62 protein-coding genes (1 of these 62 running past the window's edge) are annotated in these 57,671 nt (G+C 36.5%); 52 read left to right on the forward strand and 10 right to left on the reverse strand.

Translation table 11 applies throughout. The features are described 5' to 3' along the window. Both EVJ48_05930 and EVJ48_05935 read left to right on the forward strand, forming a co-directional pair. Positions 1-623 (forward strand): site-specific integrase (locus tag EVJ48_05930; GenBank protein ID RZV38808.1); only part of this gene is annotated, 623 nt, incomplete at its 5' end. A 276-nt stretch (positions 624-899) separates the two neighbouring features. Further along, positions 900-2,147 (forward strand): hypothetical protein, encoded by a 1,248-nt coding sequence (locus EVJ48_05935; GenBank protein ID RZV38809.1) that lies wholly within the window; start codon positions 900-902, stop codon positions 2,145-2,147. 31 nt (positions 2,148-2,178) lie between these two features. Here EVJ48_05935 and EVJ48_05940 read toward each other — a convergent pair whose 3' ends face one another. The 3 genes from EVJ48_05940 to EVJ48_05950 form a co-directional block, all read right to left on the reverse strand. Next, positions 2,179-2,778 carry a hypothetical protein gene (locus tag EVJ48_05940; protein RZV38810.1) on the reverse strand — a complete coding sequence of 200 codons (600 nt, stop codon included), beginning with the start codon at positions 2,776-2,778 and terminating at the stop codon, positions 2,179-2,181. 271 nt (positions 2,779-3,049) lie between these two features. Then, a complete protein-coding gene (locus EVJ48_05945) occupies positions 3,050-3,856 on the reverse strand; it encodes a DUF481 domain-containing protein (protein ID RZV38811.1) in 807 nt (268 codons plus the stop codon). A gap of 37 nt (positions 3,857-3,893) precedes the next feature. Then, the gene (locus tag EVJ48_05950) at positions 3,894-4,259 is read right to left on the reverse strand and encodes a dehydrogenase (GenBank protein RZV38812.1); all 366 of its coding nucleotides are present in this window, start codon (positions 4,257-4,259) and stop codon (positions 3,894-3,896) included. 468 nt (positions 4,260-4,727) lie between these two features. Between EVJ48_05950 and EVJ48_05955 the strand changes: the two genes are divergently transcribed. The 6 genes from EVJ48_05955 (at position 4,728) to EVJ48_05980 (ending at position 7,003) form a co-directional block, all read left to right on the forward strand. Next, a complete protein-coding gene (locus EVJ48_05955) occupies positions 4,728-4,994 on the forward strand; it encodes a hypothetical protein (protein ID RZV38813.1) in 267 nt (88 codons plus the stop codon). Beyond that, complete coding sequence (locus EVJ48_05960; GenBank protein ID RZV38814.1) at positions 4,969-5,304, forward strand: hypothetical protein; 336 nt, start codon at positions 4,969-4,971, stop codon at positions 5,302-5,304. The genes EVJ48_05955 and EVJ48_05960 overlap by 26 nt, the downstream gene beginning before the upstream one ends. A gap of 269 nt (positions 5,305-5,573) precedes the next feature. Beyond that, positions 5,574-5,810, forward strand: a complete 237-nt coding sequence (locus tag EVJ48_05965; protein ID RZV38815.1) for an AbrB/MazE/SpoVT family DNA-binding domain-containing protein — start codon at positions 5,574-5,576, stop codon at positions 5,808-5,810. Beyond that, the gene (locus EVJ48_05970; GenBank protein RZV38816.1) at positions 5,789-6,217 is read left to right on the forward strand and encodes a putative toxin-antitoxin system toxin component, PIN family; all 429 of its coding nucleotides are present in this window, start codon (positions 5,789-5,791) and stop codon (positions 6,215-6,217) included. The genes EVJ48_05965 and EVJ48_05970 overlap by 22 nt, the downstream gene beginning before the upstream one ends. A gap of 245 nt (positions 6,218-6,462) precedes the next feature. After that, positions 6,463-6,723, forward strand: a complete 261-nt coding sequence (locus EVJ48_05975) for a DUF4160 domain-containing protein (GenBank protein RZV38817.1) — start codon at positions 6,463-6,465, stop codon at positions 6,721-6,723. Between the two features lie 19 nt (positions 6,724-6,742). Continuing rightward, on the forward strand, positions 6,743-7,003 hold the full coding sequence (locus tag EVJ48_05980) for a DUF2442 domain-containing protein (protein RZV38818.1): 261 nt from the start codon (positions 6,743-6,745) through the stop codon (positions 7,001-7,003). A 99-nt stretch (positions 7,004-7,102) separates the two neighbouring features. Here the strand turns inward: EVJ48_05980 and EVJ48_05985 are convergent, their stop codons facing one another. Beyond that, positions 7,103-8,341: an HDOD domain-containing protein gene (locus tag EVJ48_05985; protein RZV38819.1), complete on the reverse strand. Its 1,239-nt coding sequence runs from the start codon at positions 8,339-8,341 to the stop codon at positions 7,103-7,105. Positions 8,342-8,699: 358 nt separating this feature from the next. Between EVJ48_05985 and gcvT the strand changes: the two genes are divergently transcribed. From gcvT to EVJ48_06135, 30 genes are all read left to right on the forward strand, one after another. Then, the gene (gene gcvT / locus EVJ48_05990) at positions 8,700-9,890 is read left to right on the forward strand and encodes a glycine cleavage system aminomethyltransferase GcvT (protein ID RZV38820.1); all 1,191 of its coding nucleotides are present in this window, start codon (positions 8,700-8,702) and stop codon (positions 9,888-9,890) included. A 95-nt stretch (positions 9,891-9,985) separates the two neighbouring features. Next, positions 9,986-10,381, forward strand: coding sequence for a glycine cleavage system protein GcvH (gene gcvH, locus EVJ48_05995; GenBank protein RZV38821.1), 396 nt, complete (start codon positions 9,986-9,988; stop codon positions 10,379-10,381). Next, a complete protein-coding gene (locus EVJ48_06000; protein ID RZV38822.1) occupies positions 10,374-11,831 on the forward strand; it encodes an aminomethyl-transferring glycine dehydrogenase subunit GcvPA in 1,458 nt (485 codons plus the stop codon). Before gcvH ends, EVJ48_06000 begins: the two co-directional genes overlap by 8 nt. Next, positions 11,824-13,371 (forward strand): glycine dehydrogenase subunit 2, encoded by a 1,548-nt coding sequence (locus tag EVJ48_06005; protein RZV38823.1) that lies wholly within the window; start codon positions 11,824-11,826, stop codon positions 13,369-13,371. Before EVJ48_06000 ends, EVJ48_06005 begins: the two co-directional genes overlap by 8 nt. Before the next feature lie 245 nt (positions 13,372-13,616). Then, positions 13,617-14,246: an alpha/beta fold hydrolase gene (locus tag EVJ48_06010; GenBank protein ID RZV38824.1), complete on the forward strand. Its 630-nt coding sequence runs from the start codon at positions 13,617-13,619 to the stop codon at positions 14,244-14,246. A gap of 27 nt (positions 14,247-14,273) precedes the next feature. Further along, a complete protein-coding gene (locus EVJ48_06015) occupies positions 14,274-15,470 on the forward strand; it encodes an MFS transporter (protein RZV38825.1) in 1,197 nt (398 codons plus the stop codon). An 87-nt stretch (positions 15,471-15,557) separates the two neighbouring features. Next, entirely contained in the window at positions 15,558-16,637 is a 1,080-nt protein-coding gene (gene pheA, locus EVJ48_06020) for a prephenate dehydratase (protein RZV38826.1), read from the forward strand. Positions 16,638-16,657: 20 nt separating this feature from the next. After that, the gene (locus EVJ48_06025) at positions 16,658-17,536 is read left to right on the forward strand and encodes a 5,10-methylenetetrahydrofolate reductase (protein RZV38827.1); all 879 of its coding nucleotides are present in this window, start codon (positions 16,658-16,660) and stop codon (positions 17,534-17,536) included. 68 nt (positions 17,537-17,604) lie between these two features. Beyond that, positions 17,605-18,171, forward strand: coding sequence for a pyruvate ferredoxin oxidoreductase subunit gamma (locus EVJ48_06030; protein RZV38868.1), 567 nt, complete (start codon positions 17,605-17,607; stop codon positions 18,169-18,171). A 16-nt stretch (positions 18,172-18,187) separates the two neighbouring features. Continuing rightward, positions 18,188-18,424 (forward strand): 4Fe-4S dicluster domain-containing protein, encoded by a 237-nt coding sequence (locus tag EVJ48_06035; GenBank protein ID RZV38869.1) that lies wholly within the window; start codon positions 18,188-18,190, stop codon positions 18,422-18,424. A 46-nt stretch (positions 18,425-18,470) separates the two neighbouring features. Beyond that, positions 18,471-19,643: a pyruvate ferredoxin oxidoreductase gene (porA, locus tag EVJ48_06040; GenBank protein RZV38828.1), complete on the forward strand. Its 1,173-nt coding sequence runs from the start codon at positions 18,471-18,473 to the stop codon at positions 19,641-19,643. Between the two features lie 130 nt (positions 19,644-19,773). Then, a complete protein-coding gene (locus tag EVJ48_06045) occupies positions 19,774-20,670 on the forward strand; it encodes a pyruvate ferredoxin oxidoreductase (protein ID RZV38829.1) in 897 nt (298 codons plus the stop codon). Continuing rightward, entirely contained in the window at positions 20,670-21,545 is an 876-nt protein-coding gene (locus tag EVJ48_06050) for a bifunctional methylenetetrahydrofolate dehydrogenase/methenyltetrahydrofolate cyclohydrolase (protein ID RZV38830.1), read from the forward strand. The genes EVJ48_06045 and EVJ48_06050 overlap by 1 nt, the downstream gene beginning before the upstream one ends. A 97-nt stretch (positions 21,546-21,642) precedes the next feature. Further along, positions 21,643-22,299, forward strand: coding sequence for a 5,10-methylenetetrahydrofolate reductase (locus tag EVJ48_06055; protein ID RZV38831.1), 657 nt, complete (start codon positions 21,643-21,645; stop codon positions 22,297-22,299). 59 nt (positions 22,300-22,358) lie between these two features. Further along, on the forward strand, positions 22,359-23,453 hold the full coding sequence (locus tag EVJ48_06060; protein RZV38832.1) for a histidinol-phosphate transaminase: 1,095 nt from the start codon (positions 22,359-22,361) through the stop codon (positions 23,451-23,453). Between the two features lie 247 nt (positions 23,454-23,700). After that, positions 23,701-23,892 carry a type II toxin-antitoxin system HicB family antitoxin gene (locus tag EVJ48_06065; GenBank protein ID RZV38833.1) on the forward strand — a complete coding sequence of 64 codons (192 nt, stop codon included), beginning with the start codon at positions 23,701-23,703 and terminating at the stop codon, positions 23,890-23,892. Further along, on the forward strand, positions 23,889-24,071 hold the full coding sequence (locus EVJ48_06070) for a type II toxin-antitoxin system HicA family toxin (GenBank protein ID RZV38834.1): 183 nt from the start codon (positions 23,889-23,891) through the stop codon (positions 24,069-24,071). Before EVJ48_06065 ends, EVJ48_06070 begins: the two co-directional genes overlap by 4 nt. A 21-nt stretch (positions 24,072-24,092) precedes the next feature. Next, positions 24,093-25,112 (forward strand): 3-deoxy-7-phosphoheptulonate synthase, encoded by a 1,020-nt coding sequence (gene aroF, locus EVJ48_06075; protein ID RZV38835.1) that lies wholly within the window; start codon positions 24,093-24,095, stop codon positions 25,110-25,112. A gap of 25 nt (positions 25,113-25,137) precedes the next feature. After that, the gene (locus tag EVJ48_06080) at positions 25,138-26,019 is read left to right on the forward strand and encodes a prephenate dehydrogenase (GenBank protein ID RZV38836.1); all 882 of its coding nucleotides are present in this window, start codon (positions 25,138-25,140) and stop codon (positions 26,017-26,019) included. After that, entirely contained in the window at positions 25,989-27,389 is a 1,401-nt protein-coding gene (aroA, locus tag EVJ48_06085; protein ID RZV38837.1) for a 3-phosphoshikimate 1-carboxyvinyltransferase, read from the forward strand. Before EVJ48_06080 ends, aroA begins: the two co-directional genes overlap by 31 nt. Positions 27,390-27,427: 38 nt before the next feature. Then, positions 27,428-28,294, forward strand: coding sequence for a 4-hydroxy-3-methylbut-2-enyl diphosphate reductase (ispH, locus tag EVJ48_06090; GenBank protein ID RZV38838.1), 867 nt, complete (start codon positions 27,428-27,430; stop codon positions 28,292-28,294). A 127-nt stretch (positions 28,295-28,421) separates the two neighbouring features. Then, positions 28,422-30,038 carry a 30S ribosomal protein S1 gene (locus tag EVJ48_06095; protein ID RZV38839.1) on the forward strand — a complete coding sequence of 539 codons (1,617 nt, stop codon included), beginning with the start codon at positions 28,422-28,424 and terminating at the stop codon, positions 30,036-30,038. Positions 30,039-30,040: 2 nt separating this feature from the next. Beyond that, positions 30,041-30,967 (forward strand): signal peptide peptidase SppA, encoded by a 927-nt coding sequence (sppA, locus tag EVJ48_06100; GenBank protein ID RZV38840.1) that lies wholly within the window; start codon positions 30,041-30,043, stop codon positions 30,965-30,967. A gap of 24 nt (positions 30,968-30,991) precedes the next feature. Next, positions 30,992-31,477, forward strand: a complete 486-nt coding sequence (locus EVJ48_06105; GenBank protein RZV38841.1) for an HIT domain-containing protein — start codon at positions 30,992-30,994, stop codon at positions 31,475-31,477. 19 nt (positions 31,478-31,496) lie between these two features. Continuing rightward, a complete protein-coding gene (locus EVJ48_06110; protein ID RZV38842.1) occupies positions 31,497-31,742 on the forward strand; it encodes a DUF1049 domain-containing protein in 246 nt (81 codons plus the stop codon). After that, positions 31,739-33,229 (forward strand): CCA tRNA nucleotidyltransferase, encoded by a 1,491-nt coding sequence (locus EVJ48_06115; protein RZV38843.1) that lies wholly within the window; start codon positions 31,739-31,741, stop codon positions 33,227-33,229. Before EVJ48_06110 ends, EVJ48_06115 begins: the two co-directional genes overlap by 4 nt. Further along, entirely contained in the window at positions 33,226-34,581 is a 1,356-nt protein-coding gene (locus EVJ48_06120) for a hypothetical protein (GenBank protein RZV38844.1), read from the forward strand. Before EVJ48_06115 ends, EVJ48_06120 begins: the two co-directional genes overlap by 4 nt. Before the next feature lie 26 nt (positions 34,582-34,607). Beyond that, on the forward strand, positions 34,608-35,537 hold the full coding sequence (gene miaA / locus EVJ48_06125) for a tRNA (adenosine(37)-N6)-dimethylallyltransferase MiaA (GenBank protein RZV38845.1): 930 nt from the start codon (positions 34,608-34,610) through the stop codon (positions 35,535-35,537). After that, positions 35,537-36,646: a GTPase HflX gene (gene hflX, locus EVJ48_06130; protein RZV38846.1), complete on the forward strand. Its 1,110-nt coding sequence runs from the start codon at positions 35,537-35,539 to the stop codon at positions 36,644-36,646. The genes miaA and hflX overlap by 1 nt, the downstream gene beginning before the upstream one ends. Further along, positions 36,636-37,370 carry a hypothetical protein gene (locus EVJ48_06135; GenBank protein RZV38847.1) on the forward strand — a complete coding sequence of 245 codons (735 nt, stop codon included), beginning with the start codon at positions 36,636-36,638 and terminating at the stop codon, positions 37,368-37,370. Before hflX ends, EVJ48_06135 begins: the two co-directional genes overlap by 11 nt. A 3-nt stretch (positions 37,371-37,373) precedes the next feature. Here the strand turns inward: EVJ48_06135 and EVJ48_06140 are convergent, their stop codons facing one another. Beyond that, entirely contained in the window at positions 37,374-37,844 is a 471-nt protein-coding gene (locus EVJ48_06140) for a hypothetical protein (GenBank protein RZV38848.1), read from the reverse strand. A gap of 116 nt (positions 37,845-37,960) precedes the next feature. Here EVJ48_06140 and EVJ48_06145 point away from each other — a divergent pair, with 116 nt between their 5' ends. From EVJ48_06145 to EVJ48_06200, 12 genes are all read left to right on the forward strand, one after another. Further along, positions 37,961-38,302, forward strand: a complete 342-nt coding sequence (locus EVJ48_06145) for an Hsp20/alpha crystallin family protein (GenBank protein ID RZV38849.1) — start codon at positions 37,961-37,963, stop codon at positions 38,300-38,302. A gap of 45 nt (positions 38,303-38,347) precedes the next feature. Continuing rightward, entirely contained in the window at positions 38,348-40,681 is a 2,334-nt protein-coding gene (locus EVJ48_06150) for an ATP-dependent Clp protease ATP-binding subunit (GenBank protein ID RZV38850.1), read from the forward strand. Continuing rightward, positions 40,545-41,108, forward strand: coding sequence for a DUF1844 domain-containing protein (locus EVJ48_06155; GenBank protein ID RZV38851.1), 564 nt, complete (start codon positions 40,545-40,547; stop codon positions 41,106-41,108). The genes EVJ48_06150 and EVJ48_06155 overlap by 137 nt, the downstream gene beginning before the upstream one ends. Before the next feature lie 20 nt (positions 41,109-41,128). Continuing rightward, positions 41,129-43,741 (forward strand): ATP-dependent chaperone ClpB, encoded by a 2,613-nt coding sequence (gene clpB / locus EVJ48_06160; protein ID RZV38852.1) that lies wholly within the window; start codon positions 41,129-41,131, stop codon positions 43,739-43,741. Positions 43,742-43,929: 188 nt separating this feature from the next. Further along, positions 43,930-45,423, forward strand: a complete 1,494-nt coding sequence (locus EVJ48_06165) for a Do family serine endopeptidase (protein ID RZV38853.1) — start codon at positions 43,930-43,932, stop codon at positions 45,421-45,423. A gap of 146 nt (positions 45,424-45,569) precedes the next feature. Further along, positions 45,570-47,528, forward strand: coding sequence for a selenocysteine-specific translation elongation factor (gene selB, locus EVJ48_06170; protein RZV38854.1), 1,959 nt, complete (start codon positions 45,570-45,572; stop codon positions 47,526-47,528). Positions 47,529-47,626: 98 nt separating this feature from the next. Next, complete coding sequence (locus tag EVJ48_06175; GenBank protein RZV38855.1) at positions 47,627-49,078, forward strand: menaquinone biosynthesis decarboxylase; 1,452 nt, start codon at positions 47,627-47,629, stop codon at positions 49,076-49,078. Further along, complete coding sequence (locus EVJ48_06180) at positions 49,044-49,958, forward strand: 4-hydroxybenzoate octaprenyltransferase (GenBank protein ID RZV38856.1); 915 nt, start codon at positions 49,044-49,046, stop codon at positions 49,956-49,958. Before EVJ48_06175 ends, EVJ48_06180 begins: the two co-directional genes overlap by 35 nt. A 67-nt stretch (positions 49,959-50,025) precedes the next feature. Next, positions 50,026-50,760, forward strand: coding sequence for a UbiX family flavin prenyltransferase (locus EVJ48_06185; GenBank protein RZV38857.1), 735 nt, complete (start codon positions 50,026-50,028; stop codon positions 50,758-50,760). Continuing rightward, the gene (gene mqnE / locus EVJ48_06190) at positions 50,750-51,832 is read left to right on the forward strand and encodes an aminofutalosine synthase MqnE (protein RZV38870.1); all 1,083 of its coding nucleotides are present in this window, start codon (positions 50,750-50,752) and stop codon (positions 51,830-51,832) included. The genes EVJ48_06185 and mqnE overlap by 11 nt, the downstream gene beginning before the upstream one ends. A 54-nt stretch (positions 51,833-51,886) precedes the next feature. Further along, the gene (locus tag EVJ48_06195) at positions 51,887-52,414 is read left to right on the forward strand and encodes a CarD family transcriptional regulator (protein ID RZV38858.1); all 528 of its coding nucleotides are present in this window, start codon (positions 51,887-51,889) and stop codon (positions 52,412-52,414) included. 35 nt (positions 52,415-52,449) lie between these two features. After that, the gene (locus tag EVJ48_06200; GenBank protein RZV38859.1) at positions 52,450-53,556 is read left to right on the forward strand and encodes a TRAM domain-containing protein; all 1,107 of its coding nucleotides are present in this window, start codon (positions 52,450-52,452) and stop codon (positions 53,554-53,556) included. A 9-nt stretch (positions 53,557-53,565) separates the two neighbouring features. Here the strand turns inward: EVJ48_06200 and EVJ48_06205 are convergent, their stop codons facing one another. Together EVJ48_06205 and ispF are read right to left on the reverse strand one after the other, a co-directional pair. Further along, positions 53,566-54,369, reverse strand: coding sequence for a 2-C-methyl-D-erythritol 4-phosphate cytidylyltransferase (locus tag EVJ48_06205; protein RZV38860.1), 804 nt, complete (start codon positions 54,367-54,369; stop codon positions 53,566-53,568). Continuing rightward, positions 54,366-54,890: a 2-C-methyl-D-erythritol 2,4-cyclodiphosphate synthase gene (gene ispF, locus EVJ48_06210; protein ID RZV38861.1), complete on the reverse strand. Its 525-nt coding sequence runs from the start codon at positions 54,888-54,890 to the stop codon at positions 54,366-54,368. The genes EVJ48_06205 and ispF overlap by 4 nt, the downstream gene beginning before the upstream one ends. A gap of 306 nt (positions 54,891-55,196) precedes the next feature. Here ispF and EVJ48_06215 point away from each other — a divergent pair, with 306 nt between their 5' ends. Then, positions 55,197-56,258, forward strand: coding sequence for an NADH:flavin oxidoreductase/NADH oxidase (locus tag EVJ48_06215; GenBank protein ID RZV38871.1), 1,062 nt, complete (start codon positions 55,197-55,199; stop codon positions 56,256-56,258). A gap of 6 nt (positions 56,259-56,264) precedes the next feature. Here the strand turns inward: EVJ48_06215 and EVJ48_06220 are convergent, their stop codons facing one another. From EVJ48_06220 to EVJ48_06230, 3 genes are all read right to left on the reverse strand, one after another. Continuing rightward, positions 56,265-56,594, reverse strand: coding sequence for a type II toxin-antitoxin system RelE/ParE family toxin (locus tag EVJ48_06220; GenBank protein ID RZV38862.1), 330 nt, complete (start codon positions 56,592-56,594; stop codon positions 56,265-56,267). Then, positions 56,579-56,767: a hypothetical protein gene (locus EVJ48_06225; protein RZV38863.1), complete on the reverse strand. Its 189-nt coding sequence runs from the start codon at positions 56,765-56,767 to the stop codon at positions 56,579-56,581. The genes EVJ48_06220 and EVJ48_06225 overlap by 16 nt, the downstream gene beginning before the upstream one ends. 180 nt (positions 56,768-56,947) lie before the next feature. Further along, positions 56,948-57,334, reverse strand: a complete 387-nt coding sequence (locus tag EVJ48_06230; protein ID RZV38864.1) for a hypothetical protein — start codon at positions 57,332-57,334, stop codon at positions 56,948-56,950. A gap of 336 nt (positions 57,335-57,670) precedes the next feature. Here EVJ48_06230 and EVJ48_06235 point away from each other — a divergent pair, with 336 nt between their 5' ends. Beyond that, position 57,671, forward strand: partial view of a hypothetical protein gene (locus EVJ48_06235; protein ID RZV38865.1) — a 1-nt sliver only. Its footprint extends 272 nt past the window's final position; a 1-nt sliver of its 273-nt coding sequence is all that appears in the window; the start codon is cut by the window's right edge — 1 of its three bases falls inside, at position 57,671; its stop codon lies beyond the right edge, outside the window.

Genomic DNA, 57,671 nt, shown 5'->3' on the forward strand with positions numbered 1-57,671 from the left:
TCGACGAAAGCGCTTTGCAAAGGGTAAGAAGGGTTAAAAACCTAACCGGCACAAATAAAATCCTAAGGTATCTGACCAAAGAAGAAATAGAAGTCTTAATCTCAAACTGTCCGCCGCATTTAAAACCGATAGTTTTAGTGGCTTTAAATACCGGTATGCGTAAATCGGAAATCCTGCACTTGACATGGGACAGGGTGGATTTAAAAAACAGATTAATTTTACTCGACAGGACAAAAAACGGCGAAAGGCGGGAAATACCGATGAATAATTTAACGGTTAAACTATTTAGCTCTTTGCCGAGGCATCTGCGCGTTCCTTACGTATTTTATAATAATAAACAAAAGCCTTACAAGAACGTTACGGAAGGGTTTCAAAGCGCGTTAAAAAAGTCCGGCATAAAGAATTTCAGGTTCCACGATTTGAGGCATACGTTTGCTTCGATACTCGTTATGGCGGGAGTCGATATTAGCTCGGTTTCGGAACTGCTCGGGCATACGAGCATTAAGATGACGCAAAGATATGCCCACCTGTCGCCTGCGCACCTGAGAAAAGCCGTAGATATTTTTGAAAATGTCACATTTTTGTCACAGTTTGAGGAAAAGGGAAAAGTTGAAGATTTATAAGTTGCTGATTTTATTTATTAAAACGGAAGGAAATTAGGCTGCCCTATTGACGTAGCTTATTCCATAGATATGTTTGTTAATGCTGTATTCGTTAAACTGCTTGGTTTTAGACCGCTGATAATGCACGCGGTTCCGGTCTTTTTATATGCCGTTTTTATTTTAACCGCTTATTTTTATATTCCGCGTGAAAAAGACGAAGTAAACGGCAACGCCGGCTTAATATTTTAAACCGGCTTATTTTTATTCATAATTTTTTTGGTATTTCCTTCAAGAGGTTTGGCATTCTGGGCGCTTCAGGAAGGTACGCATCTTTCCGCCGTTATCGTTTCTCTTTTAGTTTTCCTATTAATTAATAAATTTTTAAAAACGGCTTCGCGTTTATCTTATTTATTTTTAGCAGCGGCTTTTATAGTTTTAACCGCCGGTTTTGCAAACGATAACGTAAACGTCGTAATTTGCGGAGTTCCGCTTGTCGTTTTAAGCATTGTTTTTATCGTTAAAGAGATTAGCAAAATTGAAAAAAGTCGAAATTATAATTATCATAATATACGCAGATATATGTTTATAATTTTATCGGTAATGGCGGCTTATCTGCTTAAAGAATTAATTTTTTTCGCAATTAAATCCGCAGGCGGATTTACGACGGTTCCTTCGGGACTTGCCATAGCTTTCGTCCGTTTAAAATTTTTCCCAAAAAACTTTTATTTTTATATAAACGGAATGTTAAATCTTTTAGGAATAAAAGTATTCGGCAGATATCTTTTTTCTTTAAAAACATTTATAGAAATTTTTAAAATTACCGGTTTGATTATATTGATTTACGGAATTAAAAGCGCCGTTAAAAAAGCAAAAAAATTAAACGAAGAATATTTTTTAGATTTATTGCTTTTAGGCGGAATGCTATTTATGTCTTTAGGTTTTTTAATGAGTCAAATTCCTATACATAAGGCTTCTTCACGATATTTAACGCCGGTAGCCGTTTTTGGATTTATTCTCGCCGTAAGAAACTTTAGATACGTAATAAACGGCTTTATGAAAAATAAAACCGTAAAACCTCTTCTTTTAAAAATTTCGGCAGCCTTCGTTTTTACGATTTACGCCGCTTCTTTTACGTTAAATTCATTAGCCGTTATTCCTAAAAGCCCCGTAAGACCTTTGGGAAAGTGGCTGATAAGCCATAATTTGACATACGGTTACGGAAGTTATTGGGATAGTTCTATAATTACGCTTGAAACAAGAAATAAAGTAAAAGTCAGGCAGTTAATAGAGCGCAGCAACGGAATAGTTCCTTACAGATGGCTGTGCAATAAGAATTGGTATAAGAAGAAAGGATTTTTTGTAATTTATACGGAACATTTTATATGGTTTAACAGGCAGTCCGTAATAAAAGCATTCGGCAAACCTTCAAAAATTTATATAGAAGATTTTCAAGGGACGCTCGGCAAAGCTTACGGAAGGTCAAGCGGAAGCGGAACGCTCGCTCCGTACGTAATAATGGTTTATAAAAACGGGATTATGCCGTAAAAGCATCAGATTTATTTTTCCGATTTATCGTCTATCGTCCTATAAAATGCAGCGTTACCAAAACACCGAGTACCGCAGTTAAAACGCCGAGTACCGACAATATTACGGTAAATCCGAAGGTGAGTCTTTTATCCAAAGCATCTATCTTGGCTTCAAATTTTTCGCTCTGCGCTTTAAATCCTGCGTCCATTTTATCGTTTAGATTTTTAATTTCGTTTTCTTTAAGGCTGATTATTTCAAAGTCTATTTTATTATCGAGCTCCTGAAATTTAGTTTCTATTTTATTATCGAGCTCCTGAAATTTAGTTTCTATTTTATTATCGAGCTCCTGAAATTTAGTTTCTATTTTATTATCGAGCTCCTGAAATTTAGTTTCTATTTTAGCGTCAAGCCTATCGACTTCAGGTGTTATCTTACTTTCAAGCCTGCTGACTTCTGTTTCTATTTTATCGTCAAGCCTCGAAATTTCGGAACCTAATCTATCGGATAAAGTCTCTATTTGGGTCTGGAGGGAATTAAACTTTTCGGTGAAAAGCTTCTCCTGACCGTCGAACCTGCTGTCAAAATATTTTTCGGGAGATATAGCCATGCTCATATTCATATAATCTTCGCTTTTTTTAATTTCTTCCATCGTTTATTTCTCCTTTTATTATAACACCTAAACTAAATTTTTCAATATTTATAAAATATATAATCATAAATATAATAACACGGCTATTGTTACAGGATTATGACAAATTAGTTACAAATATATTAAATTTATGTTACATTTAGGTTAAAAAAAGCAAAAAAGGTGCCAGTTTTATTCACTCCGGCTGACATAAAAGCTTCGCTAAAGTAAATTAAAAAATTAAAGGCGTTTATTTATTCCCTGTTTTTTGTCGAGATATAATTAATTAAATTTAAAATTTTACTTTAATATTTGCGCTTGAAATTGTATTGAACGGTTTAAATCCATATGTGGTTATCGTCTGATAATCGATTTCATACTCTAACACGAGGTATAAATTTCTTTCTATTCTGGTGGATAATTCGCTGAAAGAACTATAAGAATCGCCTCCCTTGTTTGCTATATACGCGGTTAGTTTTTCTTTAAATTTTAAATTTTTATTTATTTTATAATAATATTTGGCGTCGAAAATCGACGAGAAGCTTCCGTAGTATTGTCCGTCTATAATTTTTTCTTGTCTTAGTCCGGGTCCTAATTCTAAAAAAATATTTGAATTATCAGATATTTTATATTTTACGCCGGCGCCTATATTTTCGTTAATTACATATTCAAAGCCGGTAGATATGTTTCTGTCGTATCTTTCCTTGCCAAAAAAATAAAGCCAATTATTAAATTTATATTTTGAATATTCCTGTAAAACCAATCTTAAATAGCTAAGTTCGCTGTACGCCTCTATATAGGTATAATTAAATCTGAATACATGCCGCCATTTAGATTTTTTGTCAATATATTTTATATAATTTCTAGTATTTAAACTTATCGACGGAATCGTCCCCGTAGTGTTAGACAGACCTAAACTAAGACCTATTTTAATATTTTTGAATGAATTTATAGCGAAAACATTTTTAACGGGTATTAAATTAAACAACGAAAAATTAAATATAGTCAGAATTACCGTGAATATAGCCAGAATTCGCCCATATTTATTATGCAAACATATATATTTAATTTTTAAACTTATTTTTCTTAATAAATGCAATAAAAAATTTTTGAAGTTTTATAATTTAATTATTTTTTTATTGTAAAAATTTGCTTATTTTTGCCCTCGTATTTTCGTCGGCCTTTCCTAATCCTTCTTTTATAAATTTCATGTCGCGCTCCGCTAAATCTTTAGGAAGCGATGAAGAAACGCTCATCCTTAGTTTTAAAAAAGCTTTTAAAGTTTCGTCGTCTAAACTTGAGGCAAGTTTTAAATTGGTTATGCATAGATTTAAATATTGGGAATCGGATGCTTTTTCCGCCATTTCTTTTACGAGCTCTTTTAGTACGGCCGTTTTTTCGGCATCGGACATTGAAAGCATCGTTTTGAATAATTCCTGCATAGTCTTTTCCCTATCAGAATCGTTTAGAGAAGCTATTTTTAAAATATCAATTTTTTCCATAAATTAAACCTCCAATTTTTTTAAAATTTTTTGATAAATCATTTTTAAATTTAATAAATATATTATATCATATTTAACTTATGTTAGCGACATTTTAGACGAATTATATTTTAATTGCAGGTAGATAAAGAGAAAAAAGGTGTCAGATTTATTTATTCTCTTACTCCCGACTGCGTTTGACGCGATCGGGAGTTTTTGTTTTAACTATTATTTTAAATTTTTCAATAAAGAAGCCGCTAATTGATGAATTAAAGGATTTTATAAAAAAGGAAGCTATAATATCCGACAATAGAAAGATTAAATACCTTGAACCGTTTTAAATTTTATCAGAAGGAATAAATAAATCTTATACCTTTTTTATTTTTTATTTTTTGTTTTTGCCTTTTTTGAAATTTGATTATTTCGTTAAACAGTGATATAAATGTAATATTAAAAGTTTAATGATGTATTAAGTAAAAGAGGTATTCAATGCTTACTATAACTAAAGAAGATATAAAAAATATATTTTATGCCAATTTATTTTACGAGATTCATAAAACAGAAGAAATCATTTCTCTTTTCAAAAAAAAATACGGGAAAAATTTTGAAGAATTTGAGAAGGACGCAAAAAACGGCAAAGAAAATTTTGAGATATGGGATGACTATATAGAATGGAAGGCATATAAAAAAACATTGGAAAAACTTAAAAAAGATGAAAAGGATTTATCGAGTGGAAATATTAGATTGCCTCAATAAATCAAAATCGATAAAAAGTTATGAAATTTTAGATTTCAAATCATTTGAAAACGGTTTTTATATAAAAATTAAAGCTATTATCATCAATAATACTGAACTATTTATCAGGGAATATACGGACGAAAAGGAAAGAAGCTATTCTTATCACTGGCAGGACGAAAATAAAAACTTGATATTAAGATGGGATAATGCGCCGCATCATAGTCGCATCGTAACTTTTCCTCATCACAAACACGTAAAGGAAAAAGTCAAAGAAAATTTTAATATAGATTGTTTTTCCATTATAAAAGAAATCTCCTCTCTAATTTAGAATTAAGTACAAAAAGGTGTCAGGTACAAAACAAAAAAGGTGTAAGATTTATTTCACTCCGGCGGGCATAAAAGCTTCGCTTTCATAAGCGCCCGCCTCCGTATCTTACTCCCGACTGTGTTTGCTGTGGTCGGGAGTTTTATCTTTATAAAAAAAGGTGTCAAATTTATTTATTCCCGCGTTCTTGGAAAAATAATAATGAGAGGGAATTATTTGTCTTGCAAAAAATCCGTTTATATTATATCCTTATAACAAGGAGATAAGAAATTATGCTTGCAAAAAAAACATCTAAAAATCAGATTACTCTGCCTAAAGAAATAGCTTTAAAATTTCAAGGTGTGGATTATTTTGATATTAAAAAAGACGATAATAAAATTATTTTGATTCCCGTAAAAATTTCTCCCGCCGATACAACCCTTAACGGTATTAGAGATAAAATGGAAAAACTTGGAATTACCGAAAATGATATAAAAGGCGGGATAAAATGGGCAAGAAGCGGAAAGTAAAAAAGGTTGTTTTAGATACCAACGTAATACTATCCGCTCTGCTTTTTAAGGGCAAATTGTCTAAAATCGTCGAATTATGGGAAAACGGATCATTTATTCCATTAATTTCAAAAGAAATTTTCAAAGAATTGCAAAGAACATTAGAATACCCGAAATTTCACCTTACAAAAAACGAAACATTTCTAGTTATCAATGATTATATTTTACCGTATTTTGAAGTTGTAGATGTTGCCGAACCGCTTAATAATGTTTGCCGCGACGAAGACGACGATAAGTTTCTTTCCTGCGCTATTTCGGGAGACTCCGATTTAATAGTTAGCGGAGATATGGATTTACTCTCTTTAAAATCTTATAAAGACGTAAAAATTATTACCCCCTCTGAGTTTTTGAGCATATGTAAAATTTAACTAATTTGTTGATAGTAGTCAACAAATTTAATACTATCTTTTATATGTTGCATAATAATGGCGTCATAATAATGGTGAATAAAGGCGTCTGATTTTATTTTTTTACTCCCGACTGCGTTTGTTGTGGTCGGGAGTTTTTGTTTTATTTAATAGTGGCATACTTTATATCTCCTTGCTTTACTTTTTGACAGATATATTATTAAATAATATAATAAAAATATATATATTAAAATCAAATTATAAAAATGCCCGAGATTAGTAGATTTTTTGGAATTATTATATCTATATTCTACGACGACCATAATCCGCCGCATTTTCATGCAAGATACGGCGATTATGACGCTCTTATAAAAATAGAAGATTTTGCGGTTATAAAAGGACATTTGCCTCCAAGGGCGTTAGGGCTTGTTGTTGAATGGGCGAATATTCATAAAAATGAACTTATGGAAAATTGGAAAATGGCAGTAGAAAATAAAAGTCTTTTTCAGATAGAACCCTTAAAATAACTAAAACGAGGGATTAATTATGTATTACGATATTAAGGAAGCTAAACATATCGATAGATATAAATTGGAAATAACATTCGCAGACGGAAAACGAGGCATTGTGGATCTGGAAGATTATATAAAAAAAGGCGGAGTATTTAAGAGGTTTTCCGATTTTAATTATTTTTTAAAATTTTATATAGATAAAGAACTTTTTGTTTTATCATGGCCTGACGGATTGGACATTGCACCGGAATCAGTTTATGATAAGATATCGGAGCATGTCGGGTCTTCCGTATAAACGAAAAATAAATAAAAAATAAAAGGGAAATAAAAGGCAATAATAGAATTAAAGGCGTCGGATTTATTTAAAATTAAAGGCGTCGGATTTAAGCTTATTTTAAACTAACCCTGATCTTTTTACTTCTTCGAGATACATCAAGGCGCTGGTATTCATTTCGAGGACGTCGGAAAACAAAGCGGAAGGATTTATTTTTTTAAGCAGGGTTTCCGCCGAATTATAATCGGCCGCGTTATACGCGTCCATAAATTCCGCCAGTTCGCCAACCTTTCCCTTATGTTCTACCAACGCTTCATAAATAACAGGATCGATAGTAATTTTATCGAACAGTTCTTTAATTGAAATCCCAAGAGCGACGTTTACCAAAGAAAGCATTCCCGCCAAAAACGCTTTATCGGCAAGCGCTTTGTTTATATATTTTTTACATATGTCTTCCATCATCCTGCCTTTTATCACGGCGCTTTCCAATAAAGGGTCAGACCTGAAATCGCTTTTCTTGGAAGCAAGAACAATCGTAAGTATCCATCTCGATACGTTATCGTATCCCAAAAGAGCTATAGCCTGTTTTACCGAAGATATTTTTGCCATAAATTCATAAGCTACCGAATTTATAAGCGCAAGCAGGCGGTATATAAGGTCGGGAGCCATTTTAAAAAGGGATTCTATTTCTTCTATATCGGCATTAGCCTGAAAAGAATTAAATATATTAAGAAGTATTACATAATCCGGGTCTAAAGTTACCGAAGAAACTATAGACGGTTTTTGAAAAAAATAGCCCTGAAAAAGGTCGAAGCCGAGACCTTTGTAAAAATGAAAATCTTCGTCTGTTTCAACTTTCGACGAAATTAATTTCGCACCGTAGCCTTTAAGGAGCATTAGCATTTCTTTTACTTCGGACTTCGAGTATTGCTTTGAATCCAGCTTAATGTAATCCGCCGTTTCAAGAAGCGGCTCCCATGCTTCGTCGTACGTGAAATTGTTTAAAGATATTCTAAAACCCTTGCTTTTAAATTCTTTTATTACGGAAACGGCATTGCCGTCAATAGTGCTTGTTTCCAGAATTTCAAGCACGATTTTATCTTTCGGCAAAAGTCCTATCATGTCTTTTTGTAAAATATCTGGGGTTAAGTTTATAAATGCCGGATTTTCTCCCATAAGCGCTTTTAACCCCATATCGTAAATATTTTCAAGGACGTTAGCGGTAGCGCTTAAATTATCCGACACCGATACGCCGGACAAATTTTCTTCGGCGGCGCTTCTGAACAGTATTTCGTAACCGAATATGCTTTTGTCGGCGGTTATGATAGGCTGTCTGCCTATAAAAATAGCTTTATCCACTTTTTCTCGACCACGGATTTATTTATATATTTATGATTTAATTTAAGTTAATCTATCGTAATTTATTCATTTATATAATACTGTTAAGTATAAGTCAATAAAAATATCTATAAATTTATAAAGAATTTTATAAAAACCTTATATCCGCGTTAATCTATTTCTAAAATTAAACATATTAAAACATGCTTAAATCGAGAGATTTATGTTTTGGATATTTTGCGGTAAATGCGGCAAAGCGGTAAAATAAACTTGATTTTTTTTGTTTAATTTATAATAATTATAAAATGGACTAGGCGGCCGCCGGATAAAAATCCGGATAAAAAAGCAAGATAAATTTAGAGGTGCAATAATTATAATTATGAATAATTCAGAAATCAAGAAGACGCCGTTATACAGCGAACATGCTAAAATGGGAGCAAAAATAGTCGAATTTGCGGGCTTTTACATGCCTCTTTATTATAAAAGCATAATCGAAGAGCATTTAAACGTCCGAAAAAATTCGGGTATTTTCGATATAAGCCATATGGGAGAAATAACTATAAAAGGCAAAGACGCTTCCTCTTTCGTCGATTACGTCTTCACGGCAGACGTTTCAAAAATAGGGAGCGGAGAGATAGTATATTCGTTAATTCTTAACGAAAAAGGCGGAATTATCGACGACGTTACCGTTTTTAAGTTTTCCGACGACGAATATACGGCGGTAGTGAATGCGTCAAATACGCAGAAGGATTTTGCATGGATTCGTCACGTGCAGAACGAATTTCAAAAAAAAGGCAAGGACGTCGCAGTGCAAAATATAAGCGACGAGATAGGACTTCTTTCCGTTCAGGGACCAAAATCCAGGGATTTGATATATCCTCTTATAAGCGAAGTCGTTAAAATTGGAAAATGCGGATTATTCGATTTTAAGTTCCAGCCTAAGAATATCAAAGATTTAAAACATTTTGAATTCGGCTGTGCGATATTTAAAGACGTAAACGTTGAAGCGATGATATCCAGAAGCGGCTATACCGGCGAGTTCGGGTTTGAAATATTCATACCTGCCGAAAAAACGGTTGTTTTATGGAATTATCTTCTGCAAAACTCCAATCTGTCCAATCTTCTTCCAGTCGGTCTCGGAGCAAGAGATACTTTAAGGTTTGAAGCGGCGCTTCCCCTTTACGGACACGAACTCGACGAAACTATAAACCCTTATGACGCAGGTCTTGAAAAGTATCTTTCGGACGCAAAAGATTTTATAGGAAAAGAGGCTCTAAAAAATATTAAAAACAAAGAAAAAAGATTGATTTTCTTTAAACTTTCCGGCAAACAGATTCCAAGACATTCGCAGAGAATACTCGACGAAAATCTTAAGCCTATCGGCTGTATCGCAAGCGGAACATACAGTCCTTCAAACAAATTTCCAATAGGAAGCGCTTATATTTCCGATGCCGGAGTAAATCTTTCATACCTGAAAAATTTTTTCATAGATATCAGGGGAAATTTTGAAAAAGCCGAAGTCGTGTCTCCGCCTTTCCATAAAAATCTCAAAACCGGCAATTCAAAATAAAAGCAATTAGAAATAAAAAAGCAAGAGCAAGATTATAATAATATAATAATACATAATAATGCTATAAAATATCATATTAAACTAAGGGGTTAAAAATGATTAAAAGCGGGTCGTTTTATTTCTCTAAATCGCACGAATGGGTAAGCAAAGGTTCCAATAATAAATATCGCATAGGTATTTCCGATTTTGCGCAGTCGGAACTCGGCGACGTAGTTTACGTTTCTCTTCCGGAGGTTGGAAAAACTTATAAAAAAGACGCAAAAATAGGAGAAATAGAATCCGTTAAGTCGGTTTCGGAAATTTACGCTCCTGTTGACCTTAAAATAATTTCCGTAAATTCTAAATTAAACGATACTCCCGAACTTATAAATCAGGATCCTAAAGGAGACGGCTTTATAGCTGAAGTCGAGATATCTAACGACTCGGATGCAGAAGGGTTAATGGACGAAGGTAAATATAAGACGTTTGCGGAATCTTCACATCATGAATAATTTCCGCTACTTTCCTAATTCAAAAAAAGATATTGCAAAATTATACCGTTTTTTAGGCATTAAAGATAAAAAAGAGCTTTTCAAAAAAATACTGGGAGATATTCCTTTAATCAGCGACGGCGATTTGTCGGATATTCTTAATGACGGTATAGATGAAAATGCTTTATGGAGGATATTTTCGGATATCGACGGCGTTATTCCGTCAAAAAATAAAACCGCCGTTTTTTCCGGCGGAGGAATTTACAATCATTTTGTTCCGTCGGTTATAGACAGTCTTATATCGAGGTCGGAATTTTATACCCCTTATACTCCGTATCAGCCGGAAGTAAGCCAGGGCACGCTTTTTGCTCTTTTTGAATTTCAGTCGTTCATTGCAGAAATACTCGGTATGGACGTGGTAAACGCATCTATGTACGACGGAGCGGAAAGCCTTGCTGAAGCGGTATTGACTTCCTTAAGGCTGTCGTCGGCAAACCGCGATATACCGGCAAACCATAACGACGACGCGGTATTCGTTTCCGAAGGAGTAAACCCGGATTATTATTCCGTTATTAAAACTTTTACGGGCGGAACCGGCGTAAAAATAGAAAAAATAAAGTTAAACGCCGAAACCGGACGGACGGAAATATCGGACTTAAAACAAAAGCTTTCGAACGGAAGCGGCAGAGTGCCGGCAGTAGTTATTCAACAGCCGAATTATTACGGAGTAATAGAAGATTTAGAATCTCTCGAAAAAATTATACATTCGACTGCCGAATCAAATTCGGAACATACTCCGTATTTTATAGTCTCATCCACGGAGCCGTACAGTTTCGGCATAATTAATCCCCCCGGATTCTATAACGCCGATATTTTTGCCGGAGAAGGGAATTCATTCGGTAACTATATGAATTTCGGCGGACCGCTTTTAGGTCTTTTTGCGGCAAAAAAAGAATACGTCAGACAGATGCCGGGAAGAATCGTCGGTAAAACTAAAGACGGTAATAATAGAGACGCTTACGCCTTTATTCTTTCGACGAGGGAACAGCATATAAGAAGGGGCGCCGCAACGTCCAATATTTGCACCAACAGTTCTTTAAACGCCGTCAGGGCGGCAATATATCTTTCTTTATGTTCTAAAAGCGGATTTAAAGATATAGCATTATTAAATCTTAAACTTGCTCATATATTGAGAGATGAATTATTAAAGACGGGTTTATTTAAACCGCTTTACGACGGAGATTTTTTTAACGAATTTTCCCTGAAATTAAAGGCTAATAAAAATGAACATAATAAAAAACTTGATAATAAAACTACCGCGTCGGAATTTATAGAAAAAATGGCGGCAAGAGATATTATAGCCGGTATAGCCCTTTCGGAGAACGCCGTTTTAATATCCGCCACCGAAAATATCCGTTTAAGCGATATCGAAAAATACGCAAAAAATGCAAAAGAGGTTTTAAATGGCTAAATTTCCCGGAATAAAAGGTATTTTTTTTGACGAAGACCCTCTGATAGAGCAAAGTTCTAAAGGGGTAAACGGTATCGGAATACCCGATTGCGGCTTAAAAAAATCCGATTTAAGAAAAGACGGAAGCGCATATATAGATTCTAAATATATCAGAAAAAATACCCCCGGACTTCCCGAAGTATCGGAACCCTCGGTAGTAAGGCATTTTACCAGACTGTCGGCATGGAATATGTGCGTAGATACAGTTTTTTACCCGCTTGGTTCCTGCACCATGAAGTATAATCCAAAAATAAACGAAAAAATAGCGTCCCTTGAAAATATTAAAAACCTTCATCCTTTAACTCCGGCAAATTTAATTCAGCCGATTTTAAAAATAGTTTACGATTTTAACGATATTTTATGCGGGCTTACCGGACTTGCGGAATTCAGTTTCGCTCCTCAGGCAGGTGCGGCGGGCGAGTTTGCGGGACTTAAAGTTATCAAAAAATATTTTGAGTTAAAAGGCGAAAACAGAAAAACCATATTGATTCCGGACAGTTCTCACGGCACTAATCCTGCAAGTTCGGTTCTTGCGGGATTCACTCCCGTAGAAATTAAAACAGGAAAAGCGGGAACGCTCGACGCCGAAGAATTAAAAAAGTTTATCTCAAAAGACGTCGCCGGAATTATGATAACCAATCCGAACACTTTCGGCGTTTTTGAAAAAGACATAAAAAAAATTGCCGAAATTATGCATAAAAACGGCTCTTTTGTTTATATGGACGGCGCAAACTTTAACGCTTTTCTTGGAAATGTAAAAGTTTCCGATATGGGAATAGACCTGATACAGCTTAATCTTCATAAAACTTTTTCTACTCCTCACGGAGGAGGCGGACCCGGAAGCGGTGCGCTCGGCGTCGTAGAATCTTTAAGGGAATTCCTTCCCGTTCCTTATATTAAGAAAACCGCCGCCGTTACGAATAACGGAAAAAAAACATCGAATTACGATAAAAATTTTGACGCCGAAAATCAGCTTTACGAGCTGTCCGAAGACAGGAAGAATTCTATAGGTAAAATGACGCCTTTTTTATGCAATTTTGCCGTGTTAATAAGGGCATACGCCTATCTTCTTTCATTAGGGCGGGATAATATAGGTTCCGTTAGCGAAATTGCCGTGCTTAACGCGAATTACGTCAAGAAAAAACTCGGCAAAATACTATCCGGTTCGGACCCTTTTGAAGAAGGGTTGTGCATGCACGAATGCGTTTTTAGCGATAAATCGATTGAAGAAAGCGGAATATCCACTATAGAACTTGCTAAGATTTTAATAGATTACGGTTTTCATCCTCCAACGGTTTATTTTCCGAAAAATATACACGGAGCTATTATGATAGAGCCTACCGAAACCGAATCGATAAGAACTTTGGATAATTTTATAAAAGCGGTAAAAGAGATAAAACTTAAGACTAAAAAGTCTAAAGCGTCTAAGTCGCCGCAAAAAACTAAGGTCGGCAGGGTTAATGAAGTCCTCGCAAATAAACAGCCTATATTTAAGTATTGATAAAATTTCGCTTCTATTAATAAATTATGTTATCGTATTTATGGTATAATTAATATAAATATATGCCGCCTTTTAAATATTTTATAATGATTATAAACATGCGTAAACAATAATTTAATTAGAAAAAGGTGTCAGATTAATTTTACGCAACTTCTTTTATCGTTAATTGTTTCTTTTCGTATGCGTAAAATAAAATCTGACACCTTTTTCAGAAAAATAGTTTAATTTCGTCGAGGTAAAATTATATGAACGTGAATTTTAAAGAAGTTAATTTTGAAGCCGCCGACGGCGGCGATATATACGGTTCTTTATTCGGTTCCTATCCGGATACGGTAATTCTTGCCCACGGCAGAGTTTTTAATAAAGAAAGTTATTACGACCTCTGCGACGTGTTGTTAAAGAACAAAATATCTTCCCTGACGTTTGATTTCAGGGGATACGGAAATTCAAAAGAAGGAAGTGCCGGATTAAATGCATACGGCGAAGACATTATAGGAGCGATTAAATTTATGCAGGGATTAGATTTCGTGAAAAATATTTCTTTGTTGGGTTCGAGCATGGGAGGAGCGGCGATTTTAAACGCGTCTAAACTTTATAAGCCTTCGGAAATAAAATCTGTAATAGCTTTATCGCCGGTATATACCGAGGGAATAGATTTTATAGACGTTCCAATCCACTATATAGGCTCGAAAGAAGAAAAGTTTGCCGACGGCATTAAAAAAATGTATGCAATGACTAAATCTTCCAAAACCGTTCATTTTTTCAACGGTTCGGCGCATGCGCAGAATATTTTTGCGACTGAAGCCAAAGAGGAGCTAATTTCTTTAATTATTTCCTACGTTAAAGAGGGAAATTCAAGCGCGGTAAAAGCGTAAACGGCAAACTAAGCAAACCGATAAATTATGCCCGCTATTATTTTCGTTTTTTTGGTTATATTGTTGCAGAGGGCCAATACCAACCTTATACAGTCTATTAATCCGCTGTTTGTAAGATACGTTCTCGATAAAAATCTTTTTTACGTCGGAATTACCACGGCTGTTTATGCATTAAGCACTCTTTCCGTAAGGTATCTTGTAAGCATACGGATCAAGCCGCAGGCAGTTTCAAAGTTCGTAATAGCCGGACTTATATTGTTTTCGGCTGCGATACTCGGATATTTTTTTTCGACGGATTATGCCGAATTTTTAATATTCGTAGTAATATCCGGTTTTGCTACGGCGATAATAATGCCTTTTCTTTTGTCTTTAGTCCATTTAGTTTCGGATAAATCCGAAATAGAAAAAAATCTTACCATATATTCTTTAATGCTAAGTCTTGCGCTTGTTTTCGGACCGCTTTTAAGTTCCGCCCTGCTTACCGTTCTGCCTATACGATGGATTTATATCATGCTTAGCATTTTCGGGATAACCGCATTTTTATTTGCGCTGAAAATTCATTTAAAGAGCAAAAGCGTAATCAAAGAGAAACTTGGTGAAAAACCCGATGTTCAAGATTTAAATAAAAATTCCCAAAAATCTGCTAAAAGCGGTTCTATCTCTTCATTATTTAAAAACCGTGGATTTCTGGAAGTAATTTTCTATAATACTTCTTTTAGTATAGCCTTTGCTTCGGTAGTAGCCCTCGGCGGGGTATTCGCAAGAAATAATTTTCATCTTAAATATTTTGAAATAACTCTTTTATTTTCCCTTTTTTTTATTTCGTCTCTTATAACCAGATTAATTCTGCTTTATTTTACTAAAAAAGCCAATATAAAAAATAAAACTAAAATTTTAAATATATCAATACTTATATCTGTTCTGTCTTTTGCCTTGATGGTATTTTCAAAAAATATCGGTTTTTACGCATTCGCGCTAATAATATTCGGAATACCGCATGCGCTTATTTTCCCCATAGGAACTATGAGGATATCCGAAACCGTCGATATGAAAGATATGGTGGCCGCCAATACCATATATCAGTCAAATTTCGACTTGGGCGGCATAATAGGACCGTTTTTTCTTTCCTATATAGCGGGCATTTATTCTATAAGGTTTGTTTTCGGTATAATAACCGTTTTCCTTATAGCGGTTTTTGCGGCGGGTAAATATATTAAACAATAAATTATTTTGCATTTTTTACAAAAATTGTATAAAATAACTTAATTTTTCGACATTCAAATTACAAATTAAATTATAAAATTATTTAAAATGGAAGAACTGAAAAAATTAAGAAAAGAGATAGACGATATCGACAGAAATTTAGTCGAACTTCTTAACAAAAGAGGAAAAATTGCCCTGAAAGTCGGGCATATTAAATCGTCGAACAACAAGGCATACTACAATCCGTCAAGAGAAGGAGAGGTTTACAGGAACGTAATAAGCTATAACGAAGGGCCGTTAAAAGACGAACACCTTCAGAGTATTTTCAGGGAAATAATCTCAGCGTGCATTTCGGTTGAAGCGGGTATAAGAATAAGCTATTTCGGTCCCGAAGGAACGTTTACGCACCTTGCGGCGATAAAAAGGTTCGGCACTTCAAGGATGTTAATGCCCGTAAAAACCATCCCGGAGGTTTTTAATTCCGTTTCCAAAGGTCTTTCCGAATACGGCGTCGTTCCGGTGGAAAACACTATCGAGGGAATGGTGAACGCTACGTTCGATATGTTCGTAAACTCCGACGTGACGATAATAGGCGAAGAAGTTATTCCCATAAGCCATTTTCTTTTTTCGAAAGAAAACGATATTAAAAATATTAAAAAAATATATTCCCATCCTCAGGCTTTCGGGCAGTGCAGGAATTTTCTGGAAGAAAATTTTAAAAACGCAGAGCTTATAGATGCTTTTTCGACGGCAGACGCCTGTATTATGGCGTTTAACGAAAAAGGCGCTGCGGCTATAGCTTCGGAAGCGGCGGGCAGAATTTACGGTTTAAACGTTCTTTTGCCGCATATAGAAGATTTCAGCAATAATTTTACAAGATTTTTAATCATTTCAAACGGCGAGAAAACCCATAAAACCGGCAACGATAAAACTTCTATTTTATTTTCTATAAAAAATTCGGTCGGAGCTCTTTTTAAAATATTGAAGCCTTTCTATGAAAACGAAATCAACATTACGAAAATAGAATCCAGACCGTCTAAAAAGTATAACTGGGATTATCTGTTTTTTATAGACGTAACATGCCACGAATCCGACGAAAAATTGAAAAAAGCTTTAAAATCCATCGAGGAATATACTATATTCGTTAAAATTCTCGGTTCGTACGAATCTGCCGCAAAAAATATATAAGCAATAAAAAAAATAAAAATATGCCGAATAAACTAAAAGAAAATTTAGAAAATAACGTTTTCGTCTATACCTCTGAATTATCGCCGGAAAGAGGCGCAGACCTTTCAAAAATGAAAGATAATTACGGTTTGCTTAAAGACATAATTACGGCTTTCAATATTACCGACAATCAGGGAGCAAATATGAAAATGTCGTCTCTTGCCGGTTCTATTTATATAAAACAGAACGGAGGAGAGCCTATTTTTCAGCAGACGTGCAGGGACAGAAACCGCATGGCTTTAGAATCCGACCTGCTTGGCGCCGCGGCATTCGGAGTGCAGAACGTTCTTGCCTTAACGGGCGACTATATTTCGTTCGGCGACCATAAACATGCAAAAGCCGTTTACGATATCGACTCCGTTAATTTAATAGAAATAATAAAAGGGCTTAATGCCGGAACGGACATGAACGGCAATAAGCTTAACGGCCGTACTAATTTCTATATAGGAGCCGCCGTTAACCCTGAGTCGGAGCCGTTAGAACCTCAGCTTATAAAATTTGAAAAAAAAATTAGCGCAGGATGCGATTTTTTTCAGACTCAGGCCGTTTTCGACGTAAACAAGTATGCAAAATTTTACGATTTTTATAAAAGTTTTAAAGAAATAAAAATTATCGCCGGAATTTATATACTCAAATCGGCTAAAACCGCACGCTATATGAATAAATTTATTCCCGGAATTTACATTACCGACGAGATTATAAACGAACTCGAAAACGCCTCCGACCCTCTGAAGAAAGGTATCGAAATTGCCGCAAGAACCGCAAAAGAACTTAAACCTTTGGTTCACGGAATACACGTTATGGCTTTCGGTATCGAAGATAAAATACCGCTTTTTTTACGGAATATGCTTGACATTTAGGGTTTAAAAAGTGTATAATTTTTAAAACACCGATATAAAAATTTTAAAAAAGGAAAAAATATATTATGATGAAAGAAATCAGAATACACGGCAGAGGCGGACAGGGTTCTGTTACTATGGCATCCATACTCGCCCTCAGTTTTTTCGACGACGGAAATTACTGTCAGGCATTTCCTTCTTTCGGTTCCGAAAGAACCGGCGCTCCCGTTCAGGCTTTTGCCAGATTTTCGGATAAACCTATCAGGACGAGGCATCAGATATACGAACCTGATTTCGTTATAGTTCAGGATATAACCCTTCTTAAATCGGTTCCGGTTTACAAAGGCATTAAAGACAGCGGCAAAATTCTTATAAATTCGGAAGCGCCCGTAAAAGACGTAATAAACGAACTCGGCGGAATTAAAGAAGATACGGTAGTAATGTTTCCGGCTTTAAAAATAGCTATGAAGATTTTAAACAAGCCTATAGTAAATACGACTTTGCTCGGCGCATTTTCCGCATTAAGCGGCGTCGTTTCCATAGATTCGGTAAAAAAAGAAATAGAAAACAGATTCGGTTCAAAATTGGGCAAGTTAAATGCCGAAGCGGCGCAGACAGCTTATAACTATATAAAAGGAGATAAAAGTGGATTTTAAGGTCGGAATAATTTCTATGCCGGGCGCGGCGCTTTCCAACAAAACAGGTTCCTTTGCCAACGAAACTCCGGTATTTAAGCATAAAACATGTACGGGATGCAATCTCTGTATATATTTCTGTCCGGAAGGCGTTATTTACGGCGATAAAAAAACTAAAATTTACGATTTCGATCCGGATTACTGCAAAGGATGCGGAATTTGCGCCGAAGAATGTCCGGTCGACGATATAGAAATGGTGCTTGTCGAAAAATAATTTTAAAAGTGGACGTTAATAAATAAACTTAAACGGTGGATATAATATGAAACAAGTTTTGGAAGGTTCAATGGCTATAGCGGACGGGGTCAGAATGGCGGAACCGCATGTTATCTCGGCTTATCCGATTACTCCGCAGACGCACATAGTCGAACATCTCTCTCAAATGGTTGCCGACGGCGACTTAAAAGCGGAATTTATCATGGTTGAAAGCGAACATTCCGCCGCTTCCGTAGTTCTCGGCGCCAGCGCTTGCGGAGTAAGGACATATACCGCAACGGCGGCGCAGGGCTTGCTGTATATGGAAGAAGTAATTTATAATATTGCGGGTATGAGGCTTCCCGTCGTTATGACGTTAGCCAACAGGGCGATTTCGGCGCCGATAAATATATGGAACGATATGCAGGACGCTATGGCTATAAGAGATACGGGTGCAATTATGCTCGTAGCCGAGAATAACCAGGAAGCCTACGACATGCATATACAGGCTTTTAAAATAGCCGAAAACAGGGACGTTATGCTTCCGGTAATAGTAAACGTGGACGGTTTTGTATTAACCCATACTTTTGAAGTAGTAGAAACCATAGACGGCATCGATAAAGTAAAAGAATACCTTCCTCCTATTAATATGGAATACAAATTAGACGTCGAAAATCCTTATTCTTTCGGTACGCTCGGAGAGCCTTCGGTTTATATGGAATCGAGATACAATATGTATAACGCGATGAAATATTCCGCCGGCGTAATCACAGACGCCGCAAAAGAATTTAAGGATATGTTCGGCAGATTTTACGGAGGATTGACGGACGCTTACAAAATGGACGACGCTCAGACCGTAATAGTCGCCATGGGTTCGGTTCTAGGCACTATAAAAGACGTAGTGGACGAGTTAAGGGAATCCGGAAAAAAAATCGGCGTTCTTAAAGTCCGTTCATTCAGGCCGTTTCCCGAAGAAGAAATCGTCAATGCCCTGAAAAACGTTAAAAACGTTATAGTAATAGAAAAGGCTACTTGTCCGGGAAAAGGCGGAATTCTTTCCGTAGAAATAAGAGATTCGCTGTTCAAGCATAAAATCAATACGGTAAACGTAAACGGCTATACTATAGGTCTCGGCGGCAGGGATATTACGCCTAAAAATATAAAAGACCTGGTCGAAAGAGCCGAAAAAGAAGAAAACGTCGACGGCGAATTTATAGGGCTGTCGCAGCAGTATCTATAAGAAGAAACATCAAGAATTATTAAAGTACCTAATAAATCGGTTTGCGGCAGCGTCGGTTGAGGCTAAAAGCAAAAGCAGACAGAATAAAAATATCAATAAAACAATAAATTAAAAAATAGGAATATAAACCATGCTGACGAAAGAAGAAACTCATAACGAACTTTTTACCATGGGTCATACGGGCTGTTCGGGATGCGCCCAGTCTATGAGCGTAAAGCTTATAATGGAAATTCTCGGCAAGAACACGATAGCGACTAGCGCTACGGGATGCCTTGAGGTCTTTTCGACCCGCTGGCCGGAATCTTCGTGGAAAATTCCGTGGATACATTCCTTATTTGAAAATTCTGCTGCGGTGGCATCGGGAATAGAAGCCGCGCTTAAATATATGGGTAAAAAAGACGAAATTACGGTTATTGCCCAGGGCGGAGACGGCGGAACGGCAGATATAGGACTTCAGGCTTTAAGCGGAATGTTTGAAAGAAATCATGACGTTTTATACATATGCTACGATAACGGCGCATACATGAATACCGGTTATCAGAGAAGCGGTTTAACGCCTTTAGATGCATATACTACGACCAGTCCTTCGGGAAAGCAGTCGTTCGGAAATAACAGGCCTAAAAAATATATGCCGGAAATTGCGATGGCGCACAGAATTCCGTACACGGCAGTTTCGTCTGCCGGTTACCCTATGGACCTTCAGAAAAAGGTTAAAAAAGCTATGGCTATAAAGGGCACAAAATATTTACAGGTCGACGTTCCGTGCGTTCCGGGATGGAAATACGAGCCGAAATATTCGGTAAAACTTGCTCAGCTTGCGGTTCAGACCGGACTTTATCCGTTGTTCGAAGCGGAATACGATAAAATAATTTCGGTAAAAAAAATAAGCAAGAAAGTTCCCGTAGAGGAATATCTTAAATTGCAGGGAAGATTTAAACACTTGTTTAAAGACGAAGCCGGCAGGGCAGAAATTGAAAAAATTCAAAAAATAGCTGACGATAATATCGAGCGTTTTGGATTAATGTAATGATTTCCGATAATTCCGATATCCAAAAAAAGATAATCGACGGAAGGCTTATTGCAAAAAATATAGAATCTTCCATATCGGAAAAAGTAATCAAGTTAAAGAAAAACGGTATAGTTCCGGCTATCGCAGTAATATTAGTAGGCGATAATCCGGCTTCCGAAGTTTACGTCCGAAATAAAGATATTGCGGCGAAAAGATGCGGAATATTATCTAAAAAAGATATTTACCCCGCATCTTTAACCGAAAAAGAGCTTTTGAACAAAATCGACGAATTAAACAACGATCCATTAATTCACGGTATTCTGGTACAACTTCCGCTTCCCCCTCACATAGACGAAAAAAAAATAATGGAAGCCATTAATCCTTCCAAAGACGTGGACGGATTTCATCCTTTAAACGTCGGTAAAATTTTCACCGAAAACGCCGCTTTTTATCCCTGCACCCCGTACGGTATATTAAAAATGCTGGATTTTTACGATATTTCCGTTAAAGGAAAAAACTGCGTCATTATAGGACAGAGCAACATTGTCGGCAAGCCTCTTGCCATTATGCTTATGAACAGGTATGCAACCGTTTCTTCTTTAAATATTTTTACCAAAGACGTAAAATCTATAGCTTCTAAAGCCGACGTTTTAATATCGGCTACCGGAAAGGCGCATCTTGTTGACGATGAATACGTAAAAGATGGTGCCGTAGTGATAGACGTAGGCATTTCAAATATAAACGGAAAACTTTGCGGAGACGTAAATTTTGAAAAAGTCGTAAATAAAGTTTCAAAAATAACGCCGGTACCGGGCGGCGTAGGACCGCTGACGGTCGCCGTTTTAATGGAAAATACAGTAAAATCGGCTTCGGTGAAATCCGATATTAAATGAAAAAAAAATAATAAAAAAATTAATAAAAAAGACCTGCAAATATAAACAGAAATTAATAATATATAAATTATAAATTATAAATTATAAATCATAGATTATGATAGTATCTAAACAAAAAGATTTAGACGATATATTAAAAAAAATCAGAGGCTCGGTTTTTATTTTCGGCTGCGGTATATGTTCCGATACTTCCAGAACCGGAGGACCGAAAGAAGTTGAAGCAATGTCGAAAATTTTAACCGACCGGAATATTACAGTCGAAGGAACATACGTTATAGACGCAATGTGCCATATCCAGAAAGTAAGAAAAGCGGTAAGAGATAATAAAGACGTTTTATTTAAAGCGCAGTCCGTTCTGGTTCTTTCATGCGGCAGCGGAGTGCAGTCCGCCGTATCTGCTCTGCCTGAAAATATAAAAGTCGTTTCCGGCGTTGACACAATGTTTCTGGGAAATATCGAAAATCTTTCGTCGCTTAAAGAGATGTGTTCTTTATGCGGCAGCTGCGTGCTAAACGAAACAGGCGGAATATGCCCCGTAACCCTCTGCCCTAAAGGCCTGCTGAACGGACCTTGCGGCGGCATGAAAAATTATAAATGCGAAATAGACGAAAGCATGGATTGCGCTTGGGTAAGAATATACGAAAGGTCGATAGTCCAAAACACGCTCGAAGATATCAAAAAAACGGCAAAGCCTAAAGACTATTCGGTTAAAAAACCCGCCGCTACGCTTAAATTTACCGGTTCGCATAAATAAAATATAACTAATCTCGCTTTAATATTAATAATATAAAAATAAAAGGGACGGAATTTTTTATGAAAAGTTTTAACGTAAAAGCGCCGGATTATATTTATAAAATAAATCCTTACATTCCGGGAAAACCCATAGAAGAAGTCGAAAGAGAAAAAGGGATTAAAAATATAGTCAAACTTGCGTCGAACGAAAACCCGCTCGGTCCTTCTCCTTTGGCTTTAAAAGCAATTAAGTCCGCGCTTAAAAACTTAAACAGATATCCCGACGGTTCCGGTTTTTATTTAAAACAGGAATTAGTTAAATTTTTTTCTAACTGCGGCAAGCTTGCTTCCGAAAATTTTATACTGGGAAACGGTTCAAACGAACTTATAGATATCGCGGTCAGGACGTTTTGCGAAAGAGACGAAAATATAGTATCGCCTTTTCCGTCTTTCGTGGCGTATTATCTTGCCGGCGAACAGCTTGGAATAAAATTAAAAATAAGCAAACTAAAAGATTACGCTCTCGATTTAGACGATATGTATAAACTTATCGACGCAAAAACAAAAGTAGTTTTTATATCTAACCCTAATAATCCTACCGGAACGTTTTATTCTAACGATAAAATTATAAATTTTATAAAAAAGATTAAAGACGACGTTTTAATCATAGTCGATGAAGCGTACATAGAATATATAGGCAGGTCTCTTGCCGAAGACGTAAGCGTATCCGATTTTCCCAACGTTTTGATTCTTCGCACTTTTTCCAAGGTTTACGGACTTGCCGGACTAAGGATAGGCTACGGAATAGGGCATAAAGATTTAATTTCGCTAATGGACAGGGTAAGAGAGCCTTTTAACGTAAATTCTCTTTCTTTGGCCGCAGCCGCGGCGGCTTTAAACGATGCAGAATATCTAAAAAAAGTTATAACGACCAACGAAACCGAAAAGAAATATCTTTACGGCGAATTTAAAAAAGCCGGATTAGAGTTCATCGAAACCGGAGCGAATTTTATACTCGTGAAATTAAAAGGGCGAAAAGCAGCCGAAACGGCGGAAAAATTTTTGGAAGCGGGCGTTATAATAAGACCTATGGACAGATTCGGCTATGCCGATATGGTTAGAATTACCATAGGGACGCACAAAGAAAACGTTAAATTCGTTAAAGCATTGCTTTAATCCAGCATAAAACAAAAAACATTTTGGATATATTATAATGATTAGAAAAAAACTTGCAATAAAAATGAAGAAAAAGGTGTCAGAAAAAGGTGTCAGATTTTATTTTACGCATACGAAAAGCAACAATTATAACGATAAAAGATTTTGCGTAAAATTAATCTGACACCTTTTTCGGATTAAAGCATTGAAATAAATTTTACAATTATTTCAATATAAGATAAAATATATGCTATCGGAGGTTGTCTGTATGGATAAAGTAAAATTTGTTTATTGGCAGGATGAAAATTTTTGGCTCGGTTATCTATATGAATATCCGGATTATATTACGCAGGGAGAATCTTTCGATGAATTAAAGGAAAATCTTAAGGATATTTATAACGATATAATATCAAATGCCGTTCCTTATGTAAGAAAAATTGCCGAAATGGAAGTTGCATGAAAAGAAAAGAGTTAATAAAGCAACTTGAAGATGCAGGTTGCACTTTAATTAGGCATGGAGGAAAACACGATTGGTTTCAAAATATAAACACAAAAGTAGTTCAACCGGTACCAAGGCATAATGAAATAAAAGAAAATTTGGCGAAACATATTTTAAAATTAATGGTTGATAAAAATTAGTTCGATAAGGAGGAGAAATAGATGATTTTAGTTTTAAAAAAAGGAGCGACTAAGGATGAAATCGATTACATTCTTAGTAAAATAGAGCAGGCGGGATTAAAACCGCATATTTCTGAGGGAGCCGACGTAACTATTATAGGATGCATAGGACACGAAGACGCGGTAAAGGCTTTTTTTGAAGAGGCGGAAGCGCTTGCGGGAGTCGATAAAGCGATAAGAATATCGAAACCTTATAAACTTGCTTCAAAGGAGATGGGCAAAGAAAGGAGCGTATTTAAAATAGGAAATATAGAAATAGGCGGCGACGATATAGCGGTTATAGCAGGACCGTGCGCCGTAGAAAACCTTGAAAACCTTACCGAAATCGCCGAAAATATAAAAAAATCCGGCGCCAAGATATTAAGGGGCGGGGCGTTTAAGCCGAGGACGAGCCCTTATACTTTTCAGGGACTCGGCGAAGAAGGGCTTAAATATTTAAGCGAGGCGAGAAAGAAAACCGGACTTTTAGTCGCTACTGAGGTAATGGACCCAAGAGATTTAGACCTTATATGTTCTTATGCCGATATTATACAGATAGGCGCAAGAAATATGCAGAATTTCAGACTGCTTCAGGAAGTAGGAAAAGTAAACAAGCCTGTAATTCTCAAAAGAGGCTTGTGTTCCACGATACAGGAATTTTTAATGTCCGCCGAATATATTATGTCTAACGGCAATGAACAGGTTATATTATGCGAAAGGGGAATCAGAACGTATGAAACTTCTACGAGGAACACTCTCGATTTGAGCGCGGTACCCGTGCTGAAAAGGCTTTCTCATCTTCCTGTCATCGTTGATCCTTCCCACGCCGCAGGAGTCTGGTATTACGTCGAAGCGCTTTCTCTTGCCGCCGTGGCTGTAGGAACCGACGGACTTATGATAGAAGTGCATCCCGTACCGGAAAAAGCTTTCTCCGACGGAGCGCAGTCTTTAAAATACGATACTTTCGACGAACTCGTAAAAAAAGCTAGAGCGGTAGCAAAAGCTATAAACAGAAATATATAAAAGAACTCTTATAATATATATATTTATGTTTAAAGAGATTAAAATAATAGGTCTTGGTTTTATGGGCGCTTCTTTAGCCGGCGCCGTAAAGAGTAAATTAACGGGAACGGCCGTTAAAGGATACGATATAGTAAAAAACAATATAGATTACTGCATTGCTAAAGGAATAATAGACGAACCTTTAAGTTTGGATTCAGGATATGATAATGCGGCTTCCGAAAATTCGCTTGTAATAATGTGCGTTCCTCCGTCGTCTATAGTATCGTTTTTTGACGAATATGCGGATTTTTTCGGCGGCAGGGCTTTAATTACCGATATAGGAAGCGTAAAAGCGTTAATAGGAGCCAGGGCAAAAAAAAATAATTTAACTAATTTCGTAGGTTCGCATCCTATGTGCGGTTCCGATAAATCCGGACCGGAAAACTCCGATTTTTCTCTATTTAACGCTAAAAAATGCATAGTGATAAAAGAAAAAGAAGATTATGCCGACAAAGAGCGGAGTTTTAAGATAGATAAAATAGCGGGATTTTGGAAGTCGTTAAATATGGAAGTTATTTTTAGCGAGGCTGAAACGCACGACGAAATAACCGCTTATACGAGCCATTTACCGCATCTCGCCGCTTTTTTATTATCCGATACCGTGCTTTCCCATGTAAAAAATAAAAAATTTTCTTCATACGCAAGTTTTATAGGCGGCGGTTTTAAAGACTCTACCAGAATAGCTTCTTCTTCGCCGGACTTATGGACGGATATATTTCTTATGAACGACGAAAAAATCATTTTTTCTTTAGATAATTTTATAGCTTCCGCAAATTCCATTAAGGGTCTTATAGAAACGGGCGACAGAAACGGGTTGGTTTCATATCTTAAAAAAATATACGAGGACAGAAAAGAGGCTGGAATTTGACGCAGGATTTATTAAAATTTAATCACGATAAAGTTTTAGTAGAGGGTCTTTCAAAAGAATTCAGCGCAGAAATAGAAGTTCCGGGCGATAAATCTATATCGCACAGGACGGTTATGCTAGGAAGCATAGCCGGCGGGAAATCACGCGTTTACAATTTGTCCGTCTCCGGCGATAATCTTGCTACGGTAGCCGCATTCAGAAAACTCGGCGTAAATATCAAAAAGCAAAATTCGGGCGGTTCAAAAAAAGACTTTATAATCGAAGGCGTAGGTTTTTACGGTTTAAAAGAGCCGAAATCCGTCATTAATACTTCAAATTCCGGAACGCTGACGAGGCTTATAGCCGGAATGCTTGCCGGAAACGATTTTTTTTCGGTGCTGTCCGGAGACAAATATCTTAATTCGCGTCCAATGCAGCGTATTATCGAGCCTTTAAGACTTATGGGCGCAAAAATATCGGGCAGGGGCGGCGATTCTTATCCCCCGCTTGCTATTTCAGGCGGCGGGTTGCACTCCGTCTTTTACGAAGTTCCGGTTCCTAGCGCTCAGGTTAAATCCTGTCTTATGCTTGCCGCCCTTTACGCCGAAGGCGATACCGTAATATACGAAAGGAAAGCTACGAGGGACCATACCGAAAATCTTCTTAAATTTCAGGGTTATCCCGTCAACACGGAGGATTCTCCCTCAGGAGGCGGTTTTATTACCGTTAAAGGCAGGCATGCCGGAGGTTTAAACCCTTTTGAATTCAGGATACCCGGAGATTTCAGCAGCGCCGCATTTTTTATAGCTCTCGGCATATTAAATAAAAATTCTGAAATTACCGTCAAAAATATCATAATAAACGAAAAAAGGACCGGACTTCTCAAGGCTTTAAAAATGATGGGCGCGGACGTAGATACGGTTATTAAAGATATATCTCCCGAAACGGCAGGCGATATAAAAGTAAAATATTCGGATAATATAAAAGGAATAACGCTTCCTCCCGAAATAGTTCCCGATATGATAGACGAATTTCCTATATTTGCGGTAATAGCTTCCTTTGCGGAGGGCAAGACGGCGGTTACCGGAGCAAAAGAATTAAGGGTTAAGGAAAGCGACAGGATTAAGGCTATAGTTTATAACTTAAACGCTATAGGTATAGATATTAAAGAACTGGAAGACGGATTTGAAATAAACGGAAATCCGGACTTAAAATGCGCCGGAAAAGGTTTGCTAAAGAAGTTAAATTCTTTCGGCGACCACAGGATAGCAATGTCTATGGTAATCGCCGGACTTATTTTAAAAAACGCTAAACTGGAAATAAAGGATATAAACTGCATAAATACTTCGTTCCCCGAATTTTTCGATACCGTAAATTCGATAATAAAATAATAAAACTGCAGAGAAATTAAAATTATAATGGATTAATTATGAAAATTATAGTAGCGCCTTCGGCAGGATTCTGTTTCGGAGTTAAAAGAGCGGTAAATATGGCGTTAGAGGCTGCGGAACAGTGTAAACCGTCAGAAATACTAAATACCCTTGGGCCTATTATACACAATCCCCAAGTCGTTAAATCTTTAGAAGATAAAGGCGTATTTTCGATAGACGACATAGAAAACGGGCGTTTAGAAACGATATTGATACGCTCTCACGGAGTCAAAGCCGAAACGATGGAAACATTGAAATCTAAGGGGGTAAAAATAATAGACGCTACCTGTCCTTTTGTTAAAAAAGCGCAAAATTATATAAATACGGCTGCTTTAAAAGGTTATTTTGTAATAATGGTGGGGGATAAAAACCATCCTGAAGTGCAGAGCGTAATAAGTTTTGCCCAAAAAGACAGATTTCTCGTAATTAATAAAGTCGAAGACTTAAAAAACGTTCCGCTGTCGGAAAAAATAGCGGTAATTTCACAGACTACCCAGGATGTAAATTTTTATAAAAATATAGTCGGAGAAATCAAAAAAATAGCCGAAGAAGACGTGGTGGTTTTTGAAACAATCTGCGACGCGACCATAGACAAACAGGAAGAATCAAAGGTTTTAGCTTCAAACGTGGACGTTATGATAGTAGTAGGCGGTTATAACAGCGCAAATACGAATAAGCTTCAAAATATATGCAAGGAAATTCAGCCTAATACTTATCACGTAGAAACAGAAAACGAGATTAGAACCGAATGGTTCGTTAACGCAAAAAGCGTAGGGATAACAGCCGGAGCTTCCACTCCGGACTGGATAATCGAAAAAGTTTTAAAAAAAATTCAGATAATCGATGAAAATTTGTCTGAGTCGTGACGTTAAGGAAATGTACAATTAGTGACGGCGACAGAATTAAATTCTGTCGCCGTAATAAAAAATTTGCTTAATTTGCTTAAATGTGTTAGATTAGTCTTATAAAATTTAGGAGGTAGTAATTAATATTATGGCAAAGAAAAATTTCAATCAGTTTGAAAGCAAAGAAAATCCCACGGAATTCGAGATATTGCTCGGGTCTTACGAAAACATGAACAGCAGGGGGCTTGTAAGACAGGGCAGAATTTTGGATATCGACGAGAATTATGTTTATGTCGATATAGGCGACAAATCTGACGGAATAATTACTATCCAGGAAATCTCGTCGGGCGGAAATATAGATATTACCGGTATAAGCGTTGGAGATTCCATAGAAGTTTTCGTCGGAAGCTACGACGATAAATTAGGCTATCTTATATGTTCGCGCGAGAAGGCTAAAAACGTATACGCTTTAGACGATATAGAAAAAGTTTGCAGCGACAACGAAACTATAAAAGGAGTCGTAACGGCAAAAACCAAAGGCGGACTTATAATAGATTTAAACGGCATAACCGCGTTTCTTCCGGGCTCTCAGATAGACGTTAAGCTCACCAGAGATTTCGACGTATTTCTCGGCAAAACGTTGGATTTAAAAGTTATAAGCGTCGATAAAAAGAACTGCAACGTCATAGTGTCCAGAAGAAAGGTCATCGAAGACGAAATAAAGAAATTAAAAGAAAATGTTTTAACGGATATAAAAGAGGGCGACGTTCTGGAGGGAATAGTTAAAAATATTACCGATTACGGCGTTTTTATCGACCTTGGCGGAATGGACGGACTCATTTATATTACCGATATTTCATGGAAAAGAATATCGCATCCGAGCGAAGTTTTAAGCCTTGGACAAAAAATCAACGTAAAGGTAATTAAGTTCGACGAAGAGAAACGCAGGGTATCGCTTGGATATAAACAGCTTTTCGACGATCCGTGGCAGAATATTACGGAAAGACATAAGCCGGGAGATATTATCGAAGGAGTTATAATAAATATCACCGATTACGGCGCATTCGTCGAGCTGGACGACGACGTAGAGGGGCTTATACATTTATCCGAAATGTCCTGGGACAAAAAACAGACCGACCCGAAAACTTTCCTGACGAAAGGACAGAGAGTTAATGCTTATATATTAAGCATAGAGCCTGATACGAGAAAATTGTCTTTAAGCTTAAAAAGGCTGACCGAAAGCCCGTGGAATTTATTGAAAGAAAAATATACGGTAGGCACCGTAGTCGACGGTACGGTTAAAAATATTTACGAATTCGGGGTTTCAGTCGAATTAGAGCCGAATTTAGAGGGATATATAAAACAGAACGATTTTTCGTGGACGAAAAGAACGAAGCATCCTCACGAACTTTTTAAGCAGGGCGACCCGGTTAAAGCCGTCGTTTTAAGCATAGACGAAGACAAACAGAGGATTTATCTCGGAATAAAACAGCTTACCGAAAGTCCCTGGTCGCAAATTAAGGAAAAATATTCCGTAGGTTCCGTAATAACGGGAACCGTTTCCAATATAACGGAATTCGGTATATTCGTCCAAATAGAAGACGGCATAGAAGGGCTTATACACAATTCAAAAATTCCGGAAAATTTTATAACGGAGAATAATATAGCTAAAGGCTCTAAAATCAACGCAGAGATAATTATGCTGGACGTCAACGAACAAAAAATAGGTTTGTCTCTTATTAACGTAGCGCAGGATAATAAATAACTATGGGTATAAATAAACATCCTTTTTTAAGCGGATTATTTTTCTTGGCAGTATTCGTGGGAATATTCGCTATTTTTATTTATTTAATACTTTTTAAGTTTAACGCTAAATCGAACTATAATGTAGTCAGGGGTTCCTCAAATAATGCCATAGGCATAATCGATTTAACCGGCACTATTACAAGCTCTTCCGGTTTTATCAGACTGCTGGAGCATTATAAACACGACCCGGACGTTAAAGCCGTTATAATAAGAGTCAATTCTCCGGGCGGAGAGGTCGCTCCGTCGCAGGCTATTTACGAACAGCTTATGAAATTCAGAAAGCAAAAAAAAGTCGTAGTGTCTATGGATTCCGTAGCGGCTTCCGGAGCTTACTATATTTCTTCGGCCGCCGACGAAATAATTGCCGAACCGGGAACGCTAACGGGTTCGATAGGCGTTATCATGGAAATGCCGAATTTTTATAAACTGATGAGAAAAGTGGGCGTGTCTTATAACTACATAGTAAGCGGACCTTACAAAGATATAGGAACGCCTTTTAAAGAGATGACCCCTATGCAGAGGAAAAAATTGCAAGGCGTAGTTATGAACGTTTACGGACAGTTCGTATCGGCGGTTGCAAAAGGCAGAAATCTTAAAGTATCTTACGTTAAAAAATTAGCGAACGGCATGGTTTATTCGGGACAGCAGGCTCTTAAATATCATCTTGTAGACAAACTCGGGGATTTTCAGGATGCCGTTAAGGCCGCGCAGAAATTAGCCGGAATAAAAGGCAGTGCGACGTTGATATATCCGGTCAAGAAACAGCCGGATTTATTTCAATCTTTTATAAAAAGAGCCGTAAAGTCTTTTGTAAGCAGTATAGGCGGTTCTTCTTTTTTTAAGAATCCCGCTTTTGTATCATACGGCGACATGAAGTTAGATTTTTAATATAAAATAATATTTTTATATTTTATGGAAATTATTTATGCCCCATGGCGAATGGATTATTTAGTTAAAGATAAATCTAAAGACGAATGCGTTTTCTGTATAGACAGCAAATATTTCGACGATAAATACGTTCTATTTAAAGGTAGCCATTCCTACGTAAAACTTAACACTTTCCCTTATAACTGCGGTCATCTTCTGGTTATTCCCTATACTCACACAAAAGAGCTAAACGGACTTTCTTTCGAAGCGGGGGCGGAAATAATGAAGATTTTGTCCTTAAGCTGCGATATACTTAAAAAAGTTTACAGATGCGATGCTATAAACGTCGGTTTAAATATAGGCAAAGCTGCCGGAGCCGGCATAGAACAGCATCTTCATTTTCATATTATTCCTAGATGGGAAGGAGACGTCAGCTTTTATACCGTCTGTTCGGAACTGAGGGTGGTTTCGGAAATATTAGACGATACTTATAATAAACTTATCGGCGATTTCAAGAGCATTAAACTCTAAACGGAGGTATCTATTTCAAATGGCAAAAATTATAAATATCGTTCTATTGCTCGTTTTTGTAATATTAGTTCTTGATTTTACCATACAGAACCATATACGCGTCAGCGTAAAACTTTTCGGATTTCAATCTATTAAACTTCCTATTTCCGTTATAGTTTATATCGCAATATTAATAGGCATTTTAATAGCGCTAATATATCATTTTTATTCGGTATATAAAATAAAAAAAGATTTTAAAAAAATGAATAAAAATGAACAATTATGACGGTACCGGATTTTTTTGGAAAATATAGCTTAGAAAAGTCTATAAAGAAAATTTTTTATGATTATGCATACGGAGTTTCGGCGCTTAATTTAATTGAAAGCATTGGAGCGGTATCCGAAAAATTAGGATTTAAATCATTTCTTATCGGCGGTTTTCCAAGAGACGTTTTAATCTATATATTAAAGTCGAATGTCGAAACCGCCGGGCATTATAAATCTTCCAAAGTTTTTAACGATTATTCCGGATTTTTAGATTTAGACGTTGCCGTAGAAGGCAGTTCGGAAAAGTTCGTATCGTTCTTTAAAAACGATAGAAATTTAAAATTCCTCCTTAATTCTTTAAATATACACGAAAGGTTTGGAACGACGCTTGCGGAATTTTACGTAAGGGGGAAACCTTTAAAAATAGATTTTGCTTCTTTAAGGACGGAAATTTATGTAAAATCGGGAATGCTTCCTAAAGTAGATACTTCGGCAACCCTTGAAGAAGATATCCTTAGAAGAGATTTTACCGTTAATACCGTTGCTTTTTCGATTAATCCGTCTAACTTTCTTGAATTAACAAGTTATTCATCCGGAATAGAAGATATTTTAAATAAAAAAATTAAAATCCTCCATGAATTTAGTTTTATAGACGACCCTACGAGAATTTTCAGAGCAGTCAGATTTGAAAAAAGACTCGGGTTTCAAATAGACCGCATAACGTTAAAACTTTTAAAAAATGCTTTATCGCAAAAAGTTTTAGACAATATTTCCGGCAAAAGAATAACTGCTGAATTATATATTTTGTTTAAAGAAAAAAATCCGGAAATATATTTTGAAAGATTAAATGAACTGTCGGTTTTAAGTTCTGTCAATCAAAATTTAAGATTTATAAAAAGAAATAAAATTATTATTAAAAGAATAAGCCGTTATTTTGGCGAAGCAAAAAATTTTAAAATTTTAAACGAAATCTTTAAAAATATAGACGAAGGCAAAAAATTATTTTATCTTGCCGGAATTTTTTACGGTTTGAACGAAAAAGAATCGGCGGAAATTTCGGAAAGATTAAAATTAGGAAATACAGTCTGGAAATCTTTGAAAAAGTTATTATTTACGGACAGGAATGAGATAGATAATTTAAAAAATAATTATAAAGTAGATAACGTCGTCGAACTCTATAAAAATTTAAATAAGATAGAAAGTAAAAGCATTCTGTTTTATTTATTTCAACACGAAGACGAAAAAAAAGCCGATTTGATTTTTAAAAAAATTGTAGTAAGATATTTAGAAAAATCCGTTTTAGAAAAACCGTTTTTAAAAGGCGGCGACATTAAAGCTATGGGTATTTGCGAAGGGCCGGTTTGCGGAATAATTCTTAACGAAATAAAATCTTTAAAAGCCGCCGGCAAAATTAAGAATAAAGCCGACGAAATTAAGTACGTCGAATCGCAATATTTAAAAAACATAAAAAAAATTAATAAATCTAAAAATGGAGGCCAAAAATGATTGAATTTAATTTTAAAAATGTTTTAAGTTCGGTAATAGAAGAAAACGGCATAGAAGAATCCGCAGTAAGGTCGCTTGAGAATGAAATCGTCGAAGCGAGAAGAAGCCTTAACGAACTTAGGCGCAACGGCGAAATAGGATTTTACGACGAAATATCTAATATGGGGATGGTAAATGAAATTAAAACCAAAGCCGAAAGTTTTTTTTCTAAAAATTTTAAAACTTTATACGTATTCGGCATGGGCGGTTCATCCCTCGGAGCTATATTTTTAAAAGAAGCAATGTCCGGAATGTTTAAAAAAAGAAAAGACGGCGCCGCCGAAGTTATTTTTTCGGAAAATATAGACCCTTCTTATTTAAAAAACAATTTAGATTCTATTGAATTTAAAAAAACTTTATTCTGCTTCGTTTCTAAATCCGCGGATACTATAGAAGTAGTTTCCCAGTTTTTTATAGTAAAAGAAATATTGGAAAAAACCGTAGAAAATTATAAGGAAAATTTAATTTTTATTACCGATAAAAAGAGCGGTTTTTTAAGAAAATATGCCGATGAAAACGGGATTGCGGTTTTAGATATCGCTAAAAACGTCGGCGGAAGATATTCTATAGTCACCGCAGGCACTTTATTTCCGGCATACGTCATGGGGTTAGATATAGAAAAATTTTTGCACGGTTCTTTGACATACAGAGACAATATTCTAAATAAAGGCGTTTTTGAAAATAACCCTGTATATACCATGGCGGCGGTTATATATCTTTTTTATGTAAAAAAGAAAAGAAACATATTCGTTCCTTTTGTTTACGGCGACTATTTGAGAGAGTTTTCAAGATGGTTCAGACAGCTTTTTGCCGAAAGCCTTGGAAAAGATTTGACGTCTCCTACTCCGGTACCGGCGGTCGGGGCTACAGACCAGCATTCGCAGCTTCAGCTTTATATGCAGGGTCCGCAAGATAAATTGGTAGGATTTTTCTGCCTTAAAGATTTCGGCGCGGATTATAAAATAAATTCTTCTGGATTCAATGAATTTGATTATTTAAACGGCAAAAAACTTTCCGAAGTTTTAATGAATGAATTAAAAGGAGTCGAACTGGCTTTTGCTATGAATAAAAGACCTTCGTTCAGGGTTACTTTAGATAAAATCGACGAATTTAATCTCGGCGAACTTTCTTTTATGTCTATGGAAGCCGTTGCAGTTCTTGGAATGCTATTAAAAATAAATCCTTTCGATCAGCCGGGCGTCGAAAAAGGAAAGAAATTCGCCTATCTTCTTATGGGAAAAAAGGACGATTCGCTGTCGAAAGAATCGGAAGAATTAAAAAGACTAAACGCAGTTCCGGATATGCTTTATTAAATGGTTAATATACTTTTAACGGATTTATGCTTAAAAAAATAATAGTAATAGGAGGTCCGACATGTTCGGGAAAAACGGAATTTTCTATAGAACTTGCTGAACGTTTCGGCGGCGAGATAATAAATTTCGATTCGATGTGCTTTTATAAATATTTCGATATAGGAACGGCAAAGCCGGACTACGAGGCAAGAAGCAGGGTAAAGCATCATCTTATAGATATAAAATATCCGGACGAAGAATATAACGCGCGGATGTTTTCCTATGACGCCGAAAAATTAATAGAAGATATGGCTTCACGCGGAAAAATTCCCGTTTTTACGGGCGGGACCGGTCTTTATATTAAAGCTTTAATATACGGACTTTCGCCTATTCCTGAAATAGATAAAACGGTTTACCGCAAAAAAGCTTCGGAATTAATAAAAGAAAAAGGACTTCCGTATTTATACGAAACGGTTAAACAAATAGACCCCGGATATGCTTCTAAAATATCGTCTTCGGATACGCAGAGAATTACCAGAGCTTATGAAGTTTATTTCGCTACCGGCAAACCTTTATCCTTTTATCTCGGCAAAAATCCTTTCGGACGGCAGAGGTACGATTTTTTATGTTTTAACTTATATCCTCCGAAAGATTATTTAAAATCGTGTATAATGGAAAGGACTTCGGCTATTATTAAAAAAGGTCTGCTCGAAGAAACGAAAAAAATATTGAATATGGGATATAAAACCGATTTAAAGCCTTTTAAAGGAATAGGCTACATGGAGTCGCTAATGTATTTAAACAAAGAACTGCCTGCGGAAAAAGATTTATACGATAAAATAGTTTCTTCTACTTTAAAATACGCAAAAAGGCAGTTTACTTTTTTTAAAAAATTTGAAAACGTTTTGCCGGTTTATTTTACCGACTTAAATGCAAAGATAGAATTTTCGTCAAAATATATCGAAAGGTTTTTATAATGACCCAGAGAGCTTTGCTTATCGGAATAAATACAGACTCGGATATCGAAAAAAGCAGAGATTCGTTGGAAGAACTTAAAATGCTTTCGGAAACCGCGGGCGCGGAAAATGTTTTCAGCGTTTTAAAAAACATAAAAAAAATAGACCCGGCTTATTATCTTTCAAAGGGTATGCTTGAAGATATAAAAGACAAAACGGTTTCGGAAAATGCAGATATAGTAATAATCGACGCCTCTTTAAGTCCTGCTCAGGAGCGCAATCTTTCGGAATATTTCGATTTAAACGTAATAGACAGGACGAGGCTTATTCTTGACATATTTGCCGTTAACGCAAGGACGGCGGAAAGCAGATATCAGGTAGAACTTGCCATGATGAATTATATACTGCCAAGGCTTAAAGGCGCAGGAATAATGCTTTCCAGGACCGGCGCCGGCATAGGAACGAGGGGACCGGGCGAAACTAAATTGGAAACGGACAGAAGAAAAATAAGGCTTAAAATTACGCATATAAAGGAAAAGCTGAAACTTTCCGAAAAAACAAGAACGCTTCACAGGTCTAAGAGAAGCCGTCATGGTTTTTTAACCGCGGCCATCGTAGGATATACCAATTCAGGCAAAACGACGCTTATGAAAAGCTTGACGGGCAAAGGAGAAAAAGGCGAGAATAAGCTTTTTGCGACGCTTGGGACAAAAACGGCTTCAATTTACGACGATGCAAAAAAGAAAAAAGTTTTAATATCGGATACCGTAGGTTTTATTCAAAATCTTCCGCTTTTTTTAGTCGATTCTTTTAAAGCTACGCTTGAGGAAACGGTCCATGCGGATTTATTGCTGCATGTAATAGACCCCTTACAAAATTCCGTAATAGACAAGTCGGGAGAGGTTATTAAAATATTAGACGAAATAGGAGTAAAAGATAAAACGATTCTTACGGTTATAAATAAAACAGACCTTATAGGCGAAGAACAGGCTGATTTTTTGAAAAATAAGTTTGAAACTGTTACCGGCGGCTCCGTTATAGCCGTTTCCGCTAAAACCGGAAAAAATATAGATTTATTAAAAGAAAAAATATTCGATTTATTAAATATGGAGCAATATAATGGTAAATAAGTTTATGAGCGTTATATTTTTTTTAACGGTTTTATGCATTTCATTCCTCATTTTTTCTGCCGACGTTTTCGGCATGAGCGTTAAAGTCAAAACTTACGTCGTAATTCCTAAAAGCGAAGCGGCATCCGGACATTCCGCAGACCTTCAGCAAACTGCAATAAAACGTGCGATAATGCTGTCGGTGAAAACTGCCGTAAAACGTTTTATAGGCAAGAAAATTTTTTTAAAAAAACAAACCGGTATTATTCTTAAAAAAAATATCTACCCTAACGGACAAAAATATATATACTCGTTTAAGGTTTTAAAGTCGGGAGAATATCTTAATCTTTATTATATAAGCATAAAGACTCATATAAGAGCCGGAAGTTTGACAAATGCCCTTAAAACGCTCGGATTTCGTATACTTAAAACGGAGCATCCGGGCGAAAAAGCCGTTTACGGCGTTTATTACGTAAAATTTACCGGCAGATTTAATAACGGCGATTCAAACCTGTTCCAGAAACTAATGATTAAATATTCGCGTCACCTTAAAAATCTATATATATCTTCGTTTTCGGAAGATTACGACGAAATAAAAGTTCTTTACTACGGAAGTATCGTCAGGCTGTTAAAGAGGGTAAATTTCATAATAAATTCTTATCTTAACGCAAAAATAACTACCGCAGACGATAATACCGTAACGATAAACGTAATCGCTCATAAAGCGGAGAAAAAAACGCATTAAACGTCAGAATAATCCGAATATATTTTTCAAAGAAGTTATAGCCATAGAGTTCAGATAAAAGTTGAAAATTGCATAAAAGAAGATGCTGAGGAACATAGGTATAAAGAAATAATAGTAAATATTTTTATTTTTTTCGTATAAAACGCCGAGAGCAAGCGATATAGGCGGAGCCCCGATGAACATCTGCCCTATAAATAGCCCTATTATAGGTCCGTATTTTTCAATGTAATTATGTGCTTTTCTGCCTTTTTTAGAAGAAATCATTCTGTCTATAAATTTAATGGATTTCAACTTTAAACCGGCGTAAAACAGCACCGAACATAAAACGGTTTCGGAAAGGGTTATTAAAAAGATGCTTGCGTAAGGGTTTAATTTATAATAAACGGCGTATGCCGTCGATACGTATTTTCCGCCTATTAACGGAGTCATATTAATAGCGGTCATTATAATATATTTTAAATATAAAGGTTTCATACAGATTCTATAAAGGTTTTAAACATACCGTATTTTTGTTTTTTTAGCATTAATCTGGTATAATTATAACTATAAATAATATAATTATAAAGTATAAAATTTGTCGGAATAAAAAAATGTACTATTTTGCACCGGTATCGGATATGTTTGAAACTGCCGATTATATAGCGGTATACGTAGAATTAGCCGGAGTCGGAAAAGAAGACATAAATATAGAAATAGATGGAGGAGTGCTTGAAGTCAGCGGTATTAAACGCCGTTTTGGAACTAATGAAGAATGTAATTTTCAAAGAATGGAGAGACCTTTCGGCTTATTCAAAAGAAGATTTAGTCTGCCTTCTTCCGCAAACTATGAAGGCGTAAAGGCTTCATTCGAGGAAGGTCTGCTTGAAATAATTATTCCCAAAAAAAAGAGAAGCGGAGGATTTAAAATTTCCTGCATTGAAATTAACGATTGAAAGACAAATAATGTAAAAATACTATTAAGGACGGTAAACAAACTTATGTTTAATTTAGATTATTACGAGGATAAGCTTTCAGAAAGCGGATATAGGGTTCTAACGATTTCTATAGAAGAATCGAAAAGAAGAAAACATTTTTATCTTGGACCGGAGCATATTTTTTATGCCCTGACTTTGGTTGACGAGGATCTTTTAAATGAAATTTTTTTGGAGTTAAGAATCGACAAAAGAAAGATAATGAAACTTTTGAACGATTATATGATGTCTTCCGACCAGTATGTCGGAGAAGGAATGAAAATTCCGCTTCAAACAAGAAATTTATTTAAAAGCGCTTACGATTACGCTCAGAGCGCGGGCAGAAACCTTATAGAATCTTCGGATTTTTTAATGGTAATGTTTCAGGAGCCGAGTTCCGCTCCAAACAAAGTTTTTAAAGCGCTCGGCGTGGATTCCGTGGTGCTTGCCGATAAGATTTTTCAAAAAATGAGGGAAAGGAGGAGCAGAAGCGACGAAAACAGAAGAAAATACGACCTGCCTTATACCCTAAGACAGCATGCCGTAAATTTAAGCAAGCTTGCAATTATGGATAAACTGCCTTTAGTATTCGGAAGGGAAGAAGAAATTACCAGACTGATGGAAATACTCTGCCATATAGACAGACCTAATTCCGCTATAATAGTCGGCGAACCCGGCGTTGGAAAGACGGCGGTAGTAGAAGGCCTTGCTAGAAAAATAGAACTCGAACCCTACAGCGTTCCGGCAAGGCTCAGAAATAAAATTATAGTAAATCTTCAGATGAATTCCTTAGTGGCAGGAACGGTTTTCAGGGGCATGTTCGAAGACAGGATGGAAAAGATAATAAACGAACTGAAGTCCAGAAAAAATATAATTTTATTCGTCGACGAAGTGCATACCATTATCGGTGCCGGTTCTGCGATAGCCGTTCCGAGCGATGCGGCAAATATATTAAAATCTTCCCTAGCAAGAGGCGAAGTGCAGATGATTGGAGCTACGACCCTTTCGGAATACAAGGAGTTTATTTCCGAAGACGAAGCCCTTGCCCGCCGATTCAGATTAGTAAACATAAACGAGCCTAATGTAGAGGATACGAAAAGAATACTCTACGGGCTTAAAAGAAGATTCGAAGATACTTACGGCGTTGAAATAGAAGATTCCGCTCTTGACGAGTCGCTTAAACTGTCGTCCCGCTATTCCAAGTCTTTAAGGCTTCCGGACAAAGCTATCGGATGGGTAGATTCAGGATGCGTAAAAGCCGAAATATACAACGACGATAAAATAGTTAAAAAGGAGAATATCTATCAGGTAATCGCGCAGGAAACCGGCATGCCTATAGATTTGATTAAAAGAGACGTTTTAGAAAGGTTTCAGGATATGGAGGAATTTTTCTCAAAAAGGATAGTCGGACAGAAAGACGCCGTTAATTCTTTAGCAAAGCATTTAAGGCTTAATAAAGGTCCTTTGAAAGGAAATTTTAACAGGCCGGATGCCGTGCTTCTTTTTTTAGGCCCCACGGGAGTCGGAAAAACGGAAACTGCAAAGGCAATGGCGGAGTACCTGTTCGGTTCCGAAAGAAATATAATCAGGATAGATATGTCGGAATATAAAGACGGCTCGATAGCGGTCGATAAATTAATAGGTATGCCGAGAGGCATAGTCGGTTCTTCGAGAGGCGGAACTTTAACCAATCAGGTAAAAGATAACCCCTATTCCGTAATTCTTTTGGATGAAATCGAAAAAGCCAGCGATCTCGTATTTAATCTTTTCCTTCAGGTTTTCGACGAAGGTTTTTTAACCGACGGAAGAGGCAAAAGAGTTTATTTTTCGGATTCCGTAATTATTATGACGTCGAATCTGGGTTCGCATGAATTTTCAAAATTTACGAAACCGCTCGGTTTTATAGAATCAAACGATATAGTAAAGTCTATTAAGGGAACGATAAATAAAGAAATCGAAAACTTTTTTTCTCCGGAATTTATCAACAGGATAGACGATATCGTTATTTTTTCGCCGCTTACTAAAGAAGAAGTTAAAAAAATCGCATTAATGCATATAGAAACTATAAATAAAACTATGTCGGAACACCACAAAGAAATTATAGTTACCGACGCCGCTTTGGAAAAATTAGTAGAGACCGGCTACAGTTCTAAATTCGGAGCGAGATTTTTAAAGCGTACCGTCGACGACCTCATCAAGGTACCGCTGACGCTTAAATGGAAAGATGGAGATATATTTACCGCCGAACTTAAAGACGGCGAGATATCTATCTCATACGATAAAAATCCTGAAGACGGCGATATTGCAAAAAAAGTTAAAAACGGAAAAGAAAAATACAAGGAGGAACCTGATTATGCCTGATAAGGAAGCCGAAAAATCTTTTAAAGTAGTAGATAAAAGGAAGATTTCGGAAACCGAAGAAATAAAAGAAACACAGAATACCGAAGAAGCGAAACCGGCGGAAAAAGCCGATGAAAATACGGCGGGAACCGCTGCCGGTTCCGAAAAAAAAGCCGCAGACGAAACTGCCGCCGATATGCCTGATTTTGAAGCAGATTTTGCAACGTTCATCTATTCGCTTAATACGCAGGCGCTTCTTTTTATGGGTAAGATACCGAATCCTATATCCAAGAAATACGAGAAAGACTTAGGAACGGCTAAATACTTGATAGATACTATAGACATGCTTTCTAAAAAGACCAAAGGAAATCTTGACGAAAATGAAGCCAAACTTATAGAAAATATTTTATACGATCTTAGAATGGCTTATATTTCGGAAAAAAAATAAACCGGAGGCGATATATTTTTATGAATCTTAATAATTTTACCATAAAATCTCAGGAATTAATAGAACTTACGATAAATACGGCTAAAGAGTCTAAAAATCCGGAAATATCGGATTTGCATTTATTATATGCCCTGCTTAATTACGACGAAAACAGTATAGCATTATCTATTTTTAAAAAAATAGGCATAGACCTAAAATCTTTTACCGAACAATTAGAAACGGCGCTGTCTAAACTTGCCGTTGTAGAAGGAGGAATGGAGCCGGCTTTTTCTTCGTCGATGAAGCGTATTTTAGACGCCGCGGAAAAGAATAAAAATTTCATGAAAGACGATTTTGTGTCCGTCGAACATTTCGTTCTTGCAATGTTTGACGTCAAAGATACAAAATCATACGAGTTATTAACTAAATTTGGATTAACTAAAGACAACGTCCTTAAAGTTCTTACCGATATCAGAGGCAATACGAAAGTTACCGACCAAAATCCCGAAGATAAATATCAGGCTTTGGAAAAATATACCGTAAACTTAACACAGCTTGCAAAATCCGGAAAAATAGATCCGGTTATAGGCAGAGACGGCGAAATAAGAAGAATTATGGAAGTACTGTCCAGAAGGACTAAAAATAATCCCGTACTGATAGGAGATCCGGGCGTCGGCAAGACGGCGATAGTCGAAGGACTTGCTAAAAGAATCGCCGACGGCGACGTTCCGGAAATCCTTAAAGAAAAAGCAGTTCTTTCGTTAGACCTTGGCTCTTTAATTGCGGGGGCTAAATACAGGGGCGAATTTGAAGACAGGCTTAAAGCGGTCGTAAAAGAGATAAAGTCTTCCGAAGGCAGGATAATAATATTTATAGACGAACTGCACAATCTCGTAGGCGCGGGAAAATCCGAAGGAGCGATGGATGCATCCAATCTTCTGAAACCGGCTCTTGCAAGAGGGGAGTTAAGGGCTATAGGAGCGACTACGCTTGACGAATACAGAAAATACATAGAAAAAGACGCCGCTCTGGAAAGAAGATTTCAGCCTATTTTCGTAGACGAACCGTCCGTAGAAGATACTATTTCTATACTCAGGGGACTGAAAGAAAGATACGAAGCATATCACGGCATAAGAATAAAAGATTCAGCCTTAATTGCGGCGGCTACGCTGTCGCACAGATATATTACCGACAGATTTTTGCCGGATAAGGCTATAGACCTTATAGATGAAGCTTCGGCAAAATTAAGAATAGAAATCGATTCTCTTCCCGCCGCTCTCGACGAAGTCCAAAGAAATATAATCAGAATTAAAATAGAGCAGGAAGCGCTAAAAAAAGAAAAAGACGAACAATCTAAAAAAAGATTAAAAGAGCTTGACGAAGAGCTTGCAAATCTGGAAGAAGATTTCAATCAGAAGAAAGCAAAGTGGCATAACGAAAAAGAATATATCCAAAAAATAGGCGAAATTAAAAAAGAAATAGATTCTCAGAGAATTGAGGAACAGAGATACGAAAGAGAAGGCAAATACGATAAAGTGGCGGAAATAAGATACGGCAAATTAAACGAACTTGAAAAGAAACTTGAAGACTTAAATAAATCTCTCATTGCAATGCAGAAAAACGGAAGCTTTTTAAAAGAAGAAGTAGATTCCGAAGACATTGCAAGAGTAGTTGCTAAATGGACCGGAATACCCGTTTCTAAACTTATGGAAGGAGAAAAAGAGAAACTTCTTCAAATAGAAGAGCACCTTCACGACAGGGTGATATCGCAAGATGAAGCAATCAACAGCGTGGCTAATACCATCAGGCGTTCCCGCGCCGGTTTATCTGACGCAAATAAACCGATAGGTTCATTTATGTTTCTAGGACCGACCGGCGTCGGAAAGACGGAACTGGCAAAAGCCCTCGCCGAGTTTTTATTCGACGACGAAAACAATATAGTAAGAATAGATATGTCGGAGTATATGGAAAAGCATGCGGTATCGAGACTTATAGGCGCTCCTCCGGGCTACGTCGGGTACGAAGAGGGCGGACAGCTTACGGAAGCGGTAAGAAGGCGTCCTTACAGCGTAGTTTTATTCGACGAAGTAGAGAAAGCTCATCAGGACGTGTTTAACGTAATGCTTCAGCTTCTCGACGACGGAAGGCTTACCGACGGACAGGGAAGAACGGTCGATTTTAAAAATACGATTGTCATTATGACATCCAACATAGGTTCCGATATTATACAAAGTTACAGCGGCAAGCAGTATGAAGAAATGAAAAACAGCGTGAACGGGATTTTAAAAAATTATTTCAGGCCCGAGTTTTTAAACAGATTAGACGATATAATAATATTCCACGCTTTAAGCGAAAACGATATAATGAAAATCGTCGAAATACAGCTCAAAAAACTTATTAACGTACTTAAGGAAAGAGGCATAGACGCCGAATATACGGATTCTTTGCTTAAGTTTATAGCAATGGAAGGTTACGATCCGATTTATGGAGCAAGACCCTTAAAGAGAGCGGTTAAGTCTTTCATACAGGATAAAATTGCCGTCGATTTATTGTCCGGCGCAATCGTTTCCGGCGATTCGATAGTTATAGACTATAAGGAAGAATCGGGGGTAATCGTCGAAAAGGTTACTGTAGTTACCCCCGAACCTGCCTAAAACTCATTTTGCCGTTTTGACAATTTATATTTGTCAAAACGGCAAAAAATTTAAATTTTTTAAAGGTGTCAGATTTATTTATTTGCTTACTGACGACAGGGTTTACAGGTAATTAAATACTTTAACTTTTAATATGGCACGGTTTTTGCATTAATAAATAATAAAAATTAAGCGAGGGTTTTTAGACTATGAAATTGAAATTTAAGTCAGATTCAAAAATTATAGGCGCAGGAGTAGCCGTTCTTATCGGTATAATAGCGGGGGTTATAATAACCGCCAATTTGCATCTTTTTAAAAAATCTATGGCGGAAGGAACCGCTCCTGTAATTTACTCTACTACGAACTCTACGGTACCCGCGCAGAATGGACCAAGCAATTTCATTGCATTAATAAAAAAAGATAAACCTTTCGTCGTAAATATAAGGACGACTCAAAAAGTTAAGAGCGGTCCTTTTCAGATGTATGAAAGTCCATTCGGCACACAGCCCAACCCTTTCGGTAATTTTTTTAAAAATTTTTTTAATAATGCTCCGCAGTCGACATATACAGAAGAAAGTTTAGGTTCTGGAGTAATTATAAGTAAAAACGGTTACATAATTACTAATAACCATGTCATAAAAGGAGCGACTAAAATATACGTAAAACTTTCTACAGGCAAAACGTTTAGAGCAACGGTTATAGGCAAAGACCCGCAGGTAGATCTTGCCCTGCTTAAAATAAACGACGGCAATAATCTTCCGGCGGCGGTACTAGGTGATTCCGCGAAATCTCAAATAGGCGAATGGGTTCTTGCAATAGGAAATCCATTTGGTTTAGGCTGGACGGTAACGAATGGAATTATAAGCGCAAAAGGCAGAGCTATAGGAGGACCTTACGAGGACTTTATTCAAACAAATGCCGCAATTAATCCGGGAAACAGCGGCGGCCCGCTGATAAACATGAAAGGTCAGGTAATAGGCATTAATACGGCAATTATAAAAGGAGCTCAGGGAATAGGCTTTTCTATACCGGTAAACGTGGTAAAAGAAGTTCTTCCGGAGCTTGAAACAGGCAAAATAACGAGAGGCTGGCTCGGAATAGAAATTCAGGAGATCACTCCGTCTCTTAAAAAAGCGTTTAATCTTCAAACTACTCGCGGAGCGCTTGTTTCCTCTGTAGTTCCAGGAGGACCGGCGGCAAAAGCAGGCTTAAGAAGCGGAGACGTCATAATAAAATACAACGGTATAAAAGTAAAAGAAATGTCTCAACTTCCGTGGTTAGTCGGCAATACTAAACCGGGAGCGACGGTTCCGATAGAAGTAATAAGGAACGGGAAAAAGATAGCTTTATCTATAACGGTGGGCAACTGGAACAGCAAAAGCAATATTTTTAACCAAAAAGCCCAGAAAATTTCGGCAAAAAAATTAGGAATAACGGTTATCCCTCTTACTCCTCAAAATATGCAGAGTTACGGGATACAAAACGTTCATCACGGAGTTATAGTTTCAAAAGTTATACCCGGCGGCGCAGGCCAAAGAATGGGTATAATGCCTGGGGACGTTATTGAGTCGATTAATCATCATATCGTTAATAATATTTCGGAGTATGTAGGCGATATAGACAGGGCGGAAAAATCAAAACAGTTCCTGTTTTATATAAGACGCGGCAATATGAAGCTTTATCTGGCATATTCTATAAAATAAATTATATATATCGGCAACATAATAAAAAGTTTTCTCGAAACCAAGACAAACTGTAAGCTTTCCATCACTCCTCCTAAAGGTGGCCCGGTTCCGTAAAAAGAGCCGGGCTATTTTTTTATACTCCCGTATGATAAAATATTACTCCAATGAATAATAATTTTATACTTGGAACCGCCGGTCATATAGACCACGGAAAATCTTCCCTTATTAAAGTTTTAACCGGCATAGAGACCGACAGATTAGAAGAAGAAAAAAAGCGGGGTATAAGTATCGTTTTGGGTTATGCCGATATGCGGTTCCCTTCCGGTATTTCCGCAGGCATAGTCGATGTTCCGGGTCACGCAAAATTTATAAAGACTATGGTTTCCGGTTCAACCGGCATGGACGGGGTTTTGCTTGTAATTGCGGCAGACGACGGAATAATGGCGCAGACTAAAGAACATATGCTTATTTTAAAACTTCTGGGAATAAGGCTTGTAATTCCGGTAATAACGAAAACAGATGCAGTTTCATCAGAAATCCTCGCAAAAAGAGAATCCGAAGTAAAGCAATTTTTAAAAGCATACGGTTATGAAAAATATTCGTCGAATATCTTTAAAGTATCGACAAAATCAGGCAAAGGAATCGAAGAATTAAAAGAAAATATAGAAAAAATTATTCAGGAATATAATTCCCTGCCGCAATATAATAAAATTTACAACCCCACCAAAGTTTTTCTGCCTATAGACAGAATTATTTCTTCAAAAGGTTTCGGGACTATATTGGCAGGAACGTTAAAGTACGGAACTTTTAAGGTAAACGACGAAATTCAGATAATGCCGCAGGGTATAACTGCAAGGGTAAAAAGTATAGAATCTCATAATAAGCCGGTAGATAAGGCTTTTAAATCCATGAGAATATCGCTTAACGTGCCTTCGGTTAAAAAAGAAAACGTAAAATTTGGATACGTTATATCCGAAAAAAATTCTTTAATTGCGTCAGATACCGTTTTAACCAAAGTGTTTTACGACTTTGAAAACAAAAAAGACCTTAAAAGCCATATTAACTTAATGTTTATGACGGGAACGTTGTCCGTTGCGGGTAAAATAATAGTTTTTAATCATGAAAAGAAGATTAAACCCGGAGAATATTCGTATGCTTTGTTTAAATTAAACGGAGAAATAGCTTCGGTAACCGGCGAAAAATTTATTATAAGGGATATAGGAGCCGGAAAAACTATCGGCGGCGGTACCATTATAGATTCTTCGGCTGATTACGAATACTCGGAAATTTTTAACGAATCATACGAAAAAATTATTTCCGATAATGCAAATGACGCTGTTTACGGTTTTATAGAAATATTCCAACCCGTTAATTTAGAAAGTATTTATAAAAAATTTAATTTAAATTTATCCGATTTTTTTGACGTTATAGAGCGGTTAAAAAAAGACGGAAAAATAATAACCGATAAGAAAAACAGACATGCATTTACTTCGGATTTTTATAATAAAGGAAAAAAAATATTAACCGGTATCATAGAAAAAGATAAAAAAATTTACGGCAAAACAGAGCTTTTTAATGTTTTTACCGAAAGCATAAACGCGGAAAATATTTATAAAGAGGCTTATAAAACGGCGGATATTGTTTTCGATATTTTGATAAACGACTTGTTAAGCGAAAAGTATTTATCTTACGACAGCACGGGAAATATAATTCCTAAAGGATTTGAAGCAGTTAAAGAAGCCGGTGCGGATATTCCTCCTGAATACGCAGACGCGGCAAAAAAAATAGAAGATTTATTGATTTCCAACGGAAACAGCGTTCCTGATTACGGCGAAATAGAAAGAAAATTAGCCATGCCCAGAAAAACATTAAATTATATATTGAGTTTAATGCTTAAATCGTCCAAAATCGTAAAAGTCAAACATGATATGTATTATTTAAGAGAACAGATAGACTTCATAAAATTAAAATTAGACGCTTTTTTCGATAAAAATGAAAAATTGGAGCCTAAGGATATAAAAGAAATTGCCGAAGTTTCCAGAAAATATGCGATACCCCTTCTGGAATATTTCGACGGTATCGGATACACGGTAAAAAAAGGAGAATACAGAATTAAAAAATAAAACATCCCATTTTTTTCGTTTTTTTGCTATAATAGAAGACGGAATAAACTTTAACCTGATTTCCTAAAATTTAATTTATAATATTTATAACAAACTATATGCCATATAAAGACCTGCACGAATTTATCGGAGTTTTAGAAAAAAACGGCGACTTAAAAAGAGTCGGCGCTCCAGTCGACAGGATTTTGGAAATAGCCGAGATTGCAGACAGAACGGTAAAAAAAGAGGGTCCGGCTCTTTTATTCGAAAACGTTAAAGGATATAATTTTCCCGTTTTAATAAATATGTTCGGTTCCAACAAGAGAATATTGAAAGCTTTTGAAGTCGAAAACTTAGACGACGTCGCCAAAAGAATAGAGGAAATTATCGACCCCGACATTCCGACAAATTTTTTTGAAAAGATAAAATCCCTTTCAAAGCTTAAAAAACTTGCCGACTATATGCCCAAGATAGTAAAAAACGCAAAATGCAAAGAGGTTATAATAGATAAACCGCCACTTTTAGACATTCTGCCCGTTTTAAAAACATGGCCGGAAGACGGCGGTCCGTTTATTACCCTTCCGCTTGTTTTTACTAAAGATCCGGAAAAAGGTTCTACGAACGTAGGTATGTACAGGATGCAGGTTTACGACGATACGACCTGCGGAATGCACTGGCATATACATAAAGACGGCGCAAGACATTTCAGGAAATATAAAGAGCTGGGTCAAAAAATACCGGTTTCGGTAGTCATAGGTTCCGATCCGTCCGTTATTTATTCGGCAACGGCTCCTCTGCCTCCGGATATCGAAGAGATGATGTTCGCCGGTTTTTTAAGAGGCGAAGCCGTCGAATTAGTTAAATGCGAGACTAACGATATATACGTTCCGGCAAACGCCGAATTCGTACTCGAAGGATATATAGACCCAGGCGAAGATTTAAGGGTGGAAGGCCCTTTCGGCGACCATACGGGATATTATTCTTTGGAAGATTTTTATCCGGTTTTTCACGTAACTTTGATAACGCATAGGAAAAATGCCGTATATCCGGCTACGATAGTAGGCAAGCCTCCTATGGAAGACTGCTATATAGGAAAAGCTACCGAAAGATTTTTCCTTCCTGCCATAAAAAAGATTTTTCCGGAAATAGTGGATATGAATCTTCCTTTCGAGGGAATATTTCACGACCTTGCTTTCGTAAGCATTAAAAAAAGTTATCCGGGGCATGCAAAGAAGATTATGCACGGCATATGGGGACTGGGTTTAATGATGTTTACTAAAATTATAGTAATACTTGACGAAGACGTAAACGTTCAGGACAGAAGCGAGGTTATTTGGAGGATTTGCAACAATATAGACCCTAAAAGAGATATAACTTTCGTCGAAGGGCCGATAGACGTTTTGGAACATGCTTCAGATATTCCCAATTACGGCTCAAAAATGGGCATCGACGCTACTAAAAAATGGGCATCGGAAGGTTATAAGAGAAAATGGCCTAACGATATAGTTATGTCCGAAGAAATAAAAAAACTTGTCGATGCAAAATGGAAAGAGTACGGTATCGATGCTTAAAAAAATTAAAAATACTTTAGAATTAGTAAAATTTTCCCATACTATTTTCGTTCTGCCTTTTGCGCTTAGCGCTTTTTTTCTTGCTTTTTACGATAAATATCCGGATTCTTTCGGTACGCCTTTTTTTTATTATAAAATAATATGGATTATTATCGCAATGGCTTCCGGACGAAGCGGAGCAATGGCGTTCAACAGGATAATCGACAGAAAAATAGACGCTAAAAACAAAAGGACTATGTCTAGAACGCTTCCAAAGGGCGAACTGTCGGTTTTATACAGCGTTATTTTTGGAATACTGTCTTATGCGGTTCTTATTATTGCGGCATATGAACTTAATTTTACATGTTTCGTGCTTGCTCCATTTGTGATAGCTTTTGTAACTTTTTATTCTTTTACTAAAAGATTCACTTTTTTTTCCCATCTCGTTCTTGGAATAAGCATGGCATTAGGACCTCTTGGAACATGGCTTGCCGTAACCGGCAGTTTGGATTTTAAAATTTTAATTATGGGGCTTGCGGTAGTTTTCTGGGGAGCAGGATTCGATATACTTTATGCCGTAATGGATTACGATTTCGATATTGCAAACGGACTTTTTTCGGTGCCGGCTAAATTCGGAGTAAAAAATGCCGTAATAACTGCAAGGATACTGCATTTATTTGCCCTGCTCTGCCTGGTTTATTTATATTTTTTATTTAACCTTAATTTTTTATATATTATCGGTATAATGCTTGTTACCGGATTTTTTGCATACGAGCATATTCTTGTTTTTAAAAGTTTGGATAATATCGACATGGCGTTTTTTACCATGAACGGTTATATATCTATTACTTTTTTCGTATTTATGTCGCTAAGCATAGCGTATTATTATAAGTTAATATAAAAAAAATTATTTACTTAACGGCCTATTCGCTTAATTTTTGCAATTTAACATTTTTTTAAATTTTTAAATGACAAAAACAAATTCATACATTCTTGCCATAACAGGCGCATCCGGCGCAATATACGGGCTGAGCCTTCTTAAAGCTTTAATCGAACATTCTTATTTCGTACATCTTATCGTTTCAGAACCGGGTTTTACCGTAATGAAAGACGAACTTGATATGTTTAAAGAAGGTTATAATTATAAAGATAAAGCAAAAATTAGCAATAACGTTAATCCCGAAATTTCTAATTTAGACGCAAAACAAGAAATATTAAACGTTATAAAACTTAATTTAACGTCAAATTCCAATATTGCCTCGGATGCAGTTTTTAATTCTTATGCCGAAATGTTTGAACTTTTAGACGAAAAATTTTTGGAGTCTAAAATTGCGAGCGGTTCGGCAAAAGAGGTTAAAGGTATGGCGGTTGTTCCGTGTTCTATGGGTTCGCTTGCAAGAATAGCTTGCGGAATTTCCGGAAATTTGATTGAACGTGCGGCAGACGTAGTTTTAAAAGAAAAAAAAAGACTTGTGGTATGCCCCAGAGAAACTCCGCTCAACGATATACATCTTAAAAACATGCTGTCGCTATATTCATCAGGAGCGGTAATACTTCCGCTGATCCCCGGTTTTTATAATAAGCCTAAAACTATAAGCGATATAGTCGATTTTATAACGGGCAGAATTTTAGACAGCCTTTCTATAGAGAACGATATATATGAAAGATGGGAAGGTTATAACGGAAAATATAATGAAAAATAAAAGTTTTGATTTAATTAAGGAAAAAGTTTATAATAATATTAGGCTTACGGTTGAAGACGCCCTGTTTTTATTCGAATCTAAAGACCTGCTTTCCATAGGAGAGCTTGCAAACTATAAAAACAATAAAATTAACGGAAACAGCGTTTATTATATAGTCAATATTCATGTTAATTATACCAATATATGCATAAACAGGTGCGCATTTTGCGCATTTTACAGGACGGGGAAAGAAAGCGACGCATATTCTATGAGTATAGACGAAATAATTGAATATATAAGAAAACATCATAAATTGAATAATTTTAAAGAAGTCCATATAGTCGGAGGTCTTCATCCATCCTTGCCTTACAAATTTTATTTAGACATGATTCGCAGAATAAAGAAAGAATTCCCTTCCCTTATGATTCAGGCGTTTACCGTCGTAGAAATAGACTATTTGTCTAAGATTTCCGGTTTATCCGTGGAAGCCGTGCTATACGATTTAAAAGAAAGAGGCTTAAACAGTCTTCCCGGAGGCGGAGCCGAAATTTTTAATCCAGCCGTAAGAAATAAACTTTGTCCAAATAAAATCAGCGGCGAGAGATGGATATATATTCATAAAGCGGCGCATAAAACGGGAATCGTTTCAAATGCTTCAATGCTTTATGGAGTAAAAGAAAGCTTCGCAGACAGGGTAAACCACTTAAACGACATTAGAAACGCACAAGACGAATCGGGAGGATTTAAATCTTTCATCCCGTTTGCATTCCAGCCGAAAAATACAGCGGTCAAAAATTCATCGCTTACTTCCGGGTACGATGACCTTAAAGTTATTGCGACCGCCCGCCTTTTTTTAGATAATTTTAAACATATAAAAACTTTTTTCGTAAATCTCGGCATTAATCTTGCACAGGTATCTCTTTCTTTCGGCGCCGACGATTTCGACGGAACTCTTATAGAGGAAAAAATATCGCATAACGCAGGTTCTTCTCAGCCCTCCGGACTCAGCGTCAAAAATTTAAAAAAAATAATAACCGAAACGGGCAAGATACCCGTAGAAAGAGACACGGCTTATAATATAGCTTATAATTAACGAAATAATTAATAATATTTAAATTAATTTTTTAAAAGTTTAAGGAGGCTAAAAATGTTTAACTTAAACGAATTTGTATTTTATCCTGGGTACGGAGTCTGCATCGTAGAATCTATTTCCAAAAAAACGATAGGTTCCGCCGAAATGTCTTTTTACAATATCAGGGTTTTAGAAAACAACGCTAAAATTATGATACCGGTAAAAAACGAATCCGAAGTCGGTCTTCGTCTTTTAATTAAAGAGAACGAGATACAGAAAGTTTTCGACGTTCTTGAGGAAAAATCCGAAAAAAAGCCTTTCGCAAAAAAAGAATCCTGGAACAAAAGATTTAACGGATACAATATAAAATTATGCTCCTCATGCCTTTTTGAAGTTGCCGAAGTTCTAAGGGATTTGTATACTTTAAAATGCCAAAAGGAATTGTCCTTCGCCGAAAAGAAAATGTTTGAAAAAGCAAAACATTTAATAACAAAAGAAATTTCTACCGTTATGAACAGGTCTGAAACATACGTAGAAGAAAAAATAAAAAAAATATTTATAAAAAAGACTGAAATATCAGAAAATTTGAAATTAAATGCATAAATTTAAACGTTTATTATATAAAATTTATAACCCAGATGAAAATTTTTAATAAAAAACCTATTCTTTTTATTAGGATATCGCTTGTTCTTATCTCTGCCGTTCTTGGTTTTTTAATCGGAAAAGAATATTGGCATAACGATTTTTTATCATATGTTGGTTTATTATTCGGTTTTACTATAGGTTTTATTGTTATATCCGTCGAAAAAAGCATGGAATCGATTTCGACCAAAAAAATACTAACCGGAGGAATCGGGCTTTTTATAGGGCTTTTTATAATCAATTATATTACATACCAGCTTTTTAAATCTTTTTTTACCGGTTCGGATCTTGGTTATATTACTTATGCTTTCGTAAATTTCGTGGCAGGTTATCTGGGATTAATTATAGGACTTAGGGTGAGCGACGATTTTTCGGTCGGTATAAGGATGCAGGACGGAACTGCAGCCGTCGGCGGACAGAATCAGTTTCGGCAGGAAACAAACAGAAATAATTTTTCGGACATAAAAGCGGAGGAATCGGAACAATGCCGTAATTACAAAGTTATAGATACCAGTTCTTTGATAGACGGAAGAATATTGGACGTATCCAAGACCGGTTTTATAGACGGAACTTTCGTTATTCCCTCTTTTGTTTTACACGAACTTCAGCATATAGCCGATTCCCAGGATCCGCTAAAAAGAGTTAAAGGCAGAAGGGGATTGGACATACTTAAGGAACTCAGGGAAGATAAAAATATTAATATAAAGTTTACCGACGTCGATTATCCGAATATAAAGGAAGTCGATGCAAAATTAATCGCTTTTGCAAAAGAAAATAACGGTAAGATTATTACGACGGATTTTAACCTTAATAAAGTTGCACAGGTCAGGAATATAAGGGTTTTAAATATAAACGATTTAGTTAAGGCGCTAAGACCTATTCTTTTGCCTGGCGAAACTATGACTGTCTTGATTACAAAAGAGGGCAGGGAAAAAAATCAGGGCATAGCATATATGGACGACGGAACTATGGTAGTAGTCGAAGATGCCATGAAATTAGTCGGTTCGGAGTTGGAGGTCGTCGTTACTAGCGTGCTTCAAACTTCAAGCGGCAGAATGATATTTACTAAAATAAACAGCGAAAAAGAGAATGCAGTTGTATAATTTCTTTTTTTAATTTTCCGAGTGGAATTTTTTTAAAAACAGTTCGGCTATTTCAAAGTCCAAGGCAGATGTTATTTTTATATTTAAATCCGTAGATTTTACGGGAAACACGTTCAAACCTAAGTTTTCGACTAAAGATACGTCGTCGGTGGATATAAAATTTTCTTCTGCAGCTTTATAAACGGCTTTTTTTATAATATTAAACTTAAACGTCTGCGGAGTTTTGGCGGATATAAGGCTGTCCCTCAAAAGAGTTTTAAGTTTAACCGCGTCTGCTTTGTTTTTCAACTTTTCCGCGCTTGCGCCGTTATTTTCTCCGTGAATTTCTTTTATGGTTTCCGTAACGCCCGAACATAAGAACGCGGCTCCGTATTCTGCCGTTTTATCTAATAATAAACTTAATTCGTTCTCGGTTACGAAAGGTCTTGCGGAATCGTGGATAAATACGGCGGTATTTTCGGCGGTATTCCCTGAATTTTCCCTGGACGCATCTGCTTTTATATAGGTATTTTCTATAAATTTTATAGCATTATATACGGATTCCTGCCGCGATTTTCCGCCGGTTACTATTTTTAATTTTTCTATTTTTTCTTTCGAAATATTGCTGCCGAAAAAAGCGTCCCAGTTAAAATTAAAAATTTGCGGCGGAGGAATAGTTATTATAATTGCATCGAAATTAATTTTGGAATTTAAAAAAATATCGAGACTGTGCAGAATAATTTCTTTATTTTTTATTTTTACAAGCTGTTTAGGAACGGAGAAACCGGTGCGCGAACCTATTCCTGCGGCAAGCAATATCGCGTATATTTTCATTTTAATTCCTTAGACAAAAGACAGACGGTGAAACATTCTATGGCTTTCTGTTTGCCGACGGAATCAAGCCCTTCTTTAGTTTTGCCTTTAATATTTATACGGGATTTGTCTACGTTTAAGGCGGAAGATACGGAAGTTATCATCTGTTCTTTATAAGACGAAATTTTAGGGGTTTGCGTGACTATAGTAATATCCGCGTTAACTAAATTGTAGCCTTTTTCTTTAACCAATCCGTATGCGTAATTTATTATTTCTACGCTGCTTATTCCTTTTGTTGATTTTAGATTATCCGGATATAAAACGCCGATATCCGGAAGGGATAAAGCTCCAAGCAGGGCATCGGTAAGCGAATGAAGCACGACGTCGCCGTCCGAATGAGCTTCAACTCCTATATGCCCTTCTATAGTCACTCCGCCGAGATATAATTTTTTTGCGGCATTTTCAAAAAGCGTAAATTCTAAAAACTTATGTATATCGTAACCGCTTCCTATTCTAAAACTATCATCTATCATAAAAACCATTATAGCACGACATCTTATTTAACGGAATATTTTTTTGGCTTTGAGGGCGTTTGATGTGGTATAATATGAGTAAGAAGAAAAGAATAATATCAATTCACATTTCACGCACAGCATAGTTATTCCTGCAAAAACGGATATATAAACGCATGACGTTTATCGTTTATACTGATAAAGAAATTTCCAAAAAACGGATTAAGTTAAAATAAAGATAAATAAAGATAGCTACAAAATAAATAGAGATAACAGATAATAATAGATAATAATTTAAACAAATAAGATAAGGGAGGGGGGGAAATTATTATGAGAATGCTTTTTGAACCGATAGAGATAGGCGGAATAAAAATTAAAAACAGAATAATGATGGCGCCAATGTGTATGTACTCGGCGGTTGACGGCGTAATAGGCGCTTTTCATACCGCTCATTTAGGGGCAAGAGCGATAGGCGGCGTCGGACTTATCATGGTTGAAGCTACCGGCGTCAGCCCTGAAGGAAGAATCAGCCCTTACGATGCCGGAATATGGAACGAAAAGCAAGTAGGGGCCTTTAAGCCCGTCGTAGAATTTTGTAAATCTTGCGGATCGGTAATGGGAATACAACTGGCGCATGCCGGAAGAAAAGCATCGACGAACGCTCCGTGGCTTGGAGAGAACCCCTTGAAACCAGGCGAAGGCGGTTGGCAGGTTCTCGGTCCCAGCCCTATTCCTTTTGACGAAGGCTATCCTGTTCCAAAAGAAATGGATGAAAACGATATTAAAAAAGTCGTGAAAGATTTTGCAAACGGTGCAAAAAATGCCGATAAGGCTGGATTCGACGTTATAGAAATACATGCCGCCCATGGTTATCTGATAAACGAATTTTTGTCGCCGATATCAAATAAAAGAACCGATAAATACGGCGGCAGCCTCGAAAACAGGGCAAGACTCCTGCTGGAAATTATAAGCGCAATAAAATCTGAAGGCTGGCCGAAAAACAAGCCAATATTAGTAAGAATTTCCGCCGTTGACTGGATAGAAGGAGGTTTTGACCTCGAATCGTCTATAGGTTTGGCAAAAATGTTAAAAGAAGCAGGAGTATCTTTAATAGACTGTTCTTCAGGCGGAACGTCTCCGAAAGCAAAAATGAATATATATTTTGGCTATCAGCTCGGCTTCGCAAAAGAGATAAGGGAAAAAGCCGGTATAGCCGTTTCGGGAGTAGGACTTATTACGAAACCGGAATTTGCCGATTTCATACTAAGTTCCGGAACTGCTGATATGGTGGCTCTCGGCAGGGAACTGCTCCGCAATCCTTATTGGCCTCTTACGGCGGCACGCAAACTTGGCGTAGATATCGAATGGCCTAAACAATATCTAAGGGCTAAGTTTTGATTTAAATTAAAAATATCGTCGCCTCTTTTTTTTATCGGTCTTTTTAGGATAAAGTCTCAGGTTTCTTTTACCGTGGATAATACCAAGTATGACGATGCGGGATTCTTCTATTTTATATATTAGGCGGTATTCTTTTATAAAAAGTTCGTGGACGGCAGAATTTGAAAATTCAGGAACTATGCGGCCTCTTTCAGGAAATTCTTTAAGAGAAAGGCTTGCATTTATGATTTCACGGACGAAAGATTTTGAATAAAAATGAGAATCTCTGGATATATATGTTGCAATAGATTCAAGGTCATCGGCGGCCTCTAACGTCCAGATTATTTTTCGAGCCATTTGGACATTTTCTCTTCAATTTCTTTTTCTTCGTAAACGCGGCCTTCTTCCTCGTCCTTCAAACCGCATTCGATTTTTTGTATTACATATAAATGATACTGTATATCTTCTAAAGTGCAATTATCCGGTAAGCGCTTTAGAAGGTCGGCAACTTCGTTTTTGACCGTCTGCATTTTTTTCTCCGTTAAATATTTACCCACTTATTTTTAAACTTATATTTATTATACCATTAATAAAATTATACAGATAGATTTCTTTGTTTTTTTATACCTTACTAAAAAAACCAAGATTTTTATAAATAATCTGCAAATGCAGACAGGAGTATAAGAATAAATAAATATTATCCGCTTTTTTTAATAACCCTTTGGAATTTTTAGAACATTATACGAAAATATAAAAGCAAGAAAAAAACAGACAGCCGTTACGCCAAAAGCAAAAGAGAAATTACCCGTATAGCCGATAATAGCCCCTAAAACCACGGGTATCGATAAGGCTCCGATAAAACTGAAAGTATTCATAATACCGTTGGCGGTACCTGCCAACTCTAACGGAAATAATTGCAAAACGATTACATAAGGGAGGGACATTCCGCCGAAAACTAAACCCATCGTTAAAGATACGATTATTGTCCATATAATAGAAATTTTAAATATTAATAGGCTAAAAACGGCGATTAATAGAAAACTAAGAAACTGGCTGTATCGAAAGATTGCAACATGACGATTTAAACGGTCTGCCATAAAACCGGATAGCGGCTATGAAATAATAGTGCCTGTTAGACTTTTTTCCGTTTTTTAAATGAATTAAAATATATGCTATAATTGTATAATTGAATAATAAATAAAAACAGTTCTGGGAAAGATGCGTCTTCAAATCCTTTTTCTTTTCATTTTATGCTCATCGTTAATATTAGCAAGGAGCAGTTTACATTAAAGCTGCTATTTTAATTTTTTAATTACAGTCAATTAGGGGATTTTGGAAGAAAAGTAGTTGATAATATTTTCGTATGATGCGATAATAGATTTATTTATAATATAAAATGACTCTATTTTGAATCATAAATGGAGGTAATATCGA

Origin of the sequence: Candidatus Acidulodesulfobacterium acidiphilum (assembly GCA_008534395.1) — a bacterium.
GTDB classification, from domain to species: Bacteria; SZUA-79; SZUA-79; order Acidulodesulfobacterales; family Acidulodesulfobacteraceae; genus Acidulodesulfobacterium_A; species Acidulodesulfobacterium_A acidiphilum.

Excerpts from the sequence above, each read along its gene's own strand:
- EVJ48_05940 (RZV38810.1), bottom strand. The coding sequence starts at position 2,778 with ATGGAAGAAATTAAAAAAAGCGAAGATTATATGAATATGAGCATGGCT.
- EVJ48_05950 (RZV38812.1), bottom strand. The coding sequence starts at position 4,259 with ATGGAAAAAATTGATATTTTAAAAATAGCTTCTCTAAACGATTCTGAT.
- EVJ48_05955 (RZV38813.1), top strand. The coding sequence starts at position 4,728 with ATGCTTACTATAACTAAAGAAGATATAAAAAATATATTTTATGCCAAT.
- EVJ48_05965 (RZV38815.1), top strand. The coding sequence starts at position 5,574 with ATGCTTGCAAAAAAAACATCTAAAAATCAGATTACTCTGCCTAAAGAA.
- EVJ48_05970 (RZV38816.1), top strand. The coding sequence starts at position 5,789 with ATGGGCAAGAAGCGGAAAGTAAAAAAGGTTGTTTTAGATACCAACGTA.
- EVJ48_05975 (RZV38817.1), top strand. The coding sequence starts at position 6,463 with ATGCCCGAGATTAGTAGATTTTTTGGAATTATTATATCTATATTCTAC.
- EVJ48_05980 (RZV38818.1), top strand. The coding sequence starts at position 6,743 with ATGTATTACGATATTAAGGAAGCTAAACATATCGATAGATATAAATTG.
- gcvT (RZV38820.1), top strand. The coding sequence starts at position 8,700 with ATGAATAATTCAGAAATCAAGAAGACGCCGTTATACAGCGAACATGCT.
- gcvH (RZV38821.1), top strand. The coding sequence starts at position 9,986 with ATGATTAAAAGCGGGTCGTTTTATTTCTCTAAATCGCACGAATGGGTA.
- EVJ48_06000 (RZV38822.1), top strand. The coding sequence starts at position 10,374 with ATGAATAATTTCCGCTACTTTCCTAATTCAAAAAAAGATATTGCAAAA.
- EVJ48_06005 (RZV38823.1), top strand. The coding sequence starts at position 11,824 with ATGGCTAAATTTCCCGGAATAAAAGGTATTTTTTTTGACGAAGACCCT.
- EVJ48_06010 (RZV38824.1), top strand. The coding sequence starts at position 13,617 with ATGAACGTGAATTTTAAAGAAGTTAATTTTGAAGCCGCCGACGGCGGC.
- EVJ48_06015 (RZV38825.1), top strand. The coding sequence starts at position 14,274 with ATGCCCGCTATTATTTTCGTTTTTTTGGTTATATTGTTGCAGAGGGCC.
- pheA (RZV38826.1), top strand. The coding sequence starts at position 15,558 with ATGGAAGAACTGAAAAAATTAAGAAAAGAGATAGACGATATCGACAGA.
- EVJ48_06025 (RZV38827.1), top strand. The coding sequence starts at position 16,658 with ATGCCGAATAAACTAAAAGAAAATTTAGAAAATAACGTTTTCGTCTAT.
- EVJ48_06030 (RZV38868.1), top strand. The coding sequence starts at position 17,605 with ATGAAAGAAATCAGAATACACGGCAGAGGCGGACAGGGTTCTGTTACT.
- EVJ48_06035 (RZV38869.1), top strand. The coding sequence starts at position 18,188 with ATGCCGGGCGCGGCGCTTTCCAACAAAACAGGTTCCTTTGCCAACGAA.
- porA (RZV38828.1), top strand. The coding sequence starts at position 18,471 with ATGAAACAAGTTTTGGAAGGTTCAATGGCTATAGCGGACGGGGTCAGA.
- EVJ48_06045 (RZV38829.1), top strand. The coding sequence starts at position 19,774 with ATGCTGACGAAAGAAGAAACTCATAACGAACTTTTTACCATGGGTCAT.
- EVJ48_06050 (RZV38830.1), top strand. The coding sequence starts at position 20,670 with ATGATTTCCGATAATTCCGATATCCAAAAAAAGATAATCGACGGAAGG.
- EVJ48_06055 (RZV38831.1), top strand. The coding sequence starts at position 21,643 with ATGATAGTATCTAAACAAAAAGATTTAGACGATATATTAAAAAAAATC.
- EVJ48_06060 (RZV38832.1), top strand. The coding sequence starts at position 22,359 with ATGAAAAGTTTTAACGTAAAAGCGCCGGATTATATTTATAAAATAAAT.
- EVJ48_06065 (RZV38833.1), top strand. The coding sequence starts at position 23,701 with ATGGATAAAGTAAAATTTGTTTATTGGCAGGATGAAAATTTTTGGCTC.
- EVJ48_06070 (RZV38834.1), top strand. The coding sequence starts at position 23,889 with ATGAAAAGAAAAGAGTTAATAAAGCAACTTGAAGATGCAGGTTGCACT.
- aroF (RZV38835.1), top strand. The coding sequence starts at position 24,093 with ATGATTTTAGTTTTAAAAAAAGGAGCGACTAAGGATGAAATCGATTAC.
- EVJ48_06080 (RZV38836.1), top strand. The coding sequence starts at position 25,138 with ATGTTTAAAGAGATTAAAATAATAGGTCTTGGTTTTATGGGCGCTTCT.
- ispH (RZV38838.1), top strand. The coding sequence starts at position 27,428 with ATGAAAATTATAGTAGCGCCTTCGGCAGGATTCTGTTTCGGAGTTAAA.
- EVJ48_06095 (RZV38839.1), top strand. The coding sequence starts at position 28,422 with ATGGCAAAGAAAAATTTCAATCAGTTTGAAAGCAAAGAAAATCCCACG.
- sppA (RZV38840.1), top strand. The coding sequence starts at position 30,041 with ATGGGTATAAATAAACATCCTTTTTTAAGCGGATTATTTTTCTTGGCA.
- EVJ48_06105 (RZV38841.1), top strand. The coding sequence starts at position 30,992 with ATGGAAATTATTTATGCCCCATGGCGAATGGATTATTTAGTTAAAGAT.
- EVJ48_06110 (RZV38842.1), top strand. The coding sequence starts at position 31,497 with ATGGCAAAAATTATAAATATCGTTCTATTGCTCGTTTTTGTAATATTA.
- EVJ48_06115 (RZV38843.1), top strand. The coding sequence starts at position 31,739 with ATGACGGTACCGGATTTTTTTGGAAAATATAGCTTAGAAAAGTCTATA.
- EVJ48_06120 (RZV38844.1), top strand. The coding sequence starts at position 33,226 with ATGATTGAATTTAATTTTAAAAATGTTTTAAGTTCGGTAATAGAAGAA.
- miaA (RZV38845.1), top strand. The coding sequence starts at position 34,608 with ATGCTTAAAAAAATAATAGTAATAGGAGGTCCGACATGTTCGGGAAAA.
- hflX (RZV38846.1), top strand. The coding sequence starts at position 35,537 with ATGACCCAGAGAGCTTTGCTTATCGGAATAAATACAGACTCGGATATC.
- EVJ48_06135 (RZV38847.1), top strand. The coding sequence starts at position 36,636 with ATGGTAAATAAGTTTATGAGCGTTATATTTTTTTTAACGGTTTTATGC.
- EVJ48_06140 (RZV38848.1), bottom strand. The coding sequence starts at position 37,844 with ATGAAACCTTTATATTTAAAATATATTATAATGACCGCTATTAATATG.
- EVJ48_06145 (RZV38849.1), top strand. The coding sequence starts at position 37,961 with ATGTACTATTTTGCACCGGTATCGGATATGTTTGAAACTGCCGATTAT.
- EVJ48_06150 (RZV38850.1), top strand. The coding sequence starts at position 38,348 with ATGTTTAATTTAGATTATTACGAGGATAAGCTTTCAGAAAGCGGATAT.
- EVJ48_06155 (RZV38851.1), top strand. The coding sequence starts at position 40,545 with ATGGAGATATATTTACCGCCGAACTTAAAGACGGCGAGATATCTATCT.
- clpB (RZV38852.1), top strand. The coding sequence starts at position 41,129 with ATGAATCTTAATAATTTTACCATAAAATCTCAGGAATTAATAGAACTT.
- EVJ48_06165 (RZV38853.1), top strand. The coding sequence starts at position 43,930 with ATGAAATTGAAATTTAAGTCAGATTCAAAAATTATAGGCGCAGGAGTA.
- selB (RZV38854.1), top strand. The coding sequence starts at position 45,570 with ATGAATAATAATTTTATACTTGGAACCGCCGGTCATATAGACCACGGA.
- EVJ48_06175 (RZV38855.1), top strand. The coding sequence starts at position 47,627 with ATGCCATATAAAGACCTGCACGAATTTATCGGAGTTTTAGAAAAAAAC.
- EVJ48_06180 (RZV38856.1), top strand. The coding sequence starts at position 49,044 with ATGCAAAATGGAAAGAGTACGGTATCGATGCTTAAAAAAATTAAAAAT.
- EVJ48_06185 (RZV38857.1), top strand. The coding sequence starts at position 50,026 with ATGACAAAAACAAATTCATACATTCTTGCCATAACAGGCGCATCCGGC.
- mqnE (RZV38870.1), top strand. The coding sequence starts at position 50,750 with ATGAAAAATAAAAGTTTTGATTTAATTAAGGAAAAAGTTTATAATAAT.
- EVJ48_06195 (RZV38858.1), top strand. The coding sequence starts at position 51,887 with ATGTTTAACTTAAACGAATTTGTATTTTATCCTGGGTACGGAGTCTGC.
- EVJ48_06200 (RZV38859.1), top strand. The coding sequence starts at position 52,450 with ATGAAAATTTTTAATAAAAAACCTATTCTTTTTATTAGGATATCGCTT.
- EVJ48_06205 (RZV38860.1), bottom strand. The coding sequence starts at position 54,369 with ATGAAAATATACGCGATATTGCTTGCCGCAGGAATAGGTTCGCGCACC.
- ispF (RZV38861.1), bottom strand. The coding sequence starts at position 54,890 with ATGGTTTTTATGATAGATGATAGTTTTAGAATAGGAAGCGGTTACGAT.
- EVJ48_06215 (RZV38871.1), top strand. The coding sequence starts at position 55,197 with ATGCTTTTTGAACCGATAGAGATAGGCGGAATAAAAATTAAAAACAGA.
- EVJ48_06220 (RZV38862.1), bottom strand. The coding sequence starts at position 56,594 with ATGGCTCGAAAAATAATCTGGACGTTAGAGGCCGCCGATGACCTTGAA.
- EVJ48_06225 (RZV38863.1), bottom strand. The coding sequence starts at position 56,767 with ATGCAGACGGTCAAAAACGAAGTTGCCGACCTTCTAAAGCGCTTACCG.
- EVJ48_06230 (RZV38864.1), bottom strand. The coding sequence starts at position 57,334 with ATGGCAGACCGTTTAAATCGTCATGTTGCAATCTTTCGATACAGCCAG.